Source organism: Sphingobium xanthum, from assembly GCF_019737615.1.
GTDB lineage: Bacteria > Pseudomonadota > Alphaproteobacteria > Sphingomonadales > Sphingomonadaceae > Sphingobium > Sphingobium xanthum.
Genome location: NZ_JAHKKS010000017.1, coordinates 1 through 50,025, shown reverse-complemented (window position 1 = coordinate 50,025; position 50,025 = coordinate 1). Strand labels below are relative to the sequence as shown.

46 protein-coding genes are annotated in these 50,025 nt (G+C 64.3%); 30 read left to right on the top strand and 16 right to left on the bottom strand.

Annotated elements, in window-relative coordinates; genetic code table 11:
- Positions 1-182 precede the first annotated feature (182 nt).
- Positions 183-2,714, bottom strand: coding sequence for a TonB-dependent receptor (locus tag KM135_RS19285; protein WP_221715709.1), 2,532 nt, complete (start codon positions 2,712-2,714; stop codon positions 183-185).
- A gap of 356 nt (positions 2,715-3,070) precedes the next feature.
- Complete coding sequence (locus KM135_RS19280; RefSeq protein WP_221715708.1) at positions 3,071-4,888, bottom strand: DUF885 domain-containing protein; 1,818 nt, start codon at positions 4,886-4,888, stop codon at positions 3,071-3,073.
- Between the two features lie 107 nt (positions 4,889-4,995).
- On the opposite strand from KM135_RS19280, the gene KM135_RS19275 reads away from it, so the two are divergent.
- The 17 genes from KM135_RS19275 to queE all read left to right on the top strand — a co-directional run bounded on the left by KM135_RS19275 (position 4,996) and on the right by queE (position 19,465).
- Positions 4,996-5,655 carry an HAD-IA family hydrolase gene (locus KM135_RS19275; protein ID WP_221715707.1) on the top strand — a complete coding sequence of 220 codons (660 nt, stop codon included), beginning with the start codon at positions 4,996-4,998 and terminating at the stop codon, positions 5,653-5,655.
- Positions 5,652-5,921, top strand: coding sequence for a hypothetical protein (locus tag KM135_RS19270; protein WP_221715706.1), 270 nt, complete (start codon positions 5,652-5,654; stop codon positions 5,919-5,921). Before KM135_RS19275 ends, KM135_RS19270 begins: the two co-directional genes overlap by 4 nt.
- Complete coding sequence (locus KM135_RS19265; RefSeq protein WP_221715705.1) at positions 5,918-6,613, top strand: ATP12 family chaperone protein; 696 nt, start codon at positions 5,918-5,920, stop codon at positions 6,611-6,613. Before KM135_RS19270 ends, KM135_RS19265 begins: the two co-directional genes overlap by 4 nt.
- A 49-nt stretch (positions 6,614-6,662) precedes the next feature.
- Positions 6,663-7,583, top strand: a complete 921-nt coding sequence (locus KM135_RS19260) for an ABC transporter ATP-binding protein (RefSeq protein WP_221715704.1) — start codon at positions 6,663-6,665, stop codon at positions 7,581-7,583.
- 89 nt (positions 7,584-7,672) lie between these two features.
- Positions 7,673-7,906, top strand: coding sequence for an antitoxin (locus KM135_RS19925; RefSeq protein ID WP_246606364.1), 234 nt, complete (start codon positions 7,673-7,675; stop codon positions 7,904-7,906).
- Complete coding sequence (locus KM135_RS19920) at positions 7,903-8,304, top strand: type II toxin-antitoxin system VapC family toxin (RefSeq protein ID WP_343228233.1); 402 nt, start codon at positions 7,903-7,905, stop codon at positions 8,302-8,304. Before KM135_RS19925 ends, KM135_RS19920 begins: the two co-directional genes overlap by 4 nt.
- A gap of 22 nt (positions 8,305-8,326) precedes the next feature.
- Positions 8,327-9,931: an L-aspartate oxidase gene (nadB, locus tag KM135_RS19250; RefSeq protein WP_221715702.1), complete on the top strand. Its 1,605-nt coding sequence runs from the start codon at positions 8,327-8,329 to the stop codon at positions 9,929-9,931.
- A 386-nt stretch (positions 9,932-10,317) separates the two neighbouring features.
- A complete protein-coding gene (locus KM135_RS19245; protein ID WP_221715701.1) occupies positions 10,318-11,388 on the top strand; it encodes a serine hydrolase in 1,071 nt (356 codons plus the stop codon).
- A 59-nt stretch (positions 11,389-11,447) separates the two neighbouring features.
- The gene (locus tag KM135_RS19240; RefSeq protein WP_246606363.1) at positions 11,448-12,482 is read left to right on the top strand and encodes a glycosyltransferase family 2 protein; all 1,035 of its coding nucleotides are present in this window, start codon (positions 11,448-11,450) and stop codon (positions 12,480-12,482) included.
- Positions 12,479-13,507, top strand: coding sequence for a glycosyltransferase family 2 protein (locus tag KM135_RS19235; RefSeq protein WP_221715700.1), 1,029 nt, complete (start codon positions 12,479-12,481; stop codon positions 13,505-13,507). Before KM135_RS19240 ends, KM135_RS19235 begins: the two co-directional genes overlap by 4 nt.
- On the top strand, positions 13,504-14,022 hold the full coding sequence (locus KM135_RS19230) for a serine O-acetyltransferase (RefSeq protein WP_221715699.1): 519 nt from the start codon (positions 13,504-13,506) through the stop codon (positions 14,020-14,022). The genes KM135_RS19235 and KM135_RS19230 overlap by 4 nt, the downstream gene beginning before the upstream one ends.
- A 118-nt stretch (positions 14,023-14,140) precedes the next feature.
- Positions 14,141-15,340, top strand: coding sequence for an aspartate aminotransferase family protein (locus tag KM135_RS19225; RefSeq protein WP_221715698.1), 1,200 nt, complete (start codon positions 14,141-14,143; stop codon positions 15,338-15,340).
- Positions 15,341-15,439: 99 nt separating this feature from the next.
- On the top strand, positions 15,440-16,366 hold the full coding sequence (argF, locus tag KM135_RS19220; protein ID WP_221715711.1) for an ornithine carbamoyltransferase: 927 nt from the start codon (positions 15,440-15,442) through the stop codon (positions 16,364-16,366).
- Between the two features lie 209 nt (positions 16,367-16,575).
- The gene (gene hslO, locus KM135_RS19215; RefSeq protein WP_221715697.1) at positions 16,576-17,490 is read left to right on the top strand and encodes an Hsp33 family molecular chaperone HslO; all 915 of its coding nucleotides are present in this window, start codon (positions 16,576-16,578) and stop codon (positions 17,488-17,490) included.
- 162 nt (positions 17,491-17,652) lie between these two features.
- Positions 17,653-18,066 (top strand): DUF3617 domain-containing protein, encoded by a 414-nt coding sequence (locus KM135_RS19210; RefSeq protein WP_221715696.1) that lies wholly within the window; start codon positions 17,653-17,655, stop codon positions 18,064-18,066.
- 57 nt (positions 18,067-18,123) lie between these two features.
- Complete coding sequence (queC, locus tag KM135_RS19205; RefSeq protein ID WP_221715695.1) at positions 18,124-18,813, top strand: 7-cyano-7-deazaguanine synthase QueC; 690 nt, start codon at positions 18,124-18,126, stop codon at positions 18,811-18,813.
- A gap of 10 nt (positions 18,814-18,823) precedes the next feature.
- Positions 18,824-19,465 (top strand): 7-carboxy-7-deazaguanine synthase, encoded by a 642-nt coding sequence (gene queE, locus KM135_RS19200; protein ID WP_221715694.1) that lies wholly within the window; start codon positions 18,824-18,826, stop codon positions 19,463-19,465.
- A 3-nt stretch (positions 19,466-19,468) separates the two neighbouring features.
- Here queE and KM135_RS19195 read toward each other — a convergent pair whose 3' ends face one another.
- Together KM135_RS19195 and lipB are read right to left on the bottom strand one after the other, a co-directional pair.
- Positions 19,469-19,756, bottom strand: coding sequence for a hypothetical protein (locus KM135_RS19195; protein WP_221715693.1), 288 nt, complete (start codon positions 19,754-19,756; stop codon positions 19,469-19,471).
- Positions 19,757-19,850: 94 nt separating this feature from the next.
- The gene (lipB, locus tag KM135_RS19190; RefSeq protein WP_221715692.1) at positions 19,851-20,537 is read right to left on the bottom strand and encodes a lipoyl(octanoyl) transferase LipB; all 687 of its coding nucleotides are present in this window, start codon (positions 20,535-20,537) and stop codon (positions 19,851-19,853) included.
- Between the two features lie 105 nt (positions 20,538-20,642).
- Between lipB and KM135_RS19185 the strand changes: the two genes are divergently transcribed.
- Positions 20,643-21,410, top strand: a complete 768-nt coding sequence (locus tag KM135_RS19185; protein ID WP_221715691.1) for a hypothetical protein — start codon at positions 20,643-20,645, stop codon at positions 21,408-21,410.
- An 8-nt stretch (positions 21,411-21,418) separates the two neighbouring features.
- Here the strand turns inward: KM135_RS19185 and hemF are convergent, their stop codons facing one another.
- Positions 21,419-22,300, bottom strand: coding sequence for an oxygen-dependent coproporphyrinogen oxidase (gene hemF / locus KM135_RS19180; RefSeq protein WP_221715690.1), 882 nt, complete (start codon positions 22,298-22,300; stop codon positions 21,419-21,421).
- Complete coding sequence (locus KM135_RS19175; RefSeq protein WP_221715689.1) at positions 22,297-22,755, bottom strand: tRNA (cytidine(34)-2'-O)-methyltransferase; 459 nt, start codon at positions 22,753-22,755, stop codon at positions 22,297-22,299. The genes hemF and KM135_RS19175 overlap by 4 nt, the downstream gene beginning before the upstream one ends.
- 300 nt (positions 22,756-23,055) lie before the next feature.
- Between KM135_RS19175 and petA the strand changes: the two genes are divergently transcribed.
- From petA to KM135_RS19160, 3 genes are read left to right on the top strand one after another with little or no spacing between them, the layout of a single operon-like run.
- Entirely contained in the window at positions 23,056-23,622 is a 567-nt protein-coding gene (gene petA / locus KM135_RS19170) for a ubiquinol-cytochrome c reductase iron-sulfur subunit (RefSeq protein ID WP_221715688.1), read from the top strand.
- An 11-nt stretch (positions 23,623-23,633) separates the two neighbouring features.
- Positions 23,634-24,947, top strand: coding sequence for a cytochrome b (locus KM135_RS19165; RefSeq protein WP_221715687.1), 1,314 nt, complete (start codon positions 23,634-23,636; stop codon positions 24,945-24,947).
- Positions 24,948-24,960: 13 nt separating this feature from the next.
- Positions 24,961-25,800 carry a cytochrome c1 gene (locus KM135_RS19160; protein WP_221715686.1) on the top strand — a complete coding sequence of 280 codons (840 nt, stop codon included), beginning with the start codon at positions 24,961-24,963 and terminating at the stop codon, positions 25,798-25,800.
- 209 nt (positions 25,801-26,009) lie between these two features.
- Here KM135_RS19160 and KM135_RS19155 read toward each other — a convergent pair whose 3' ends face one another.
- From KM135_RS19155 to KM135_RS19140, 4 genes are all read right to left on the bottom strand, one after another.
- Positions 26,010-26,873: a UTP--glucose-1-phosphate uridylyltransferase gene (locus tag KM135_RS19155; protein WP_221715685.1), complete on the bottom strand. Its 864-nt coding sequence runs from the start codon at positions 26,871-26,873 to the stop codon at positions 26,010-26,012.
- A 43-nt stretch (positions 26,874-26,916) separates the two neighbouring features.
- On the bottom strand, positions 26,917-27,906 hold the full coding sequence (locus KM135_RS19150; protein WP_221715684.1) for an SDR family NAD(P)-dependent oxidoreductase: 990 nt from the start codon (positions 27,904-27,906) through the stop codon (positions 26,917-26,919).
- Positions 27,903-29,204 (bottom strand): UDP-glucose dehydrogenase family protein, encoded by a 1,302-nt coding sequence (locus tag KM135_RS19145; protein ID WP_221715683.1) that lies wholly within the window; start codon positions 29,202-29,204, stop codon positions 27,903-27,905. Before KM135_RS19145 ends, KM135_RS19150 begins: the two co-directional genes overlap by 4 nt.
- Before the next feature lie 82 nt (positions 29,205-29,286).
- Complete coding sequence (locus KM135_RS19140) at positions 29,287-29,544, bottom strand: XrtV sorting system accessory protein (protein ID WP_221715682.1); 258 nt, start codon at positions 29,542-29,544, stop codon at positions 29,287-29,289.
- A gap of 236 nt (positions 29,545-29,780) precedes the next feature.
- On the opposite strand from KM135_RS19140, the gene rfbA reads away from it, so the two are divergent.
- From rfbA to KM135_RS19115, 5 genes are all read left to right on the top strand, one after another.
- Positions 29,781-30,659 (top strand): glucose-1-phosphate thymidylyltransferase RfbA, encoded by an 879-nt coding sequence (gene rfbA, locus KM135_RS19135; protein WP_221715681.1) that lies wholly within the window; start codon positions 29,781-29,783, stop codon positions 30,657-30,659.
- On the top strand, positions 30,656-31,201 hold the full coding sequence (rfbC, locus tag KM135_RS19130; protein ID WP_221715680.1) for a dTDP-4-dehydrorhamnose 3,5-epimerase: 546 nt from the start codon (positions 30,656-30,658) through the stop codon (positions 31,199-31,201). Before rfbA ends, rfbC begins: the two co-directional genes overlap by 4 nt.
- Entirely contained in the window at positions 31,198-32,064 is an 867-nt protein-coding gene (gene rfbD, locus KM135_RS19125; RefSeq protein ID WP_221715679.1) for a dTDP-4-dehydrorhamnose reductase, read from the top strand. The genes rfbC and rfbD overlap by 4 nt, the downstream gene beginning before the upstream one ends.
- Positions 32,057-33,127, top strand: coding sequence for a dTDP-glucose 4,6-dehydratase (gene rfbB / locus KM135_RS19120; RefSeq protein WP_221715678.1), 1,071 nt, complete (start codon positions 32,057-32,059; stop codon positions 33,125-33,127). The genes rfbD and rfbB overlap by 8 nt, the downstream gene beginning before the upstream one ends.
- A 166-nt stretch (positions 33,128-33,293) precedes the next feature.
- Complete coding sequence (locus KM135_RS19115) at positions 33,294-36,185, top strand: TonB-dependent receptor domain-containing protein (RefSeq protein ID WP_221715677.1); 2,892 nt, start codon at positions 33,294-33,296, stop codon at positions 36,183-36,185.
- 77 nt (positions 36,186-36,262) lie between these two features.
- Here KM135_RS19115 and KM135_RS19110 read toward each other — a convergent pair whose 3' ends face one another.
- The 4 genes from KM135_RS19110 to KM135_RS19095 are packed head-to-tail and all read right to left on the bottom strand — an operon-like array spanning position 36,263 to position 40,495.
- Positions 36,263-37,069, bottom strand: coding sequence for a CpsD/CapB family tyrosine-protein kinase (locus KM135_RS19110; protein ID WP_221715676.1), 807 nt, complete (start codon positions 37,067-37,069; stop codon positions 36,263-36,265).
- Positions 37,070-37,095: 26 nt separating this feature from the next.
- Entirely contained in the window at positions 37,096-38,607 is a 1,512-nt protein-coding gene (locus KM135_RS19105) for a GumC family protein (protein ID WP_221715675.1), read from the bottom strand.
- Positions 38,604-39,809: a porin family protein gene (locus KM135_RS19100; protein WP_221715674.1), complete on the bottom strand. Its 1,206-nt coding sequence runs from the start codon at positions 39,807-39,809 to the stop codon at positions 38,604-38,606. The genes KM135_RS19105 and KM135_RS19100 overlap by 4 nt, the downstream gene beginning before the upstream one ends.
- A complete protein-coding gene (locus KM135_RS19095) occupies positions 39,806-40,495 on the bottom strand; it encodes a polysaccharide biosynthesis/export family protein (protein ID WP_246606361.1) in 690 nt (229 codons plus the stop codon). The genes KM135_RS19100 and KM135_RS19095 overlap by 4 nt, the downstream gene beginning before the upstream one ends.
- A gap of 215 nt (positions 40,496-40,710) precedes the next feature.
- Between KM135_RS19095 and KM135_RS19090 the strand changes: the two genes are divergently transcribed.
- The 3 genes from KM135_RS19090 (at position 40,711) to KM135_RS19080 (ending at position 45,290) form a co-directional block, all read left to right on the top strand.
- Positions 40,711-42,267 carry a tetratricopeptide repeat protein gene (locus tag KM135_RS19090; protein WP_221715673.1) on the top strand — a complete coding sequence of 519 codons (1,557 nt, stop codon included), beginning with the start codon at positions 40,711-40,713 and terminating at the stop codon, positions 42,265-42,267.
- Between the two features lie 27 nt (positions 42,268-42,294).
- Positions 42,295-43,743, top strand: coding sequence for an undecaprenyl-phosphate glucose phosphotransferase (locus tag KM135_RS19085; RefSeq protein ID WP_221715672.1), 1,449 nt, complete (start codon positions 42,295-42,297; stop codon positions 43,741-43,743).
- 194 nt (positions 43,744-43,937) lie between these two features.
- Positions 43,938-45,290 (top strand): hypothetical protein, encoded by a 1,353-nt coding sequence (locus tag KM135_RS19080; protein ID WP_221715671.1) that lies wholly within the window; start codon positions 43,938-43,940, stop codon positions 45,288-45,290.
- A 299-nt stretch (positions 45,291-45,589) separates the two neighbouring features.
- On the opposite strand, the gene KM135_RS19075 is transcribed toward KM135_RS19080, so the two are convergent.
- On the bottom strand, positions 45,590-45,907 hold the full coding sequence (locus KM135_RS19075) for a hypothetical protein (RefSeq protein ID WP_221715670.1): 318 nt from the start codon (positions 45,905-45,907) through the stop codon (positions 45,590-45,592).
- On the opposite strand from KM135_RS19075, the gene KM135_RS19070 reads away from it, so the two are divergent.
- Positions 45,897-47,402, top strand: a complete 1,506-nt coding sequence (locus KM135_RS19070; protein WP_221715669.1) for a hypothetical protein — start codon at positions 45,897-45,899, stop codon at positions 47,400-47,402. The genes KM135_RS19075 and KM135_RS19070 overlap by 11 nt on opposite strands.
- Before the next feature lie 74 nt (positions 47,403-47,476).
- Here KM135_RS19070 and KM135_RS19065 read toward each other — a convergent pair whose 3' ends face one another.
- The gene (locus KM135_RS19065) at positions 47,477-49,675 is read right to left on the bottom strand and encodes a TonB-dependent receptor (RefSeq protein ID WP_221715668.1); all 2,199 of its coding nucleotides are present in this window, start codon (positions 49,673-49,675) and stop codon (positions 47,477-47,479) included.
- Between the last annotated feature and the right edge of the window lie 350 nt (positions 49,676-50,025).

Below are 50,025 nucleotides of genomic sequence, written 5' to 3'. Positions count from 1 at the left end.
GCGGCTCAATCCGAGACCACTGCGCATCGGAAAACCAAAAGAAATCAGACATCTCAGCGCCTCCTCGCCAAGACACTGAATCACAATCCGAGCAACGTGGGAATCCAGTTATTGGGTCCGAACCCTAGGCATGGGACGCTTCCGCGCCGGCTCACAGGAACCGGCGCGGGCGCTGAAGGCGATCAGAACTTCTTCGAAAGCTCCACGAACCACTGCCGCGGCGTGCCGGGCTGGCCGTTGACATTGGGGAAGCCGATGTCCTGGTAGATGAAGAAGTTATAGTAATAGCGCTTGTCGAACAGGTTGGTCACGCCGAGCGCGACCGAGACGTCATGCTCCTCGTGATGATAGGTCAGGCGGCTGTTGAACAGCGAATAAGCCGGCTGGTTGTAGGTGTTGCGCGCGGCGCTCGGCTTGATGTCGCCGGTGTAGAACCAGTCGAGACGCGGCGTGACCGTGCCGCCGAGCTGCGGCGCGTCCAGCATGTACTGGATACCGATGGTGCCGTTCCATTCCGGCAGGCCGGCGAGACGGTCGTTGGCACGGGTCGGCAGCTTCAGGTCCGGGGAATCGAACTTGGCGAAGCCGACCGCGGCGTTGATGGCGAGGCCGTCGATCGGGCGGGCTTCCATCTCGATCTCGAAGCCCTTCACCTTGCCCGGCGTGTTGATGAAATAGGTGCGCGGGATGGAGAGGACGCCGATGCCGGCGGCCGGGTTCTGCGCTCCATCGGTCGCGGCATTATATGGCGTCGTTCGGCAGGTCGTCGCGCCCGGGCCACCGGCCGGGAGCGGCACAATCACGCAGGTACCGGGCCGCGCTGCGCCCGCGATCATGTTGATCTCCGCGCCGGTCGTGTTGGTGTAGCGCGACTTGTAGTCGGTGTAGAAGCCGGCGAGGTTCAGCCGCAGCTTGCGGTCGAACAGATCGGCCTTGATGCCGAGTTCGTAAGCCAGCGTCTCGTCGCTGCCGAACGAGACGACCTGCGAGGGCTGTTGCGGACGAGTATTATAGCCCGGCAGGCGCGCGCCGGTCGATGCCGAGGCATAGACCATCAAGTCGTTGCTGAAGGCATAATTGACGCCAAGCTTCCAGTCGAACCGCGTGGCGGCCGGCTTGATCTTGAACGCCGTGTCGCCCTTGGTCAGGTCGAGGATCGGATTGGTGTCGAGCACGTTCGAGAAATCGACATCCTTCTCGTCGTCCGAGTAACGACCGCCGGCGACGATGCCGAGACCGTCGAGCGGCTTGATCGTGACGTTCGCGAACACGGCCTTGCTGAGCGGCGTGTACTTGATGTTCTGGATCTTGAAGAAGGCGCTTTGCGGCGAATAGGTGATGGCGTGCGTGAAGCCGTCGCCCTCGAAATAGAAGCCGCCCGCGACCCAGTCGATCAGGTCGGATTTGCCGGAGAGGCGGATTTCGATGTTCTTGTAGCTCTCGCCGATGTTGAGCAGGGTATGCTCCAGCGTCAGCGGCGATCCATCGATGTCGAAGGCATGATCCTCGGTCATCTTGCGATAGCCGGCGATGGCGGTGAGGTCGATGTCGTCGGTGAGGCCCACGACCAGCTTGGCCGAGACGCCCCAATTGTCGAGCCGGGTGACCGGGCTGAACGATGCGCCGCCGCGATTGGCGCGGCCGTTCCAGAAGGATTCGCCGCCAGTAGTGGTGAGCGGGATAACGACGCCCGCACCGACCGGATCGGTATAGCTGGCATAGGTGGTGAACGGATCGCCGGTCACGAAGCGGCTGTCATAGGTCACGCCGAAATAATTGGCCTGGGTCTGCAGATTGGCGCCGCCGGGGCCGGTCACGACCAGCAGCTTGTCGGCCGGGTTCTCGGAGCGGTCGCGCGTATAGTCGCCGATCAGGGTCAGCGAGACATTATCGACCGGCTCCCAGCGCAGGCTGCCGCGAATGGCGCGGACATCCTCGCCGCCCAGACGGCCAACGGTGCAGTCGTCCGCCTTGAAATTGTTCGCGCTCGTGTTGATCGCGCTCGAATAGGGCAGGCGGCCGGAAAGCGCGCTCGTGCCCTTGCGCTCCATGTCGCAGCGGAAATCGAGCATGCGCTGATAGCCGTCGCGCTTCTTGGAGACGCCCGAGACGGAGAGGCCGAGGTTCGGCGTCAGCGGCACGTTGAAGCCCGCGCGGATGTCGATGCGATTGTAGCTGCCCATCGTCGCCTGCACATAGGCCGATGCTTCGGTGAGACTCGGCGCCTTGGAGACGATATTGACTGCGCCGGCGAGCGAATTGCGGCCGAACAGCGTGCCCTGCGGGCCGCGCAGCACCTCGATATGGTCGAGATCGAGCAGGTCAAAGTTCGAGCCGAGCAGCAGCGGATAATAAACGTCGTCGACATAATAGGCGACCGACGGCTCGGAGCCGAGACTGGTGTCGGCCTGGCCGATGCCACGGATGAACGCGCTGACGCCGGGGCCGAAGGCGCCCTGCACGCGGCGGAACGTCGCATTCGGCACGGCCTGCGAGAGGTCGGCCGTGCTCTTGAGCCCGCGTTCCTCCAGCGTGTCGGAGGTGACGGCGGTGATCGCGATCGGCGTGTCCTGCAGGTTGGTCGCCTGGCGCGTGGCGGTCACGACGATGTCCTGCACGCCGCCGGTTTCATCTTCGGCACTCTCCTGTGCCCAGGCCGGCATGGCCGCCACGATGGACGCGCACGAGGCCGTCAAAAGAATCAGCTTCTTCATCCCAATCTCCCAATTTTTTTCCGCGGGCTCGGCTTAGGCACGAGCATATCCGGCAGAGCGAACGGACGTTCGGATGGGGCGATTAGGGAAAGCGGACAGAAAAAATTGCCCGAGGAGGAATAGGCCGTTGCACTGGCTGGCTGCTCATCGATACTCGCCGCGTTGCCGGAACGGGCGTGGCATTTCTGCCACGGGCGAACGGCTCGGTGCGTGCGACGGGCGGAAAATCGGGGTTGGGAGGGGGCAGAAACGTTGATGACCGTTCGCGACTTTAGCCCTCTCCCGCTTTCGCGGGAGAGGGTAATTGGGCGTGACCGCAATCGCACGCGACCCGTTGGCCCGAGCGTGTGCGGTCCTCAGCTCACAGTCCAGCGCGCCCGCACCTGGCGCTCCAGCACGGCGAGCGGCATCGCGCCGAGGCGCAGCACTTCGTGGAATTGCCTGATGTCGAACTTCGGGTTCTTCTTCGCTTCCTCGCGCAGGCGCACCCAGACCGTGTGGCCGATCTTGTAGCTGCATGCCTGGCCCGGCCAGACGGTGTAGCGATCGATCTCGCCCTGACCGCGCCCGCGCGCAATGCCGGTGGTGGCGAGGAAATAGTCGGTCGCCTGCTCGCGACTCCAGCGCTTGGCATGCATGCCGCTGTCCACCACGAGCCGCGTCGCGCGGAACAGCAGCGACTGGAGATAGCCGACCTGCCCGAGCGGATCGCCCTCATACATGCCCATCTCGTCGGCGAGCTGTTCGGTGTAGAGCGCCCAACCTTCCGAATAGCCCGAGAAGCCGCCGCGCCTGCGGATAAGGGGGATGTCGTCGCTCTCCAGCGCCAGCATCACCTGCATGTGATGGCCGGGCACCGCCTCATGATAGCTCAGCGTGGCGAGGCCGAATTTGGGCCGGTCGAACGTGTCGCGCAGGTTGATATAGTAGATGCCGGGCCGCGCGCCATCGAGCGTGGCGCTTTCATAATAGCCGCCCGGAGCGCCGGCCTGGATCGTCTCGGGCACGCGGCGCACCTCGACGGGCGCCTTGGGCAGAGTCAGGAAGGCTTCCGGCAGGCGCTTGTACATCGCCTTCACCTGATCGTTGAGCACGGCGAGCAGCGCGGCGCGGCCCTCGTTCGTGTTGGGGAAGATCTGGTCGGGCCGCTTGTTGAGTTCGATCAGCCGCTCGCCGACCGTGCCCCGGCTCATGCCCTGGCCCTTGAGGATGGCGTCGATGCGCGCATTGAGCTCGGCGACCTGATCGAGGCCGGTGCGGTGGATCTCGTCGCCGCTCATCCTGACCGTGGTCGCGGCTTCGGCGGCGCCGGCATAATAGGCCTCGCCGTCCGGCAGGCGCCAGCAGCCGGCGTCATGCACGGCCTTGGCGCGCAACTCCGTTACCAGCGCGCGTTGGCGGTCGAGCGCGGGGAAGACCTTCTGCACCACGATCGCCTCGGCCTGCGCGGCGCGCTCGGGTGGCAGGTTGGCGTCCTTGAGCTTGCGGGCGAGGGCGGTGACCATCACCGTGTCCTTCGCCGGCAGATCGCGCGCGGCGGCGAGCAGCTTGAGCGTCGTGTCGAGGATATAGTCCGGCGCGAACACGCCCTTGGCCGCGTCGGCGCGCTGCTGCGCCGTGCTGTCATCCAGCGCGGTTGCGAAGGCATCGAGCCGCGCGAGATAGGCATCGGCTTCGGCCGCATCGCGCACGCGCACTTGCGAGTCCAGAAAGTCGGGAATGTCGCGATACGGGCCGGTGAGCTGGCTGATCGTGTAGGGCGCGAAACGGCCCATGGCGCTGCCATATTGGAAGCGCTCGGCGCCCGCGATCGACCGATTGAGCTGATAGCGCACGACTTCGAGATCGATCTTCGCATGCTCGGAAAGCTTGCTGGCATCGACCTTGTCGAGCTCGGCCAGCTCGCTCTTGGCGCGCTTGAGGGAACGGGCGCGGCCGGCCGGGGAATCATCGTCCAGCTTCGATTTGAGATGCGCGCGCGCCCCGCTGTCGAGGCCGAGGCTGGTCGCCGCCTCGGGAGACTCCTCTATGCGAGTGTAGAAGAAGCGATCGAGTGTGGCGCGGAGGGCCGTGTCGGCGGGATTGGTGCCCGTAGCCTGTGCGGCGAGGCGAACAGGCAAGGTCCCGACGACGGTGGCTGCGGCGGCGCCGAGGACGAAAGTGCGACGATGCATGGGAGACTCCGGAGAATTCAAATGGATGGCAGCGGTGTAGAGCGCCCGCGCGCCGCGTTGCAACCGGAGCTGCTGGAAATCGTACGGCAGGGCGCTATGAGGCGGCCATGACCTTGCGGCTCGCCATTTTCGATTGTGACGGCACTTTGGTGGACAGCCAGCACAGCATCGTCGCGTCCATGGCGGCGGCCTTCGATGCGGTGTCGCTCGCCTGCCCGTCGCGCGAGCAGTGCCTTGCCGTGGTGGGGCTCTCTCTGCCGCAGGCCATGGCGGTGCTGTTGCCCGAGGCGGACGGCGCCTTTCACCACGAAGTGAGCGAGCATTACAAGCGAGCTTTCCAGACGTTGCGGGCCAGTGGCGGGGTACAGGAGCCGCTTTACGACGGTATCGCCGATCTGCTCGATGTGCTGGAAGCCGATGGCTGGCTGCTCGCGGTCGCGACCGGTAAGTCGGATCGCGGCCTGCGCCTCGTGCTGGAGCATCATGGGCTGTTCGGGCGCTTCGTGTCGCTGCAGACGGCCGACCGACACCCGTCCAAGCCGCATCCCTCGATGATCGAGGCGGCGCTGGCGCAGGCCGGCGCCGAGCGCGAGCATGCGGTCATGATCGGCGACACCAGTTTCGACATGCTGATGGCCGGTGCGGCGAGCGTGCGCGGTCTTGGCGTCGGCTGGGGCTATCATGCGCCGGACGAGCTGCACGCGGCGGGCGCGGCGAGCGTGGCGATGGACAGCGCCGAACTGGCTCGCCATATCGGCCTGCCATGAGCGATATCCCTCCCCAGGCCGACCCAGCCGAGGCCGCGCGCCGCGCCGCCGCCGCCAGGCAGCGCTTCTTCATGATCGGCCTCTTCCGCCTGTCCGGCGCGCTGATCCTGATCTTCGGCATCGCCATCGGCATGGAGAAATTTGGCTGGGTTCAGGGCGACAAGGCCAAGTGGATGGGCGTCATCGTCGCCAGTGTCGGCTTCTTCCAGTTCATGATCGTGCCGCGCATGCTGGCCCGCGCCTTCGCGACGCCGAAACAGCCGTGAAGCGCTTCTGGAAAGAAGCGCAGGCGATAGCCGAGCGCGATGGCTGGGCGATCCAGCTCGACGGGCGCCCCGTGCGCACCCCGGCGCGGGCATTGCTGGTCGTGCCCGGTGAGGCGCTGGCCCGCGCGATCGCCGCCGAGTGGGATTCGCAGGGCGAGGAGATCGATCCCCGCGCCATGCCGATGACCGGCTTCGCCAATGCGACGATCGACCGCGTTCTGCCTGCGCTAGGTGATTTCCGGGGGCAGGTCGCCGCTTATGCCGAGAGCGATCTGCTCTGCTACCGCGCCGACGAACCGGCGGATTTCGTTGCGCGGCAAAGCGCGGCGTGGGACCCGCTGCTCGATTGGGCGCGCGGCGCCTATGGCGTCGAATTCGCCATCACTGCCGGCATCCTGCCGGTCGACCAGCCCGCGCGGACGCTGGCCGCTCTGCGCGGCGCGGTCGAGGCGCTCGATCCCTGGCTGCTTGCGGGCGCCGCGACGCTGACCCAGATCGGCGGGAGTCTTGTCGGCGCGCTGGCTCTGCTCAGTGGCGCGACCAGTGCCGAGGCTCTGTTCGATGCCGCCAGCCTCGACGAGCGCTGGCAGGCGGAACAGTGGGGCGAGGACGAGGAAGCGGCCGGGCGGCTCGCTATCCGCCGCGCCGACTTTCTCCACGCGGCAGAATATTGCGCACTCGTCGGTAGCTGACCGCGCGAGGCCCGTTTTCATTGCGAACTGATTGCCCTAGAGCAGCCGCATGACGGACCTAGCCATCGACATCCAGAATCTCAGCAAGACCTATGCGGGCGGCAAGCGCGCGCTCGACGATGTCAGCCTCTCCATCCCGCGCGGCGCCATTTACGGGCTGCTGGGGCCAAATGGCGCAGGCAAATCGACGATGATCAACATCCTCGCGGGGCTGGTGAACAAGACCGGCGGCACGGCGCGCATCTGGGGCTTCGATATCGACGCCAATCCGCGCAATGCCAAGAATTCGATCGGCATCGTCAATCAGGAGATCCTGTTCGATCCGTTCTTCACACCGTTGGAGACGCTGGAGAATCAGGCCGGCTATTATGGCGTGCCCAAGGCCGAGCGGCGATCGATGGAGCTGCTGCGCGCCGTCCATCTGGAGGACAAGGCCGACGCCTATTCGCGCACGCTCTCGGGCGGCATGAAGCGGCGGCTGATGGTTGCCAAGGCGATGGTCCACTCGCCGCCGATCCTCGTGCTGGACGAGCCGACCGCGGGTGTCGACATCGAGCTTCGCCAGCAGCTCTGGTTCTATGTGCGCTCGCTCAACGATCGCGGCGTGACCATCGTGCTCACGACGCACTATCTGGAGGAAGCCGAGGAGCTGTGCGATCGCATCGCGATCATCAATCATGGCAAGCTCATCGCCGACAAGCCGACCCGCGAGCTGGTCAACATGGCGCAGGAGAAAGTGGTCGAGGTGACGGTCGACCGCGACGTCACCGAGCTGCCGACGCACGACCGGTTCGAGAAGGTCGAGAAATCCGGCGAGCGCAGCCTCAAGGTCACTTATCTCAAGAACCGCGCCACGGCGGGTGAAGTGCTGAGCCTGATCCAGAGCCAGGGCCTCGCGATCGTCGATGTCTCCACACACGATCCGGACCTTGAGGACGTGTTCCTGACGCTGACTCGGGCGGCAGCTTGAGGCACGCTGAAGACGGAAAGGCGGCGGGATCGGCGCCGCCGATCATGCGTGTGTTGACATATGCCGTGTCATATGCCAGTGTGCGATGCATGGGCCAGGAACGCCACGTCAAGCTGTTCAAGAACGGCCGCAGCCAGGCGGTCCGCATCCCGCGCGAGTTCGAATTGCCCGGCGAAGACGCAATCATGCGCAAGGAAGACGGACGCCTCATCATCGAGTCCGCGCCGCCCAAGTCCCTGCTCGCGGTGCTTGCGACTCTGCCGGTCATCGAGGAGGACTTTGCACCCGCCGACGACCCGGTTCCCGGCCCAGTCGATCTGTGAGCGATTATCTGCTCGACACGAACATCGTGTCCGCCCTGGTGCGCCATCCGCAGGGCACGGTGGCGGCGCGCATCGGACAAGTGGGCGAGGCCGCCGTTGCCACCAGCATCATCGTGGCCGCCGAACTCCATTTCGGCGCGGCCAAGCGCCAATCGGAGCGGTTGTCCCGGCAATTGGCCGCCGTGCTCGCGGTGCTTCCCGTCCTTCCCCTTTCAGGTGATGCCGACCGGACTTATGGTGAGCTGCGCGCCCGGCTGGAGGCGGCGGGGCGCCCCATCGGCGGCAACGACATGCTGATCGCGGCTCATGCGCTGACGATCGGTGCAACCCTTGTGACGGACAATGTAGGCGAATTCGAGCGGGTCGCCGGCCTGCGAATAGAGAATTGGCTGCGCTAGGCCCGGCAGGATCACAGCTCCCATGACCATCTCCCATCACGACGTCGTCATCATCGGCTCGGGCGCCGCCGGCCTTACCGCCGCGATCAACCTGGCGCAGGATCGCAAGGTGATCGTGCTCGCCAAGGGCGCTCTGGACTCCGGCTCGACCAACTGGGCGCAGGGTGGCATCGCCGCCGTGCTCGATGCGGGCGACAGCTTCGCCGCGCATGTCGAGGACACGATGATCGCGGGCGCGGGCCTCAATGATCGCAGCACGGTCGAGTTCGTCGTCTCCGGCGCCCCGGCGGCGATCGAGCGGCTGGCGGCGCTCGGCGTGCCGTTCAATGACGGCGCGGAGTTCGGCGAGCGCTGGCATCTGACGCGCGAGGGCGGGCACAGTCACCGCCGCATCGTGCATGTCGATGACGCCACCGGCGCGGCAGTGCAGAAGGCGCTGCTCAAGGCCGCGCGCGCCAATCCCAACATCACGCTGTTGGAGAACATGGTCGCCATCGACTTCATCACGTCCCGCCATGGCGAGCGCTACTCGGGTGATGGGCATGTCTGGGGCGTCTATGCGCTCAACCAGAAGGCCGGCCGGGTCGATGCCTTCGTCGCCCGCGCGACAGTCCTCGCCACCGGTGGCGCGGGGCGCACCTATCTGTTCTCGACAGCGCCGCGCGGCGCGACCGGCGACGGGATCGCCATGGCCTGGCGCGCGGGCTGCCGCGTCTCCAACATGGAGATGAACCAGTTCCATCCGACTTGCCTGTACAATCTGGAGGTCAAGAACTTCCTGATCACCGAGGCGATGCGGGGCGAGGGCGGCAAGCTCAAGCTGCCCCCCGGCGTGCCTGGCGGCGGCAAGCGGTTCATGGACCGGCACGACAAGCGCGGCGAACTGGCGCCGCGCGACGTGGTGGCGCGCGCCATCGACCATGAGATCAAGCGGCTCGGCCTCGATTATGTCCACCTCGACATCAGCCACAAAGAGCCGGAATTCATCAAGGAGCATTTCCCGACCATCTATGCGCGGCTGCTCGATCTCGACATCGACATCACGAAGGAGCCGATCCCGGTCGTCCCGGCGCAGCATTATACGTGCGGCGGGGTGGTCATCGATCTCGACGGCAAGACTGACCTGCCGGGACTTTATGCGGCGGGCGAGGTAACCGAGAGCGGGCTGCACGGCGCCAATCGCCTTGCCTCCAACTCGCTGCTCGAATGCTTCGTGTTCGGCGAGGCGGCCGCCAACCATATCCGCGCCAGCTGGGATGCGATGGGCACGCCGCCCGCTATCCGTGCCTGGGACGAAAGCCGCGTCACGGACAGCGACGAGGAAGTCATCGTCACGCACAACTGGAAGGAAATCCGCCGGTTCATGTGGGACTATGTCGGCATCGTGCGCACCACCAAGCGGCTGGAACGCGCCCAGCACCGGGCCGACCTGCTCGCGCAGGAAGTGGACGATTATTACGGCAATTTCCGGGTGACGGCCGACCTCATCGAGCTGCGCAACCTGCTCGAAGTCGCCCGGCTCATCATCCGCTCCGCGCTCAAGCGCAAGGAGAGCCGGGGCCTGCACTATACGATGGACTATCCCGAGATGCTGCCCGAGGCGCTCGATACGGTGCTGGTGCCGTAGAAAACTGTCTTGGGGCCGGCGCGCCCCAGCCGCAAAAAAATGGGGCGCGTGGACCAGACCGCCGCGCCCCGAAGGTCGACCAGGGAGGGAAATGGCGCTGACCATTTCCGGCGGGATGTTGGTGGCATCGCGCTGAGACTGTTGTGTATCCCCGAAGCGGATGGCGCCTTGATCGGGATCAAACGGCGACCCGAAAATGCCGTTCGGTGCAGCGCGTTCCCGGCCAAGTCCCGGCTCGCCGCAAATCGGACTCGTGTCGCCGCACTGGTCTTGCTTGCGTTCGGCGTCTGTTAAGGCTGTTGTGCAAGAACATGCATATGGTTGCTCAGGGTCGTGCAGTGAAGTCCAGGTGGCGTTTGGGGCCGGTTACGATTGCGGCGGGGCTGATGGCCCTCGCTGGTGCCTGTACGGCGATTCCATCGACGCGCTCCATTCCCGTTGCCGCGGCGGCCCCCCTTCCGGTCTCGCCCAAGCCGGAAGCGCCCGCACCGCGAGCCCATCTCGCCGTTACGCAGGCCCGGCAGCAGCCGTCCCCGGCGCTTGTCGCGACGATCCAGACGCTCGGGCGCCAGTTCAACGGCCGCGTGGGCATTGCCGTCCAGCGGGTCGATGCGGGCTGGACGGTGACGCACAACGGTGACCAGCTCTTCCCGCAGCAGAGCGTCTCCAAGCTCTGGGTCGCGATGACGATGTTCGATGCGATCGACCGCGGCAAGGTGTCGCTCGATACGCCGGTGACGATTCGCCCGGGCGACCTCACCCTGTTCCATCAGCCGATCGCCGCGATGGTGAAGGGCGAGGGCTACAAGACCACGCTGCGGGATTTGCTCTTCCGCGCGATGCAGCAGAGCGACAACACGGCGAACGATTCGATCCTGCGCACCGTTGGCGGACCCGAAGCGGTGCGCGGCTATCTGGCGCGGCGCTTCTTCGGCCCCGAGACGATCCGCTTCGGTCCCGGCGAGCGCATGCTGCAGAGCCAGACGGCGGGCCTCACCTGGTCGCAGGACATGGCGATGGGCCGGCGCTTCTACACTGCGCGCGCCAATCTGCCCCGCAGCGCGCGCGAGAAGGCGCTCGACGCTTATCTCGCCAATCCGATCGACGGTGCGGCACCGACTGCCATCGTGCGTGCGCTCGCCAAGCTCAAGAAGGGCGACATGCTCTCGCCGAGTTCCACGCAGGCGCTGCTGGCCATCATGGGCGACGCCAAGACCGGACCGCAGCGCGTCAAGGCCGGCGTGCCGGAAGGCTGGACCTATGTCCACAAGACCGGGACGGGTCAGGACCTGTCGCCCCGCTCCACCGGCTATAACGATGTCGGCATCATGACCGCGCCGGACGGCACCAGCTATGCCATCGCCGTGATGATCGGCGAGACGACGGTGAGCATCCCCGAGCGCTGGGCGCTGATGCAGTCGGTCGCCCGCGCGGTGGCCGCGCTTCACCGGAAATAACGGGCCGCGCGCCGCCGGGCGTTGACGCCCGTTCGGCCGATGACCTATCCGCTACATCGATGCCAGAAATCCCCGCGCCTTCGCTCGCGATCGTGATCGTGAACTATCGGACGGCGGACTATGCGATTCGCTGTGTAGAAGCGCTGGCGGCCGAGCGGGCGACGGCCGGGCCGTTCGATGTCGTGATCGTCGATGGCGCGTCCGGCGATGGCTCCGCCGAGAAGCTGAGCGCGCGCTTCTCCGGCGAGGACTGGCGGGATTGGGTCAGCGTCCTGCCCCTCGAAATGAACGGCGGCTTCGGCTGGGCGAACAATCAGGCCATGCTTCGGCTGTTGCAGCGGCCGGGTCCGCCCGAGTTCATTCATATCCTCAATCCGGACACGGTGGTGGAGCCGGGCGCGATCGTGGCGCTGGTCTCGGCCATACGCGCCGATCCGCAGCTTGGCGCCGTGGGTAGCCAGTTGCTGGAGCCGGACGGGTCGCTGGCCGGATCGGCTTTCAGATTCCCCTCGATCGGCAGCGAGTTCGTGCGCGGTTGCGGCCTTGCCAAGCTCGGCAAGCTGCTGCGCGTGCCGCCGGTGGTGGTCGAGCGGGCCGGGCCGGCCGACTGGCTCACCGGCGCGAGCGTGATGTTCCGCAGCGCGGCGCTGCGCGAGACCGGGCTCTTCGATGACGGCTTCTTCCTCTATTTCGAGGAAGTCGAGCTGATGCACCGCATGGGACGCGCGGGCTGGCGCTTTCGCTTCGTGCCCGAGAGCCGGATCACGCACATCGCGGGAGCCGCGACCGGCGTCGAGAGCGGCGGTCAGGTCACCGCGAGGCCGCATCCGATCTATCGCTATGAGGCACGGCGGCGCTTCTTCGTGCTCACCAAGGGGAAGGCCGGTGCGCTTGGCGCGACCCTCGCCTGGACGGCGGGCAAGGCGCTGTCGCTGGCGCTCCGGCCGGTGCGAGGCAAGCGCCCCGGCGATATTCCGCACGAGCTGCCGATGACCTTGCGACACAGCTTCCTGCCATCCGTCCGCGATGGCCGCCGCTCGATCCCCCGCTGGGACGAGCCGCCGGGTCGCGCGCCGGCCTGGATGGAGACATGAGCGCGGCACCGGCCCGGCCGCGCATCGGCCTCGTGGCCATTGGCCGCAATGAAGGCGAGCGGCTGCAACGCTGCCTGCGCAGCGTGCCGCCGGGCTGCCCGGTCGTCTATGTCGATTCCGGCTCGACCGACGGCAGCGTGGAGTTCGCGATCGGCCTCGGCATGACCGTCGAGCGCCTGTCGACCGATCGCGGCTTCACAGCGGCGCGGGCGCGCAATGCCGGCTGGCGGCGTTTGCTGGTGGATCATCCAGGTCTCGAGTTCATCCAGTTCGTCGATGGCGATTGCGAGCTGGCGAGCGGCTGGCTCGACGAGGCGCGACGCGCGCTGGAGGCCGAGCCGGATCTCTGTGCGGTGTTCGGCCGCCGCCGCGAGCGCTTTCCGCAGGCGAGCTTCTACAACGCGCTCTGCGATGACGAATGGAATGTGCCCGTGGGCCTTGTCGGCGCCTGCGGAGGCGATGTGCTGTTCCGCGTCCAGGCCCTGAAGCAGGTCGATGGCTATAGCGACGACCTCATCGCCGGCGAGGAGCCGGACCTTTGCCGCCGCCTCGGCCTCAAGGGCTGGAAAGTGCGGCGGATCGATGCCGAGATGACCTTGCACGATGCGGACATGCATCATCCGCGCCAGCAATGGTTGCGCGCGCGCCGTGCCGGCCACGCCTTTGCCGAGCATGTCGCGCGGCACGGGCATCAAGCGTTTCCCGACTGGCGCCGGCAGCGCAACAGCATCGTCCTGTGGGGCGGGCTGATCCCGGTGGTGATCCTCGTGCTTGCGTTCATCGGCTTCAGTTCCGGCGCGGCAGCGTTGGTCGCGCTCGGCTTCCTGCTGCTCTATCCGCTGCAGGTCGTGCGTATCGGGTTCGGCAAATGGCGGCGCGGCGCCACGCCGCGCTTCGCGCTCGGCTATGGCCTCTGGATCATGCTCGGCAAGCTGGCGCAATTCGGTGGCCTTGCGCGCTATTTTCTCAAGCGCTGGCGCGGCGGCGGCCACCAGATCATCGAATATAAGGGCGGGGGCTCATGACGTTCAGCGAGATGTGCGCGCTGATTGCGGAGGATTATCGCAGCCACGGGCGCGACTGGACGCGGCCCGGCTTCCGCACGCTTTTCTGGCATCGCTTCGGCAACTGGCGCATGGGCGTGCGCCCCAAGCTGCTGCGCGCGCCGCTCAGCCTCCTCTATCGCTGGGGTTTCCGGCATTGCCGCAATGTCTACGGCATCGAGATTCCCTATGCGGCGACGATCGGCCGCGGCGTCATCGTCGAGCATCAGGGCGGCATCGTCGTGCATGGTGCGAGCGTGATCGGTGACGGGAGCATCATCCGGCAGAACTGCACGCTCGGCCTGCGCTCGCTCGACCGGCTCGACGAGGCGCCGATCATCGGCAAGCGCGTGAACATCGGCGCGGGGGCGGTCATCATGGGCCGCGTGACGATCGGCGACGATGCGGCGATCGGCGCCAACGCGGTCGTCATGCAGGATGTCCCGGCGGGCGGCCTCGCGGTCGGCGTGCCGGCCGTGGTGAAGGCCAAGCGCTAGCTCCTCCAATCCATTGCGAAAGCGCGCACTCGCGTCTATAGGGGCGCCCTGACGATGGCGGCCTCGCACGGGCCGCCTTTTTCCGTTTCTGAAAAGCGTGCGAGGAAGGAGCTCTCTTATGTCGATCACCCCGCTCATGCCCGTTTACCCCCGGTGCGATGTGCGTCCGGTGCGCGGAGAGGGCTGCTATCTGATCGGCGAGCGCGGCGAGCGCTATCTGGACTTCGCCGCGGGCATCGCGGTGAATGCGCTGGGTCATGGCCATCCGCACTTGACCAAGGCGATCCAGGAGCAGGCGGCGACGCTCATGCACGTCTCCAATCTCTACGGCTCGCCGCAGGGCGAGGCGCTGGCCAAGCGCATCGTGGACAATTGCTTCGCCGACACGGTGTTCTTCACGAACAGCGGCGTCGAGGCGATCGAGTGCGCGATCAAGACCGCACGCCGCTATCATTACGTCAACGGCAACCCGCAGCGGCACAAGCTGATCACCTTCAAGAACGCTTTCCACGGCCGTTCGATCGGCGCGATCAGCGCGACCGATCAGCCCAAGATGCGCGACGGTTTCGAGCCGCTGTTGCCCGGCTTCGAGTATGTCGCGTTCAACGATCTCGAAGGCGCGCTGGCGAAGATCGATGACGAGACCGCGGGTTTCCTGGTCGAGACGGTGCAGGGCGAAGGTGGCATGACGGCCGGCACGCCCGAGTTCATCCAGGGCCTGCGCAAGGCCTGCGACGAGCATGGTCTGCTGCTCATTCTGGACGAGATCCAGTGCGGCTATGGGCGCACCGGCAAGTTCTTCGCTTATGAGCATTATGGCATCACGCCCGACATCATGACCGTGGCCAAGGGCATTGGCGGCGGTTTCCCGCTCGGCGCCTGCCTCGCCACCGAGGAAGCGGCCAAGGGCATGGTGATCGGCACGCACGGCTCGACCTATGGCGGCAATCCGCTCGCCATGGCAGCGGGTCAGGCGATCCTCGACGTCATGCTGGAGCCCGGCTTCTTCGATGAGGTCGCCAAGAAGGGCGAGCGCCTGCGCCAGGCCTTCGAGCAGCTCATCCCGAACCACGATCATCTCTTCGACGAGATTCGCGGCAAGGGGCTGATGCTCGGCATCAAGCTCAAGGAGCCGGCGGTGAGCCGCGATTTCGTGGCGCATCTGCGCGACAATCACGGGCTGCTGACGGTCGCGGCGGGCGAGAATGTCTTCCGTGTGCTGCCGCCGCTGGTGATCGACGAGAGCCATATCGCCGAGTGCATCGAGCGTCTCTCGGCGGGCGCGGCGAGTTACAAGGTGCCGGAGGTGGCTGCCTAAGCACTTTCCTAGCGCTCCTGCGGAAGCAGGAGCCCAGGGCCCAGCGGCGGCGCCCTACCGCCCTGGGCTCCTGCTTCCGCAGGAGCACTTCCGTTGACGATACGGCATTTCCTCAATCTTTCCGACGCCGGCGGCGATGCTATCGCCGCGATGATCGCCGACGCGATCGATCGCAAGGCGGCCCGCGCCGGCATGCCCAAGGGCGCTGCCGACAAGGACGCCCCGCTGGCCGGTCGCACGCTCGGCATGATCTTCGAGAAGAACTCGACGCGCACGCGCGTCTCGTTCGACATGGCGATCCGCCAGCTCGGCGGGACCTCGCTCATTCTCGACGCCGGCACGAGCCAGCTAGGCCGTGGTGAGACCGTGGCGGATACTGCGCGCGTGCTGAGCCGGATGGTCGATGCGATCATGATCCGCACCGACGATCATGCGAAGATCGACGAAATGGCGCGCTATGCCAGCGTGCCGGTGATCAATGGCCTTACCGATGATTCCCATCCCTGCCAGATCGTGGCGGACCTGCTGACCGTCGCCGAGCATGGCGTCGCGCTGCCCGGCAGCCAGTGGGCATGGCTGGGCGACGGCAATAATGTGCTGCACTCGATCATCGAGGCGGCGGGCCTGTTCAAGTTCGACGTGCGGGTCGGCGTGCCGCAGGGCTACGATCCCGATCCGCGCTTCGCGGCGGCGGCGCAGCAGCGCGGCGCGACCATCACCCTGACCCGCGACGCGATCGAGGCGGCCACGGGTGCCGACGTCGTCGTTACCGACACCTGGATCTCGATGGGCCAGGCCGGTGGCGAGGAGAAGTTGAAGGCGATGATGCCTTATCAGGTGACGGCGCAGCTGATGGCGCGCGCCAGGCCGGGCGCCAAGTTCCTGCACTGCCTGCCCGCGCATCGCGGCGAGGAAGTGACCGCCGAGGTGATCGACGGCCCGCAGTCGCTGATCTGGGACGAGGCGGAGAACCGCCTCCACGCGCAGAAGTCGGTGCTGCTCTGGGCGTTCGGATTGCTGGGGTAAGCTTTTCTTGCCCTCTCCCCTCGCGGGAGAGGGAGGGGCCTGCCGCGAAGCGGTGGGAGGGAGAGGGGGCACAGCCGCGCTGACCTTCCCCCTCTCCAAGCTGCGCTAGCCGCCTTTGGCGACAAGCTTCGCTATCCTCTCCCGCGAGGGGAGAGGAATGATCGCGCCCACCCTTAGACATTTCGCCTTCGCATCCCTATCTGCATCCCATGCCATCCCCCCGCAGCTTTTCCGACGAAGCCCTCGGCTTTGCCATTCCCGCCCGCAATGTGCGCGGGCGGCTGGCCCGCGTGGGCGCCACGCTGGACGATGTACTCTCGGCGCATCGTTATCCGCCGGTGATCGAGAAACTCGTGGCCGAGGCGCTGGTACTCGCCAGCCTGCTCGGCGCGCTGCTCAAGGACGATGCCGGCCAGCTCACCCTGCAGGCGCAGACCGAGCATGGCGTCGTCTCGCTGCTCGTCGCCGACTACAAGGCCGGCGCGGTACGCGGCTATGCGCAGTTCGATGCCGATCGGCTGGCGGAGCTGGGCGAGAGCCCGAGCCTGTTCGGCCTGTTCGGCAAGGGCTTCCTTGCCATCACGTTCGATCAGGCGACGAGCGGCGAGCGCTATCAGGGCATCGTGCCGCTCGAAGGCGCGAGCCTCGGCACGGCGGCCGAGCATTATTTCGCGCAATCCGAACAGATTCCCAGCCTCCTCCATATCGCGGTGCGGCATGATCCGGGTGAAGGCTGCATCGGCGCGGGCATGCTGCTCCAGCATCTCCCCGAGGGCGAAGTCGGACGCGAGCGGCTGCATGTGCGGCACGATCATCCCGACTGGGAGCATGTCATGATGCTCGGCAGGACCTTGTCGGACGGCGAACTGACCGATCCGGCCCTGCCGCTCACCGACATTGCCTGGCGTCTGTTCCATGAGGAACCGGAAGTGCGCGCGTTCGATGCGGTGGAGATCCGCAAAGGCTGTCGCTGCGATCCGGTGCATATCCGCTCGGTGCTGGCCCGATTCGGAGCGGCGGAACAGGCCGAGATGGCCGACGAGCGCGGCGTGATCGCGGTCGATTGCGCCTTCTGCTCGAAGATTTTCGACGTGACGCTGGCGGATTTGTCCAATCCTGACTGATCAAAATGTGACAATTGCTGTCACATGACCTGATTCGGCACCGCGCGACGAACCGTGCCCTTTTCTCGTCGAAATTCTATACTATGTTCCGAGGCGTTGGGGGCGTGGCTCCGTCAAGGCAGGGAATGCTGCGGCGGCAACAGTGGGAAGACAAGCGGTATCATGCGCAAGGCGCTTATCCTGTCTGTACTCGGCATGGCCGTGGCTTGCCCGGCCGTGGCCGTCGTTGCCCAATCGGGTTTCGATGCGCTTTCCGGCCTCGAGCGCGGCGAATGGGAGCTGAAGGAACGCGGCAGTGCCGCACTGCCGCGCCGCCTGTGCATCGGCGATGCCAGCCAGCTGCTTCAGCCGCAGCACCCCGGCCGCCAGTGCAAGCGCTTCGTGCTGGAGAACAGCGCGCAGAATGTCGCCGTCACTTATGACTGCGCCCATGCCGGGCAAGGCCGCACGGCGGTGCGCGTCGAGACGGCGCGGCTGGTGCAGATCGACTCGCAGGGCGTCTCGGATGGCACGCCGTTCGCGATGATGCTGGAGGCGCGCCGCGTGGGCACTTGCAAGATCGCATTGAGACGCTGAGAGGCACCCGCGTCCGCCAAGTGGCGCGGAAGCGGGATTTGCGCTAGGCGCCGTCGCATGATTCCCCAGACACCTATTGCCGTCGCGCTCATTTCGGGCGGCCTTGATTCGATGGTGGCGGCCGGACGCGCGCGCGAAGCCGGCTTCCGCATCGCGGCGCTTACGATCGACTATAACCAGCGGCACCGCATCGAGCTGGACGCCGCGCGCCGCGTCGCGCAGGCGCTCGGTGTCGAGCGGCATATCGTGATGCCGCTCGATCTCTCGCTGTTCGGCGGCTCCGCGCTGACGGCGGACATCGCTGTGCCCAAGGGCGGCGTCGGCGCCGGCATCCCGGTCACTTATGTGCCGGCGCGCAACAGCATCTTCCTCGCGCTCACTCTGGGTCTCGCCGAAGTCGTGGGCGCCGAGCAGATCTATATCGGCGTCAACGCGCTCGATTATTCGGGCTATCCCGATTGCCGGCCCGAATTCATCGAGGCGTTCGAGCGCATGGCCGCGCTGGCGACCAAGCAGGGCGTCGAGGGGCATGGCGTGCGCATCGAGGCGCCGCTACAGCATATGACCAAGGCGCAGATCGCGACGGAGGCCGCGCGCCTCGGTCTCGATGCGGGCATGAGCTGGTCCTGCTATGATCCGACACCGGACGAGTTGCACTGTGGCCTGTGCGACAGTTGTCGCCTGCGGTCCAAGGGCTTCATCGAAGCCGGCCTGTCCGATCCCACGCGCTACGCGACGCAGCCCTGAGCCTCCGGCGATGAGCTATGCCGTCAAGGAAATGTTCCTCACCTTGCAGGGCGAGGGAATGCAGGCCGGGCGCCGCGCGGTGTTCCTGCGCTTTGCCGGCTGCAATCTGTGGACCGGGCGCGAGGTCGACCGGGCGAAAGCGATCTGCCAGTTCTGCGATACCGACTTCGTCGGCATGGATGGCGATAATGGCGGCAAGTTTGCCGACGCTTCAGCGCTGGCCGGGGCGGCTGCAGCGCTCTGGGGCGAGGAGAGCGGCGCGCGCTTCCTGGTCGTGACCGGCGGCGAGCCGATGCTGCAGCTCGATCCACCGTTGATCGCGGCGCTGCATGACGCGGGCTTCGAGATCGCAGTCGAGAGCAACGGCACGCTTCCCGCGCCCAAGGGCATCGACTGGCTCTGCATCAGCCCCAAGGCCGGCAGCGAGGTCGTTCAGCGAGCCGGGCATGAGCTCAAGCTGGTCTGGCCGCAGCAGGGGATCGACCCGCGAACGCTGCTCGACTGGGATTTCGACAACTATCTGGTGCAGCCGATGGACTGCGGCTCGGAGGCCGCGAATGCCGAAAGCCGTGCAGCCGCGATCGCGCTCGTCATGAGCGACAGCCGCTGGCGGCTCTCGCTCCAGACGCACAAGCTGCTGGGGCTGAAATAGGGTCTATTCGGAGGCGACGGTCTCGGTGTCGCCGCTATTGCCGCCTTCCGCGGGCTGAGCGCCATTGGCGCGGCTGACGCTGCCGGCATTGTTGACCGCGCCGAGGCCATCGGCCTTCACCGCGTCGAGATCGGTCATGCTGTCATTGACCGTGCCGTCGACCACTTCCATGTCGCGCATCTCGACCGCATTGCCGGTGGTCTCCGTGCCGCCGCCGCATCCGGCGAGCAGCAGGCAGGCGCCGGCGAGGGGCAGGGCAATGGACATGCGCTGGAGGGTGGTACGAAGCATCTCTCTCATTCTCCTTCGTGGCCGGCCTTGCCTTTTGGCGTGCGACCCGTGCGCCGGCTGAAGGGGCGAACCTTAGTTAGCTCGGCGCTAAGCCTCAAGTGGGCGATTGGGCGGCCTTATCCGCTGTCTCGATTGCGGACAGCATGGCCGGAGCATGCCTGGCGAGAGCGGTGTCCAGCGTCGCCATGTCGGCGGGACGGCCAAGGTCGGCCAGGCTGGTGACGCCGAACGCGGAGATGCCGCAGGGCACGATGCCGTCATAATGGCGCAGGTCTGGCGCGACGTTGATCGAGAGGCCGTGCAGCGTCACCCATTTGCGCACGCGCACGCCGATGGCGCCGATCTTGGCTTCCGCGCCGTCGGGCCCATTGGTCCAGACGCCGATGCGGCCTTCCGCCGTCCAGGCGGGCACGCCGAGGTCGGCCAGCGCGGCGATCATCCAGCCTTCCAGCGCCTGCACGAACCGGCGGATGTCCTTGCCGCGCCGGCCGAGATCGAGATTGAGATAGACCACGCGCTGTCCCGGCCCATGATAGGTATATTGCCCGCCGCGGCCGGTCTCGTGGACCGGGAACTGCGCGGTCAGCAGGTCGGCCGCCTGCGCGCTGGTGCCGGCGGTGTAGAGCGGCGGATGCTCGACCAGCCAGATGCGTTCTTCCGCTTGGCCCACAGCGATTGCGCTCGCACGGGCCTCCATCTCCACGAGACCCGCCGCATAGTCCAGTAGGCCGGGTTCGCTGCGCCATTCGATGTTGCCGGGGAGGGAAATTGCGATGCTCATCCTGCCGGGGAGATGGGCGCCGCGCGGAATTTTGGCAAGCGCCGTGCCGCCTCTGGTCCTTTGGCGCGATATTGCCTATCGAGCCGAACGAACCGGAGCGCCTGTGTGAAGAAGATCGACCTCAATATCGTCTGGGACGACGCCAAGGCGATGGCCGCGATCAATCGCGACCTGCTGACCGCGATCGCCGGCATGTTCCTGCTGCTGCCCGGCATTCTCGCCGATCAGTTCATGACGCCCCTGGCGGAAGCAGCTTCCGAGACGCCGACCGGTGCCGAGGTGATGGCGCGCTTTTCCGATTTCGCCGCTGCCAACTGGCATGTGCTGCTGATCCACGGGCTGGTTACCTCCTTCGGCATCCTCGCCTTGCAGTCGCTGTTGCTGCGCGCCGAGCGACTGACGGTCGGCGAATCGCTGCGGGCGGCGCTCCTCATCCTGCCAAGCTATATCATCGCCAATATTCTCCAGGGCTTCGGCGTCATGACGGGGCTGTTCCTGTTCCTGCTGCCGGGCTTCTACCTGATCGGCCGCTTCGCGCTCGTCGCGCCAGTCGCGGCGGCCGAGCGCCCCGGCAACCCGCTGACGATGCTCCAGCGCAGCGCCGAGCTCACGCGCGACAATGGCTGGAAGATCTTCGGCCTACTGCTGGTCATCTTCGTTGTCATGCTGATCGTTGCGACGATCGTGACGTCGCTGACCGGCATCGTGGCGGAGCTGCTGTTGTCGCAGGAGATTGCCGACTTCGCGATGAGCATCGTCGGCAGCTTCCTGGAAACCGCCTTCGCGCTGGTGACCGTGCTGGTGTCTGCCGCGCTCTATCGCGCTGCGACGGCCCCCGCCGTGGCGGTATGGGAGCAGCGCGGCGGCCTCTGAGCCGACTGTCAGCTCCAGGTGACGCGCGGTGGCAGGCTCATCAGGATGGCATCGATGTTGCCCCCTGTCTTGAGTCCGAACAGCGTACCGCGATCATGGACCAGGTTGAACTCGACATAGCGTCCGCGCCATTCGAGCAGCGCCGCCTCCTCTTCCGGCGTCCAGGCAATGCCCATCCGCCGCCGGACAATCTTCGGGAAGACATCCAGAAACGCCTCGCCGACCGCGCGGGTGAACGCGAAGCTATCGTCGAAATCGCCTTCGAGATGATCGTAGAAGATGCCGCCGACGCCGCGATGCACCTGGCGATGCGGGATGTAGAAATAGTCATCCGCCCATTTGCTGAAGTGCGGATAGTCGCCGGATTCGTGCGCGTCGCAGGCGGCTTTGAAAGCCGCGTGGAAGTCGTCGCGATCCTCGTCGTAGACGATCGGCGGGTTGAGATCGGCGCCGCCGCCGAACCAGCGCTTGGTCGTCACAAGCATGCGCGTGTTCATGTGGACGGCGGGAACATGCGGGTTGGTCATGTGCGCGACGAGGCTGATGCCGGTCGCGAAGAAGCCGGGATTGTCCTCGCCCGCGCCATGGATCGTCCGCGCGAATTCCGGCGAGAAGGCGCCGCCCACGGTCGAGACGTTGACGCCGACCTTCTCGAACACCTTGCCTTTCATGACACCGCGCACGCCACCACCACCGCCGCCCTGATCGATCGGCCCCACGGGCGCGCCCTCCTGCTCGCGCCACCAACTGATATAGTCGAAGGCGGCGTCGCTCCCCGCTTCGCGCTCGATCGCCTCGAAGGCCGCGCAGATGCGGTCACGCAGGCTCTCGAACCAGTCACGCGCGGCCTGTTGTTCGGTGTCCAGGGCAATGGGGGAGGGAGCGCTCATTCTGGAAATTGTCCGGTCTGTCTCAGGGCTTCGCTGAGCGCGATGCCCGTTGCCACGGCGAGATTCAAGGAGCGAAAGCCCGTCGCCATCGGAATGCGCACCCGCACGGCGGCTGAGTCGCGGATCTCCGGCGGAAGACCCGCACTTTCGCGCCCCATGAGGAGAATGTCGTCCGGCGCGAATCCGGCGTCCGGCAACCGCGTGTCGCCGCTGCTAGTGAGGGCGACGAGGCGGCCGCCGCCGGTCAGGCGGGCAGCGGCAAAGGCCTCGAAATCGGCATGGCGGGTAACCTCGACATGTCCGCCATAGTCCATGGCGGCGCGCTTCAACTGTGCGTCCGAGGCCGGGAAACCACACGGCAGGACGACATCGACGCCGACTTGCCAGCAGGCGGCGAGGCGCAGGATTGTGCCGACATTGCCGGCGATGTCCGGCTGATAGAGAGCGATGCGCATCGTGCGTTCTTAGCGGCTGCCCCGCGCTGGTCGCAATGCCGTCACGAGCGTGTCAAGAAAGCTGCGCGCCCGCGAAAAATCAAGGTTGGCAAATCGCGATCAAGGACGCTATCAGGCCCCCGAACGTGGCCGGGCAACCGGGCGCGCGGTGCGTCATACCAGCCCTTGGACGCGGACTTCCCTGTCAGACGGGAAGCAGCACGGAGGCGAATGGCTGGTCTGGGGACGTGCCGATCCTGTGTTTACGTCCGGCGCGGCAAGGGTTGCGGGTCGCCGGGCAAAGGGAGGCAATGACGACGCATGGCCACTGAAGTGCAAGGGACGGAAGCTGTCGCGCATGAGGACGAGGGCGTTCGCCGCCGCGACTTCATCAATATCGCGGCGGTGAGCTTCGCGGGCGTCGGCGGCCTCGCCGTGCTCTATCCCCTCATCACCCAGATGAACCCCAGCGCCGACGTGCTGGCCCAGGCAACGACGGAAGTCGACCTGTCCGCCATCACCGAAGGCCAGTCGATCAAGGCGGTGTTCCGTTCCCAGCCGCTCTTCGTCCGTCACCTGACGGCCAAGGAGATCGCTGAGGCCGATGCGGTCGATCCGGCGACGTTGCGCGATCCGCAGACGCTGGAGCAGCGTGTTGTCGATGGCAAGAAGCAGTGGCTCATCACCATGGGCGTCTGCACCCATCTGGGCTGCGTTCCGCTCGGTGCCGGCGAAGGCGAGAACAAGGGCGAGTTTGGCGGTTATTTCTGCCCGTGCCACGGTTCGCACTACGACACGGCGGCGCGTATCCGGAAGGGCCCCGCGCCCAAGAACCTCGTGGTTCCCGAATATACGTTCACGTCCGACACCGCCATTCTCGTAGGCTAAGGATAAAGATAATGAGCTTTCCCTGGGCTGAGCATTACACGCCGAAGCATCCGCTGATGAAGTGGATGGACGAGAAGCTGCCGCTGCCGCGCTTCGTCTACAACGCCGTCGGCGGCGGGTACGAAGTACCGCGCAATCTCAACTATTTCTGGAATTTCGGCGTGCTGGCCGGTCTCGCACTGACCGTCCAGCTGGTCACCGGCATCATCCTCGCCATGCATTATGCGGCGAACGGTGCGGTTGCGTTCGACTCCGTCGAGCACATCATGCGGGACGTGAACTCGGGCTGGCTGCTGCGCTATGCGCACGCCAACGGCGCGAGCTTCTTCTTCATCGTGGTCTACATCCACATCTTCCGCGGCCTTTTCTTCGGCTCCTACAAGGCGCCGCGCGAGATGGTGTGGCTGCTCGGCATCGTCATCTTCCTGCTGATGATGGCGACCGCGTTCATGGGCTATGTGCTTCCCTGGGGTCAGATGAGCTTCTGGGGCGCGCAGGTGATCACGGGCCTCTTCGCGGCCATTCCGGTCGTCGGCGAGCCGATCCAGACCTGGCTGCTCGGTGGTTTCGCCCCCGGCAATGCCGCGCTGAACCGCTTTTTCTCGCTCCACTATCTGCTGCCGTTCGTGATTGCGGGCGTCATCATCCTGCACATCTGGGCGCTGCACATCCCCGGCTCGTCGAACCCGACGGGCGTGGAAGTGAAGGGTCCGCAGGACACCGTTCCGTTCCACCCGTATTACACGGCGAAGGACGGCTTCGGCGTGGGCGTGTTCTTCCTGATCTTCGCGCTGGCCGTGTTCTTCGCGCCCAACGCCATGGGCCATCCGGACAATTATATCCCGGCCAACCCCATGTCGACGCCGGCGCACATCGTGCCTGAATGGTATTTCTGGCCGTTCTACGCGATCCTGCGCGCCTTCACGATGGACCTGACGATCCCGTTCACCGGCATCGTGCTGGTTCCCGCGAAGCTGCTCGGCGTGCTCGCCATGTTCGCGTCGATCCTGCTGCTGTTCTTCCTGCCTTGGATCGACACATCGCCGGTCCGCTCGGGAACCTATCGGCCGCTGTTCAAGAAGTTCTTCATTCTGCTCATCGTCGATGTACTGATCCTGGGCTATTGCGGCGGGGCGCCGGCCGAGGAGCCCTGGGTGATGATCTCGCAGCTGGCAGCGGCCTATTATTTCGCGCACTTCCTGATCATCCTGCCGATCATCGCGTCGTTCGAACGGCCCGATCCGCTGCCGGGATCGATCACCGAAGCCGTGCTCGCGAAATCCAAGCACAAGACGGGCGAAACTGTCGCCATCGCGGCAGAATAAGGGGGCTTAGAATATGGTTCGTTTTCTAGGCGCGCTCGTCGGCCTTTTCTTCGCGGGCATGTTGCTGCTCAGCTTCCTGTGGGGCGCGGTGGCCTATGTCAGCGCGCCGCCGGCCGAGACGGTGGAGCATGCCTTCCACGAGCATCCCAAGAAGGTGGCGTGGAGCTTCAACGGCCCGCTCGGTCATTATGACCGGGCGCAGTTGCAGCGCGGCTTCCAGGTCTACACGGAAGTCTGCTCGGCCTGTCACTCGCTGCATCAGGTCGCGTTCCGCAGCCTGGGCGATCTCGGCTATAGCGAGGCCGAAGTGAAGGCGATCGCCAAGGCGCGTCAGGTGCCGGACGTCGATCCCAAGACCGGCGAGGCGGCTACCCGTCCCGGTATCCCGGCCGACAAGTTCCCGCTCGTCTATCCCAATGATGTCGCGGCGCGGGCGGCGAACAATAACGCAATTCCGCCAGACCTCTCGCTGATGGCCAAGGCTCGTCACGATGGTGCCAACTATATCTATTCGCTGCTGACCGGCTATCAGAGCCAGCCAGCCGAGCTGCTCAAGAAGTTCCCGGATGCCAAGACCGGCGAGGGGCTGCACTACAATCCCTATTTCGCGAACCTGAACCTTGCCATGGCGCCGCCGCTGTCGGCCGAGGGCCAGGTGACCTATGGCGAGGGTCAGCCCAAGCCGACGGTCGATCAGATGGCGCAGGACGTCTCCGCCTTCCTGATGTGGACGGCCGAGCCGAAGATGGAAGCGCGCAAGAGCACCGGCGTCGCCGTGATCGTCTTCCTGCTCATCGCGACGGTTCTGGCCTATATGTCCTATCAGAATATCTGGGCGAACAAGGAACATTGATCGGGTGCGGCGGGCGCAGGCCGCCGCGATCGACAGAGAAAGGGCGGACCCGGCGGGTCCGCCCTTTTCTCGTTCTGGCGATCGTGATGTTGACAATATCGGGCGTTGCGGCAGCGGCAGCGCGCGGATGTGATTACGAAGCTGGATGAACAGGCGGTGCTGTGGAACGCCGTAGCCCCTCCTCAGAAGAGGAGAAGCTGGCAAGAGGTTCAGCCCAGCAGCGCTTTCGCCCAGCCCCGCAATTCGGCACCCATGGCCGCATCCCGGCAGGCCAGCGCGAAGTTCGCTTGCGCAAAGCCGAGCTTGGATCCGCAGTCGAACCGCTCGCCGTCGAAAGTCACACCGTGGAAGGGCTGCTTGCCGATCAGCTTCGCCATGGAATCGGTGAGTTGCACTTCGCCGCCCGCGCCGGCTTCCTGCGTCGCGAGCAGGTCCATGACCTCGGGCTGGAGAATGTAGCGACCGGGCAGCATCAGATTGGAGGGCGCGGTGCCGAGTTTGGGTTTTTCGACGAGGCCTTTTACTTCGGTGAGCACGTCATCGCGCAGGCCCGGATCGATGATGCCGTAGTTCGGCGTCTCGTCCATCGGCACTTCGAGCGCGCAGACGAGGTTGCCGCCGACCTTCTCGTACTGATCGACCATCTGCGCCAAGCAGCCCTTCTCGCGGCCGATCAGCAGCTCGTCGGGCAGGATGATCGCGAAGGGCTCGTTGCCGATGATGTCGCGCGCGCACCAGATGGCGTGGCCGAGGCCGCGCGGCTCCTGCTGGCGCACGAAGATGGCGTTGCCGGGCGTGAGGCGGGTGCCTTCCAGCGCGTCGAGCGGCTTGCCGCGATCAGCCTGGATGCGCTCCAGCTCATAAGCGACGTCGAAATGATCCTCGATCGCGCCCTTGTTGCGGCCGGTGACGAAGATCATCGTCTCGATCCCGGCTTCAAGCGCCTCATCTACGGCATATTGGACCAGCGGACGGTCGACGACCGGCAGCAGCTCCTTGGGCACGGCCTTGGTGGCAGGCAGGAAGCGCGTGCCGAGACCGGCCACGGGAAATACGGCTTTACGGACAGTCAATTCGAACCCCCCACAAGTGAATCGGACGACAGGTCAGTTCCCGCTATCCGCTGGTGCGGTAAAAATCCCGATACCAATCGGCAAAGCGTTGCAATCCTTCGGCCAGCATGACCTTGGGACGATAGCCGGTCAGAGCGTGAAGCTTCCCCACATCCGCATAAGTCGCGGTGACGTCTCCGGGTTGCATCGGCCGCATGATTTTTTCGGCTTTCCGGCCGATCGCATTTTCCAGCGTCTCGATCATGTCCATGAGACCGACCGGGTGGCTGTCGCCGATGTTGAGAATGCGATTCTCCCCCGGGGGCGGCGGATTGTCGAGCGCGCCGATGATGCCATCGACGATGTCATCGACGTAGGTGAAGTCGCGCGCCATCCTGCCTTCGCCGTAGACCTCGATCGGCTCGCCTGCGAGGATCTTCCGGGTGAAACTGAAATAGGCCATGTCGGGGCGGCCCCAGGGGCCATAGACGGTGAAGAAGCGCAGGCCGGTCTGTGGGAAGCCATAGAGCTTCGCATAGCTCTGGCTGATGAGCTCGCAGCTCCGCTTGGTCGCGGCGTAGAGCGAGACGGGCATGTCAACCGGATCGTCCTCGCGAAAGCCCTGACCGGTCAGCGGCCGATCACCATAGACCGAGCTGGAGGAGGCGTAGACGAGATGCTCGAACTCGGGCGCGTGGCGGCTCGCTTCCAGCAGCGAGAGATGCCCGGCCAGATTGGAGCGCTCGTACGCAAAGGGATTTTCAAGGCTGTAGCGCACACCCGCCTGCGCCGCGAGATGGACGATGCGGCGGACCTTTTGATCCCGCACGAGGGCGCCGATGGCTTCCACATCGGCAATGTCTATCCGGTGAAAGCTGAACTCGCGGCGCCCGTTGAAGGTCGCGAGCCGCGCCTCTTTCAGCGCTGGATCATAATAGTCATTGACGATATCGACGCCGATGACGCGCTCGCCGCGCTCCAGCAGACGATGCGCGGTCGCATGGCCGATGAAACCGGCGGCGCCGGTCACGAGGATCGGCGCGGGCTCGCTCACCGGCCGACAGCGGTGTAAGCGAAACCGGCCGCCTCGACGGCGTCACGCGGATAGATGTTGCGCAGGTCCACCAGGATTGGCGCCTTCAGTAGCGACTTGATCCGCGTCAGGTCGAGCGCGCGGAAGGCATCCCATTCGGTGATGATGACGAGCGCATCGGCGCCGTCCATCGGCTCATAGGCATTGCTGCAATAGTCGATGTCGGTGAGGACGAGCTTCGCCTGCTCGGCGCCTTCCGGATCATAAGCGCGGATGGTGGCGCCGGCGTCCTGCAAGGTCTGGATGACGGCGATGGCCGGGCTGTCGCGCATGTCGTCGGTATTCGGCTTGAAGGTGAGGCCGAGCACGGCGATCGTCTTGCCGCGCACATCGCCGCCGCAGGCGGCGATGACCTTGCGGCCCATGGCGCGCTTGCGGTTGTCGTTCACCGCCACGACCGCCTCGACGATGCGCTGGGGCGCGTCATGGTCCTGCGCGGTCTTGAGCAGAGCGAGCGTGTCCTTGGGGAAGCAGCTGCCGCCATAGCCGGGGCCCGCATGCAGGAACTTGCTGCCGATGCGGTTGTCGAGGCCGATGCCGCGCGCCACTTCCTGCACGTCCGCACCGACCTTTTCGCACAGATCAGCAATCTCGTTGATGAAGGTGATCTTGGTCGCGAGGAAAGCGTTGCCCGCATATTTGGTAAGCTCGGCGCCGCGTCGGCTCATCTCGATGATCGGCGAGCGGCCGAGCGCGAGCGGGCGGTAGATCTGGCGCATCACTTCCAGCGCGCGCGGATCGTCGCCGCCGATGACGACACGGTCGGGCCGCTTGAAGTCGTCGATCGCCGCGCCTTCGCGCAGGAACTCGGGATTGGAGACGACGGCGAAGTCGGCGTCCGGATTGGTCTCGCGCACGATGCGTTCGACCTCGTCGCCGGTGCCGACCGGCACGGTCGATTTGTCGACGATGACGGTGAAGCCCTTGAGCAACGCCGCGACTTCGGCGGCGGCGGCATAGACATAGCTCAGGTCCGCATGACCGTCGCCGCGCCGCGACGGCGTGCCGACGGCAATGAACACGGCGTCGGCATCCGGCACGGCCGAAGCCAGATCGGTGGTGAAGGACAGGCGCCCGGCCGCGACGTTGCTGGCGACCAGATGATCGAGACCCGGCTCGAAGATCGGGATGCGGCCGGCCAGCAGGGCGTCGATCTTGCTCTTGTCCTTATCGACGCAGATCACGTCATGCCCGAAATCGGCAAAGCAGGCACCGGACACCAGGCCAACATAGCCCGAACCGATCATCGTGATTTTCACCTGAGCAGTTCCTCTTGTCTTTGGGAAATTGGAGCTTGGCCGGGCAGTCCGTGCCGCCGCGGCTCAGGCCGATGCCGCGGCCCTATTTCAAATTGGGTTTGAGGACCAGCCAGACATAGACGAGAACGCCGACGAGCAGTGCGACACCCACGATGTGCATCAGGATGCTGTCATTTTCGAGGCCGTAATTGCCTGCCTGGTTGGCGATCGCACAGCCCAGGGCGGGCGGCAGATAGTCGATCATGCGATCGGGCGGGTTTTCCATCGACGAGCGCTGGAGAAACAGCACGATGATACCAGCAAAAATCGCAAGCGAGAGCCAGTCATAGACCGTTTCCATCAATCGTCTCCACGGGCGGAAAGCCGTAAACCGCCAGTTTACCGGGTTCGGGGCCAAGCGCTAAATTTTATCACAGAAAAAGGAAAGGCGATTCACGATGTTTTTGGAAGCTATGGCTCACAATTACGTTAACAGGCGCGCTGAAACATCAAGTCGTCGGTCAAATGCTTGCAAAGCGGAGGCGAGGAGCTAGGGCTTGGTGACAGACCCCTGGTGTCCTGAGTGGGAGCGACACGTTGCGTAAAGGCATCATATTGGCCGGCGGTTCCGGGACGCGGTTGTATCCGCTGACCAAGGCGGTCTCCAAGCAGCTCATGCCGGTCTACGACAAGCCGATGATCTATTATCCCCTCTCGGTGCTCATCCTGGCGGGCATTCGCGAGATCATGATCATCACGACGCCGCAGGATCAGGCCGCTTTCCAGGCGTTGCTGGGCGATGGGTCGGACCTTGGCCTCACGCTGCATTATGCGGCCCAGCCCAAGCCCGAGGGTCTGGCGCAAGCCTATCATATCGGCGCCGATTTTGTCGGCACTGATCCCTCGGCACTGATCCTGGGCGACAATATCTTCTACGGTCATGGTCTGACCGAGCTGGTCGGGGCAGCTTCCGCGCGGGACAGCGGCGCAACCGTGTTCGGTTATTATGTCAAAGACCCGACCGCATATGGTGTGGTTTCCTTCGACAAGGACGGGCGGGCCGAGACGATCGAGGAAAAGCCCGCCCAGCCCAAGTCCCATTATGCTGTGACCGGTCTCTATTTCTATGATGGCAAGGCCGTCGAGCGCGCCGCGAATCTGGCGCCTTCGCCGCGCGGCGAGCTGGAGATAACCGATCTCAACCGTGTCTATCTCGAAGCGGGCGAGCTCAATGTCGAGCTGATGGGCCGGGGCTATGCCTGGCTGGATACCGGGACGCATGGCTCGCTGATCGACGCGGCCAATTATGTGCGTATCACCGAGGAGCGGCAGGGCCTCAAGATCTGCTGCCCGGAGGAGCTGTGCTGGCGCATGGGCTTCATCGATGACGCGCAGTTGCTGCGTGTTGCCGAGCCGCTGCGCAAGTCGGGCTATGGCGAGTATCTGCTGCAATTGCTGGAGCGCGGCGTCGCATGAATGTCGTCGAGACGGCGATTCCCGGAGTCTTGATATTGGAGCCGCGCGTCTTCGGGGACGATCGCGGCTTCTTCATGGAAAGTTGGAACCAGCGCACGTTCGAGGCGGTCGGGCTGAACATCGACTTCGTGCAGGACAACCACAGCCGTTCATCGCGCGGGGTGCTGCGCGGCCTGCATTATCAGTCGCCCGGCGCACAGGGAAAGCTGGTCCGCGTCACAGCCGGGGCGGTGTTCGACGTCGCGGTCGATATGCGGCGCTCTTCGCCGGCCTTCGGCAAGTGGGTCGGTGTCGAGCTGAGCGCAGCCAACAAGCGGATGCTCTGGGTGCCCGAGGGCATGGCGCATGGCTTCCTGTGTCTCGAGGACGGCACGGACTTTCTGTACAAGTGCCGGGGTTTCTACGATCCGGCCAACGAACACAGCCTGCTGTGGAATGATCCGGCGGTCGGCATAGACTGGCCGCTTGGCGACATCGTGCCCCAGCTCAACGGCAAGGATCAGCAGGGCAAGCTGCTCGCGGACGCGGTGACCTTTCCGTGAAGGTCGTGATCACCGGCGCCGGCGGCCAGCTTGGCCGGGCCTTGCAGGCGACTGCGCCGGCGGGCGTGAAGATCGTGCCGTTCGATCGTACGGGTCTCGACATCGGCGATGCGAGTGCGGTAGCGGCGACGATCGGCGACGCGGCCCCCGCTCTGGTCATCAACGCTGCTGCCTATACCGCAGTCGACAAGGCCGAGAGCGATGCCGAGACCGCGCAGCGGATCAACGGCGCGGCGCCCGGATATCTCGCGACGGCAGCCGCCGCGGCCGGTGCCCGCTTAGTCCACGTCTCGACCGATTTCGTGTTCGATGGGTCGTCCGGCCATCCCTATGCGCCTGATCATCCGACCGCGCCGCTCGGTGTCTATGGCGCGACGAAGCTTGCCGGCGAGCAGGCCGTGCAGGCCGCCTTGCCCGATGCGCTCATCCTGCGCACCGCCTGGGTCTATGGTGTCACCGGCCATGATTTCGTGCGCACGATGCTGCGCCTCATGGCCGAGCGCGATGAGGTGCGCGTCGTTGCCGATCAGATCGGCACGCCGACCTTCGCGGACGGGCTCGCCCGCGCCATCTGGGCGCTTGATGCCGCCGGTGCGCGCGGCATCCACCACTGGACGGACAGCGGAGCGGCGAGCTGGTACGACTTCGCCGTCGCGATCCAGGAGGATGCGGTGGCTCTCGGTCTGTTGTCCCGCAAGGTGCCCGTCATTCCGATTGCGACCAGCGACTATCCCACCCCCGCGCGGCGGCCGTCCTATTCGGTTCTGGACAAGGGCTCGGCGGTCGCGCTGATCGGGGCGCCCGCGCCGCACTGGCGCGTCCATCTTCGCGAGATGCTCGGAGTGATCAAGACGAATGGCTAATCTACTCGTCACCGGCGGTGCCGGCTTCATCGGCGCCAATTTCGTGCATTACTGGGCCGCGCATCATCCCGGCGATACCGTCACCGTGCTGGATGTGCTGACCTATGCCGGGAATCCCGCCAATCTCGACGGGCTGAACAGCGTCGATCTCGTCGTCGGCGACATCTGCGACACGGCTCTGGTCGAAAAGCTGCTGGCCGAGCGCAACATCGACAGAATTGTCCATTTCGCCGCCGAGAGCCATGTCGATCGCTCGATTACCGGCCCGGACGCCTTCGTCACGACCAATGTCATCGGCACGCACAGCCTGCTCAAGGCCGCCCGGAAACTCTGGCTCGACACTGGCACCGGCAAGCCGCACCGCTTCCATCATGTCTCGACCGACGAGGTCTATGGTTCGCTCGGCCCGGAAGATCCTGCGTTCAGTGAGACGACGCCCTATGCGCCCAACTCGCCTTATTCCGCGAGCAAGGCCGGCTCGGATCATCTCGTGCGCGCCTATCACCATACCTATGGGCTGGAGGTCACCACGAGCAATTGCTCGAACAATTACGGTCCCTATCAATTCCCCGAGAAGCTGATTCCGCTGTTTCTGCTGAACTGCCTGCATGGCCGCACCCTGCCCATCTATGGCGACGGCATGAACGTGCGCGACTGGCTGCATGTCGAGGATCATTGCCACGGCATCGAGAAGGTGCTGCAGGTCGGCCGGCCCGGCGAGACCTACAATATCGGCGGCGGACAGGAGTTGCCCAATCTCACGGTGATCGCGGAAATCTGCGCGACGGTCGATCGCGCCTTCATCGAGGATCCCGGCCTCGCCGCGCGCTTCCCCGATGCCCCTGCCGCCAAGGGCCAGCCCTCGGCCAGCCTGAAAACCTATGTAACCGATCGCGCCGGGCATGACCGGCGCTATGCAATCGACGAGACCAAGGCGCGGGAAGAGCTCGGCTATGCGCCGCGCCGCACCTTCGCCGAAGGCTTCGCGCAGACCCTCGCCTGGTATCTGGCCAATGAAGGCTGGTGGCGCGCCCTGATCGAGCGGGCCGGCATCGCGCGCTGACCGCGCGCGGCGCTCAAAACTAACGTCCCGATAGCGATCGCAAATCGCGACGTTCCGGCCACCGGAACTTCAGGATTTCCGGCGTGCCTTCCCCGAATGATCCGTCATAGCAGAACTCGTTACGATGTAACGACTGGCGAAACGATCAAAATTCAGGGGAGGTATCATGACGATTGCGGCATTGGCGCGTGGTGTTTCGGCGATTGCGATGGCGGGGCTGGCACTGGCCCATCCCTCCGTGGCGTTGTCGCAAGGAAACGAGGCGGATGCCGCGTCGGATGCGCCGTCGGGCGATGATGAGGGACCAGGCGAGATCATCGTCACCGGCTCGCGCCTCGGCCGCACGAGCTTCAATTCGCCAACGCCAGTCAATGTCGTCGGCCAGGAGCGCGTGCAGGATCTCAACATCACCAATGTCGGCGATGCGCTGAACCAGATCCCTTCGTTCCGTCCGCTCACCTCACCTTCGACCAATGCCTTCCGCGCGGGCACGAACATCGGCGGCCGAAGCCTCGATCTGCGCGGACTCGGCACGGCGCGGACGCTGACCCTGCTCGACGGGCGCCGCAATGTGCCAAGCGGTGACGAAAACACCTTCGACCTCAATTCCATCCCTTCCATCCTGATCCAGCGCACCGAAGTGGTGACGGGCGGCGCCTCGGCCGCCTATGGCGCGGACGCCGTTGCGGGCGTGGTCAACCTCATCCTCGATACGAAGCTTGAAGGCGCGAAAGGGGAACTCAGCTACGGGATCAGCGAACAGGGCGATGCGCGGCAGGTCTATGCCTCGTTCGCCGCGGGCACCGGCTTTGCGGGTGGGCGCGGCCATATCGTCGTAGGTGGCGAATATTCCGACGAGGACGGCACGGGCGATTATAGCGCGCGCGACTGGAGCAAGCGCTATCACAGCTTTATCCCCAATCCCTTCTTCAACACCAATCCGGCGCTCAGCAACGGACAGCCGGCCAATGTCGCGATCGACAATGTTCTCTATGTCCTCAATCCGGCGGGCCTGATCTCGGTGGTCCATCCGCTGCAGGGGATGCAGTTTGACGGCAACGGCAATCTGATCCCGTTCCAGTTCGGGGAGCTCTTCAATCGCGCACGGCCCAGCACGCTGATGGTCGGGGGCGACCCTAGCGTTCAGGACATCTATGGCTTCAACAACACGCCGCTCGTGGTGCCGACCAGCAACATGTCTGTGCTCGGCCATGCCGAATATGAGCTGACCGACACGATCACGGCCTCGGCTGAGGTGTCCTATGCCTATGTGATCGGCGGCCCGACTGGCGGTTCGACGCATACGGATCAGGCCGGTGCCCTGCGCATTCAGCGCGATAATGCCTATCTGAGCCCGGCCACGGCGGCGATGATGGACGCGGCGCAAGTGACCTTCCTGCCGATCAGTCGCGCGCACAGCGAACTCGGCAACGGGACGTACATGACCCGCAACCACACCTGGCGTGCCTTCTTCGCGCTCAAGGGTCAGGCATTCGGCGACTGGCGCTGGGACGCTTATTATCAGTTCGGCCAGACCAAGGGCACCCAGGAAGGCAGCAATCTGCGCATCAACCAGCGCTGGCGCGATGCAGTCGATGCCGTCTTTGCGCCGGCGGGCGTTGCCGGCATCGCACCGGGCACGATCATCTGCCGCACGACCATTGCCAATCCGACCAATGGCTGCGTGCCCACCAATATTATGGGTGCGGGCAAGATAAATGCGGGCACGGCCAACTGGGTGACCGGCGAGAGCTGGCAGACCCGCAAGTTCACGCAGCACAACATCGCCGCCAACCTGCGCGGCACCTTGCTGGAAGGCTGGGCGGGGCCGATCTCGGCGGCAGTGGGCATCGAATATCGCACAAATTCGTCGCGCGGCGATGCCGATGCGATGAGCCAGGCAAACGGGTTCAGCGCCATCTCGGCGAATGTCCTGCCCGCGATGACACAGCGCGTCACGGAAGGCTATGCCGAGGTCAATGTGCCGATCTTCAAGAACATGTCGTTCGGCCAATCTCTTGAGCTCGACGGCGCGATCCGGCGCACCCATTACAGCCTGTCCGGCGATGCCACGACGTGGAAGGTCGGGGCGGTCTATGAGCTCAATGACGACTATATGCTGCGCGTCACCCGGTCGCGCGACATTCGCGCGCCGTCGCCGCTGGAACTCAATCCCAATACCCGCCTGACCAACTCGACCTTGGCGGACCCCAAATACGGCATCCAGTATGTGATGCCTGCCACAGCGGGCGGCAATCCCAATCTGGAGCTGGAAAAGGGCAACACCTTCACGATCGGCGCGGTGTTCAAGCCGCACTGGCTACCCCGCTTCCGCCTGTCGCTCGACTATTACGACATCAAGGTTACCGGCGCGATCGACATCCTGACATCCACACTGGCCGTGACTCTGTGCCGCGCCACGAGCAATCCGGCGATCTGCACGATCGGCACGGATGCGAACGGCAATCCGGATCGCATCCTCCAGCTGTTCGCGACCTATCAGAACGTCAACGAGCTGAATGCCCGGGGGTGGGAACTGGTCTCGACCTATTCGCTGCCGGTCGCGGGCGGCGATCTCAACCTGACGCTCAACGGCAATTATGTCTCCACGCTCAAGACTTCGCTGCCGGACGGGTCGCGTCAGGAGTTTGCGGGCGTGACCGGCAATTCCGGCTCCGTCACGACCATCTTCGGCGTGCCCAGATGGCGCGTGGATGGCGTGGTGACCTTCGCTCGGCCGACCTGGTCTGTGACGACGCAATATCGCTACATTCCGCGCGGCATCCTCAACCGCAACTGGATCGGGCCGCAGGATGAGGGCTACAGCCCGTTCCTGCCCAACAGTGTCAGCAACAACCGCATCGGCTCACGTTTCTACATGAACCTGAATGCGCGTGTGAAGCTGCTTGGCGAGAGCGATCAGAAGGTCGAGCTGTTCGGCGGCATCAACAATCTCTTCGATCGTGATCCGCCGCCGAACCTGCGCTACACCGGCAACGGACTCTACTTCGATCCGATTGGCCGCACCTACAAGATCGGCGTTCGCGCCGCCTGGTAGGCAGGAGAAACTCCCACGGAAAAGGGCGGCCGATCCATCGATCGACCGCCCTTTTCTGATTTCGCGTTGCGCCGGACTCAGTCGCCTTTGCTGAAATAGTCCGTATATTTCCCGTAGGCACCGTAATTGTAGCCATAGGGATCGCCGACGCCGCCGTCGTAGCGATTGAGCACCGAGCCGATGCATTCGGACGGATCGAGCAGACGGATCGCGTCCATCACCTGCTTCTGGCTGTTGCGGCCCTGCTCGATGACCATGAGATAGGCATCGATCTGCGAGGCGACCACCATGGCATCGTCATTGGCGAAGACCGGCGGCATGTCGAACAGGATGAGGTGATCGCTCGGCAATGTGCGCAGCGAGGCGATGAACGCCGCAAAGCGATCGCTCGCGAGCAGCGGCATCGTCTCATAGTCACTGCTATAGCAAGGATAGAGCGCAAGATTGGTGCCCTCGACATGGCGACCGATGCGCTTGAGATCGTCCGTCTCGCCCGAGAGGAAGCGCTCCAGGCCGACCTCGCCCATCAGCCCGAAATTGGCCGCGAGCGACGCACGCCGCACGTCAAGGTCGAACACATGAATGAAATGGTTGGGAAGCCGGCTCAGCGTCGCGGCGAGGTTGGCCGTCAGGAACGACTTGCCCGCGCCGGGGGCTGGCGAGGTCACGCCGACCAGCTGGTGGCCGCGCGCCTTCATCCGCTTCACGAGCTGCGAGCGCAGCAGGCTGAACGGACGTGAGGAAAGATGGCGGCTGTTGAAGCCGACAACATGATTGCTCTCGAGAAGCTGCAAATCCGGCGCGAACAGAGTGAGTTCGCTCTGGTTCGGGATCTGGAAAGGCGCTGCCGTGACGGCCTTAGTCGGCGCAAGCTGTTCAGACACTGGTCAAACTCCTTCGGCGCGCTGCGCTATTTCTTCTTCCTGCCGACTGCCGCATCCTCGTCGTCGTCGTCGTCATCGTCGTCATCATCGCCGCCACCGAACGGCCAAAGTGACTTGATGCCTTTCCTCTGGCGCTCGCCCTTGCTCATGATCGTCGGGATCACGATGAGCGGAGCTTCACCCGTTGCGAGTGCGACGGCATTGGCGTCGCGGATCGGTTTCATGATGAGCTCGATCAGCAGGATAAGGGCAAGGCCGAGTCCAAGACCGGCGCCCGTGATCAGTGCGATGATAGCCGGGCGATTCGGCGACACCGGCTCATCCGGCACCGATGCGGCCTCGATCAGCGAGAGGCGCTCGCCCTGCTGCTCGTCCTCGGCCTTCTTGCCTGCGCGGGCGGCGAGCAGCTGGTTGGAGACGCGACGATACTGGTCGTTCAGATTGTCCAGCTTTTCCTGATACTGCGCAATTTCCTGCTGGATCACCGGCGCGGCGATCTGGGCGTTCGCGACGGCGCCTGCACGGCTCTCCGATGCGGCACGGGCCGCTTCGAGCTGCGCGAGACGGCGATTGTTGGTGGCGAGCTGCGTATCGATCGCCAGAGTCGGAATGCGCGCCTGATTGCTCTTGGCGAGCTCATGCGCCTGGGCGAGGCGCTGCTTGGCGAGAATGACATCGGGGTGCTTTTCCGAATAGGTCGCGAGCGCGGTAGCGAGATTGGCTTCCGCCTGCACGATGACCGGATCGCGCTCCGCGGCGGAGCGAGTCAGGTCCTTCTGGACCGACAGCTGGGCATTGGCGGCCTGAATAGACAAAATCTGCGCGTCGATGCTGGCCGTGCCGCCGCCTGCGGTGGCGAGGTTCGGCGACAGAGCGAGGCCGTTGCGCACCTTGATTTCGGAAATGACCTGCGCGAGCTGCGTGATCTGCGTCTGCAGTTCGGTTTGCTGGTCGGTCAGGAACTCGACAGTGCTGACCGCCTGCTGCGCGGTCTTGGTCGCATCGAGCTGAAGCACCTGCTCGGTGAGCGCCTGCGCCACGGCCTGCGCCTTCACCGGGTCGGAATACTGGAAACTCATGCCGAAGGCGATGGTGCTACGGCGGCCGGAACTCGTCGTCTGAATACCGGCAGACACAGGCGCGATCGAGATCGCCTCGCGCATCGTCGCGATCACTTCGGAAAGCGAACTCGAGCGTAGTTCCGCCGGATAGAGGCCGTTGCGCTCGATGAGCTGGATGAGCTGCGGCCGGCTCAGCATCTGCTGCCGGATACGCGCCATACGCTGGTCGAGTACTTCCTGGCCGCTCACGTCGGAGGCCACGTCTTCGGGCAACAGCGGTGCTTCCACCAGCAGCACCGCGCGCGACTCATATTTGGTCGGCAGCAGGAATGCGGTGGCGAGCGCAGCGATCAGTCCAAGCAAAGCGGGGATGATCAGCAGCCATTTGCGCTGCCAGATGATCGACGGCAGATAAGGGAGGAAATTGGCGGAGCCTGCTTCCTCGGCGACGTCGTAACGGACCTGAAGGTTGTTCATCCGATTTCACCCAGACTGTATCGAAGACCGATGGAAGCAAAGAAATTTCCGTCGCGCTGAACGGTCGAATTGTAGGACTGACTATATGCCAGAGAGGCCACGGCCGATAGTCTCTGTGTGATTCTGCGGCTGTAGTTGGTGCTGATCTGCGAATAGTCGTTCTTGAGATTGCCGACGCCGCTCAACGACTTGGCCTTCGAATAGGATGCCGAGACACCTATGTTGCTGGCTTCGCTGAGCCGGTAGCTATAGGTTCCGCTGATCGACGACACCGTCGATGTTCCGGAAAAGGACGACGGTGCGACACGCTGCGAGGCGGTGCCGCAGAAGCGCGTGCGATCGCCGGTATAGCAGATGCCGACCGAACCGGAGAATGATGTCGTCTTGTTGGTGCCGCCCGGAAATTCTGTTTCGCTGAAAGTCACGCCGGCAGCGGCATTGAGTGAGAAGCGCCCGGCAAGCGACGTGTTCAACGTCAGAGACGGCGAAATCTGCGTGCCGCCACTGAAGCCGCCACGCTCATATTCCGACTTGTTGACGTCGAACGCAGCGCCGATCGATGTTCCCGCACCGATCTGTCGCCGATAGGAAAGACCCGCGCCATAGCTGGCGAAGTCGCGCGAGGTGATGGCGCCGGCCCGCATTGGGTAGAGAACCTTCGATCCGCGGGCGGACACGCTGAAGCCGTCGCGCGGCGAAAGGGACACGCTCATTCCCACATTGCCGGAGAACGACTGGACGCGCTCGGCGAAGCTGGTGGCTGCGTCCGGGTCCACAATGATCGGTGCGTTCGGATCGTCGGTCGGCGGGCTCGTCGGATCGATGACGGGATAGAGGCCGTTCCGAACCTGGCTGGAATAGCTCGCTCCTGCGCTCATGGAGACGAGCGGACTGAGTTGCTGCTGCGCTGTGGTGGCGACCGTGAAGTCGGTCGTGCCGTTGTACAGCTTGAAATATTCCGTGTGGGTGACCGATCCGCGCAGGTTGATCGCACCCGTCGGCATCGTGATGAGGGCAATCGTGTTCAACGTGCCGCTGACCGTGCCGGAACCGGTGTTGCTTGCGGTCGAGCCGTACGGATTCGTCGCGATTCCGCTGTTGACGCCGACATTGGCGGTCACGCGCGTGTCGGCCATCGCGGCGCTGCTGGCGAGCAGCAACGCAACGCTTGCCGCGCGCCCGAGCAGCTTCACGTCAATCATGGAATGATCACCGTATCGCCGGTCTGCAGTTGCGGAATTGCGCGTGCCGCGGTGTCCGACAAATTGCCTTTCATGGCACCCCCGAGACGGAACTTGATTGCCGTCAGTTCGGAGCCATTCTTGCGGATGATCGTGATATTGTCGAGATTGGCGAATTCGTCCGGACCGCCGGCCATCGCGATTGCCTCGACAAGGTTCACATAACGCCCGGGCGTGAAGGTGCTCGGGCTGCGAACGCGGCCAATGACCGAGAAGAGAAAGCCGCTCGGAGATTGAACGGAAACCGTAACCTGCGGGGGCTCGCCGCGGTACTGGCCGGCCAGGCCGTTCGCAATCGCGGTCTCGATCTGCTCGGGCAGCATGCCGGCAGCCACGACGCGGCCGACCAGCGGGAACGCGAAAGTGCCGTCTGGCAACACGCGAATGCTGCGCTGCAAACGCTCCTCGCCCCAGACATAGACCTCGATCTGATCGCCCGGATTGACGGTATAGGCGCGAGGCGGCAGCTGGGCCGGATTGACCGGTGCCGCGGGAGCGGAGGCCGCTGGCGCTGCTTCCGCCGGAGCGGCGGTCTGGGCATCGGCGGTGGCGGAAAACGATACGAGCAAAGCTCCCATGAGCCATGTTTTCACGGTTGAATGCACGCGTGGAAATCCTCTTTGTTTGGCTTGGAGCACGGACTTCATATACCAAAACCCTATGTCGTCACTACGTAAAAGCGGGGTTAATGATGCACGAACCGTGGTTACTTTGATTGCTACCCCATCTGAAGCCTTGTAAGCGCGTCAGCTGTTCAGCGATTTCGAGGCAATGCGACATGAACGACTTCGATGGAGGGACTATTCGTCGCGATAAGCATTCGCGGGCGGACGGTGCGGCTTCTTTCGTCGATCCGGTGCCCATGCGCGCCAGGCGGTTGCTGCCGCTCGGCCTTCTCGCCTCTGCGCTGTTCGCGCTGGGCGCCTGTAGCGATCCCGACAAGCGCGCGGCGGAGCTGGCGCAGCAGGCCGACGCCTTCGCGCAAGCGGGAAATCTTTATGCTGCGCGGACTGCGATCTCCGAGGCTATTTCGCTGCGCGAGGACGAGCCCAATTTCCATCTGCTGCAAGGCGTCATCGCCATGCGCTCGTCCGATCTCGTCGGCGCCTATCGCGCCTTCAACCGGGCGCTCGAATTCGACGCCTCGAACCGTACCGCGCTGGCTTATGTAGCCAATATCGGTATCCAGATCGGCCAGTTGACCGAAGCCGAGGACGCCGCCGACAAGCTGCTCACCGTGGAGCCCAATGCCGTGGCCGCGATGCAGGTGAAAGGCATGATAGCTCTTTCGCGCGACAAGTTCGACCAGGCCACGGAGATCGGCGACAAGATCCTCGCGATCGATCCCAGGAACGAAGCGGGCTCGATCATCAAGGCACGGGCGCTCGCGAAGGCCGGCAAGCCCGAGGAAGCGCTCACGCTGATCGATACGGCGATGGGCGGCGCTAACCAATCGGCGGCGCTGCTCGCCAACAAGGTCAATATCTACCGCTATCTCGGCCAGGGCGAGCCGATGGTCGAGCCGCTTGGTGCGCTCGTGAGGCTCAGCAACGGCCTGCCGCGCATGAGGCTGGACCTCATCAATACGCTGTATCGCGTGGGACGGATCGAAGAGGCGCGGAAGGCCTCGCTTGAGCTGCTCGCCGCCGGATCGCGCGATCCGGAAGACTATCGCGTCCTGCAGCGCATCTGGTGGCAGTATGACAAGACCCCGGTCTCCAGCGAGACCGCGCCGGGCATCGCAAAGTGGAAGGAGCCGATCGCTGTCGTTGCGACGGCGCGCTATCTCATCTTGCGCGGTGATCTGGAGGCAGCGGCGGCCGTCATCCGCAACGCGCCGGCAAAGACCCAGCCGCTCCTCGCATCGCTGCGGACGCGGATCCTGGCCGATTCCAAGATGGAGGCAGAGGCGCGGAGACAGGTTGACGCACTGCTGACGGCCGATAATCACGATGTTGACGCCCTGATGTTGAGGGCACGGTTCGCCACGCAAGACAAGCAGTTCGAGCGCGCGCTGGAAGCGGCGCAACTCGCCCAGACCAACGACCCGCAAAATCCCGAGACATATGTGGTTCTCGCCGCTGTCTATCGAGCCCAGCGTGCCGACTTCCGTGCGCGGCAGGTTTACGAGGAGGGCCTGAAGACCATACCGCAGAATTTCTATCTGCTCGAAAGTTATACGCAATATCTTCATCAACTGGGCGATAAGAGCCGGGCGATATCGGCGGCACGGAATTTTGCGCGCAATGTTGCGTCGTCGCCCCGCGCTTGGGAGATTATGGGGGCACAATGCGAGTGGGCGCGCGATGCGGGCTGCATGCAGACTGCCTATGCAGGGTTTCAGGATGCGAAGAAGACCATATTCGTCGACGATCCGCCGGGCACGGCGCCCGATCGCAGCCTGTTCGGCCGCATCTGATTTCACCTCGATCGATTTCGGGACCCCATGAGCAACGGCAAGCCGCAGCACCGGAACAAATATGTCCGCTTTACCTCGAACGTGCTGCGTTCGGGCGGCATCATCAATGACGCCATCTGTTTTCTCGCCGCCTATCTGCTGACCGTCCTCGTCTACAAGGCCTGGTACGGCTATTATTACGACGTCCGGCTGCACTCGACCGCCGTGATCGTCATGGCGATCAACTTCTTCCTGATCCGAATCTCGCGCGATGCTTATTCGGCCTTCCGCGGGCAGGGCGACGATCTGGGCAGCGGGACCTTCATCGATTTCCTCGTCGCGGTGACGCTCACCGGCTTTACAGTGCTGCAATTCGGCGAGATCGGCGATCTCTCGCGGCGCTTCACGCTGATCTTCCTCACCATCTGCTTCGTCCTGCTGATCTTCACGCGGCTCGCTTTCCGGCGGATCGTCTGGATCAGCATGCGGCAGGGCATCATCGGACAGCGCGTCGCGATCTATGGCGCGGATCGCGATGTCACGAGCCGACTGCTCGAATTGCTCGAGATCGAGCGATTGCCCCATATCAACATCATCGGCTTCGCCGACGATCGCAAGACGCGCGTGGAGACCGGCATGATCGGTCGCTTCCCTTATCTGGGCGGCTTCGAAGAGCTGCTGGAACTGGCGCGGCGCGGCATGCTCGATCAGCTCATCGTCGCCTTGCCGCTGGTTAAGCAGGAACGGCTCGACCGCATCATCGAGGAACTGTCACGCGGCGCGATCGATATCTGCATCATGCCACGCGAGTTCCTTGTGCTGCGTGATCGCTACAGGGTGAATTATATCGGCTCGTTGCCGGTGCTGAGCGTCTGGCAGCAGCCGGTGCGCGATTTCGACGGTATCCTGAAGGAAATCCAGGATCGCTCCCTCGCGCTCCTGGGGTTGATCGCGCTGTCGCCTCTGCTGCTGGCCACGTGCCTCGCGATCAAGCTGGAAAGCAGGGGGCCGATTCTGTTCCGACAGAAGCGCCTCGGCTTCAACAATCTCGAGATCGAAGTACTGAAATTCCGCTCGATGTACACGGATCGGCAGGATGAGAGTGGCGAGGAGCGCACGCGCAAGGGCGACACCCGCGTGACGCGGGTCGGTCGCCTCATTCGCCGTACCAGCATCGACGAACTACAGCAGCTATGGAACGTTCTGCGCGGCGAGATGTCGCTCGTAGGGCCGCGGCCGCACGCGCTCGCGATGAAAGTCGGCGACGCTTATTATCACGACGCCGTGCGCGGCTATGGCGCGCGTCACCGCGTGAAGCCGGGCATCACCGGTCTCGCGCAAGTGCGTGGTCTGCGTGGCGAGATCGATACGATCGAGCGCGCCAAGCAGCGCGTCGAATATGACATCTATTATATCGAGAACTGGTCGCCGCTGCTCGACATGCGGATCATTCTCGAGACCCTGTTCAAGCTGGTCTGGGACCGCAATGCCTATTAAGGCCAGCGTCGTGCCTGTACCATCGACCCTTGACCTGCGCTGTCGCTTCTTGGCAGAAAAACGGGTCTCGATCGACGGGGCGATCAACTGTCGCGTTCCCTGACCTGTCAAGGTAGCGCGAGGAGGAGCAAGCCGTGCAGACGATAGCCTATGGTGCGCTGCTCTTGTGGCCCGTGGTCGCGCTCGGCCTTTTCATGCTGCTGCCGGCCGGCCGCGCGACGATCTGGACGTTGCTCGCGGGCTATCTCCTGCTGCCGATTTCAACTGCTTTCGACTATTCCGGCGTTCCGGCGCTGGACAAATCGTCGATTCCCAGTCTGGTGGCGCTCTTCCTGGCGTTGCTCGTGGCGCGCAAGGGCGAGTTTCGTTGGCCACGCAGCAAGACAGTCAATCTGTTCATGCTGCTCTACTGTCTCGTACCTTTCTTCACCGGCATCAACAATTCCGATCCCATCGTGATCGGTTCCGTTACCCTCCCGGCGCTGGGCTTTTGGGAAGGGCTTTCCAATGCGGTCGGCAATGCCATTGAGATCATTCCCTTCGTGCTCGGCGCGGCGCTGCTGAGCAACGACCGCGCACACCGGGAATTGTTGTGGGCGTTCGTGGTCGCAGGGCTGGCCTATTCCTTACCGATTTTGTTCGAGCTGCGGATGAGTCCCATCCTGCAAGGCAAGATCTACGGCGTCAGCCAGATCGGCTATTTTCTTCAGCAGATGCGCGGCGGCGGTTTTCGGTCGATGGTCTTCCTTGGCCACGGGCTGCTCGTATCGACATTCCTGGCAATGGCGCTGATCGCCGCGATCGGCCTCTGGCGGATGCGGGTCACGCTATTCAGCCTGCCGATGATCCTCTTCGTTCTCTATCTGGCCGGGGTGCTGGTCCTCAACAAGTCGGTGGCAGCCGTGGCGCTTGTCGTCCTGCTTGCACCGGCGCTCATCTTCCTGCGCTCGCGGCAGTTCATCTCGATCGCTTTCGCACTATCGCTGGTCATCATCAGCTATCCGTTGGTGCGAAGCGCGAATATCCTGCCGCTCCAGAGCGTCGCGGAGTCGATCCGGCCGTTCGCACCTGACCGCGCCGAATCGATGCGCTTCCGTCTCGACAATGAAGATCTCTTGCTCAACCGCGCATCGCAAAAACCGTTCTTCGGATGGGGGAGTTACGGGCGCAACCGTGTGATCGTTGTCACGACCTGGGGTGCGACGACCGACGTGAGCGTCACCGACGGAACGTGGGTCATCATGATCGGCATCTATGGCTGGTTGGGCTACCTCACCTGCTTCGGTCTGTTAACATATCCCTTCTGGCACGCATTCCGCATGCGGAAGATGGGTTTGCCCGTGGCGACAGTGTCTCTTGCCGCGATGCTTATATTGAATCTCCTCGACCTGGTTCCGAACTCGTCCCTGCGTCCGATCACCTGGCTGATCGCCGGCGCGCTTGCGGGCATGTCGGCCGCCAGTTTGCGCCTCGCGCCGAGGCCGCGACGGGGCGTGCCGGGTGCGCGGCAGGTTCCATCCTTTCACGAGCCAGCCGCTCAGACCTAACATTCCGGCGTCTAAAGCCCTTTTTTCGCGATCGACCGTTAGGCCTGCTCGCCGCCCGTCCCGTCGCGCGGCGATTTCTGATGCCGTCCCGGGACGTCAAGCATCGCCGCGGGAGCGCTCTAAAAGAATGGAAGAGCCCGCAAAGGGGTCAGTCTAATCGGCAACAGCCGAGGGCCGAATTTTCAGGCACGCGCAGGCGTGCCGCCGTTCGTCTGAGCCTCCCAGGGTCGGGAGCAAAAACCGTGAACATGGTTAACATGACGTTTTCTAACCTCAGAAATCCTTACTTTCTGAGTGACCTATATCTCCTGCCCCAGGATCAACACAGGCCTGTCCGGGGCCTCGGCGGGAGCCAAGAAAAATATGAAGCGGGTTGTACAGAGCGGAAAACGCTCATCCAAGAAGCGCACCCTGGGTGCATTGGCAGCAAGTTCGACGGGTTTCCTCACCACCATGGCGCTTGCCGCCACCGCGTCGGTCGGCGTAGTGATCGCCACCGACACAGGGACGGTGGATGACTCGACGGTGAAGTGGCTCGAACCCATCGTATCGGCAATCAGCGTCACGACGCTCTCGTCCTCCACGACGACCAGCAACACGACGTCGATGTCGACCATCCTGGCGCAGTCCGTCTTGGTCGCGAACAAGCCGGCGGACGCCGAGATAGGCGCGATGGCCGGCGTGCCCGCGATGAAGCTCGGTACCAATCTTGCCGGCCCGGAATATTGGGCGTCCACGCGCATCTTCTCGAACCTGATGGCGGGCAGCATCTGGACGCTGATCAATACCAGCGGCACCTATGTGTCGATGCCCGGCTCGAAGCTGGATGCAAACAAGAATGTCGTGGGTTTGCTCACCGGCGAGGGCGTTGCCCGGCAGTTGAACATGCCGACCGCAGCCTATCGCGGCGCATCGGTCGATGTCGTCTGCAAGTGGCAGGGCAGCGCGACGGTCACGATGATCGGCAATGTCGTCAAGAACATGCGCATGGGCACCAAGACGCTCAGCTTCACGTTCGTGCCGAGCGGCTCCACGTCTGCCACGATGATTCTCAAGAACATCCCGGCGGCCGACCCCATCCGCGGTATCGATTGCCGCGAGAAGAGCGCGGATCCGAACGCTCTGTTCGATCCCACCTATCTTGAGGAAGTGAAACGCTACAACACGATCCGCCTCGTGAAGTGGAATCGTGCCGTGGAAGCCAACACGACCCTCACCTGGGACAAGCGCATCAAGCCCGGCGACGGCGTCTTCAACGGATCCCAGGGCATCGCGATCGAGTATATGGTCGCGCTGGCCAATCAGACGAAGACCAATCTCTGGATCAATATGCCGTGGAATGCGGATGAGGATTATCTCCGTCGCACGGCAGAGTATGTGCGCGACAATCTCGATCCCGCCCTCAAGGTCTATGTCGAGAACTCGAACGAGGTCTGGAACTACACCTATGCCGTGACCACCCAGGCGCGTGACGAATCAAAGGCGTCCGGCTGGGGTGGAAACGAGTTGCAGGGTATCCTGCGTCGTTACGCCGAAAAAACCGGGGAGGTCATGGATGTCTGGGCGTCGGTCTACCAGGGCCAGATGTCCCGCCTTGTCCGCGTTGCCGCAACCACCCACAATCCCTGGGCCGTCGGCATCATCCTGAACTACGGCCAGACGGCAACGAAGATCGATGCGGTCGCGACCGCTCCCTATTTCGATGCCAACCTGAAGAAGGGCCTGCTGTCTTCGCCCGAGATCGTGGACCGGTTCTTCACGAACATGGGTCCGAAGATCGACACCTATCTGGCGACGGCCAAGCAGATCAAGGACCTCGCGGTGGCCAAGAACCTGCGCTATGTCACCTATGAGGGTGGCCAGCACGTCATGAGCCCCGACGATCTGGCGCAGCAGAAGCTGGTCCAGCGCGATCCGCGGATGGGCAAGCTCTACACGCGCTATCTGACGACCTGGAAGAACACGATCGGCGATCTCAACATCATCTTCGTCGATTATAGCCCCATCAACCAATATGGCGCCTGGGGTATCCGGGAATATCCTACTCAGCCGCTGAGCGAGGCACCCAAGGCTCAGGCAATTGAGTTGTTCCGCCAGTCCTATCTGCGCTGAACATAGGTCTGGAAACGTCGAAGGCCCGCGCTCGCGCGGGCCTTCTCTTTTTTGTGCCGTTTCCCGGTCAGCGCCTAGAATTTCAGGCTCGCGCTGATCCGGATGTCCCTTCCGGGCAGGGGAGCGTAATCCTTGAGGAGGCTTGCGTGTCGCCGCGCCACGACGTCGAAGATGTTGTTTGCGCTGAGCGTCAGCGATAGCCGGTTCGAGAGCATCGTCGGCGTCCACCCGAGCGAGGCATTGACGAGCGTAAAGGCCGGCGTCGCCGTCTCGGTGCCGCTCACCCGATCCTGCTTGAAGGCATGCTCCGCCTCCAGGCGGGCGTTCCACCGGGCGGCATCGAGCGCGACGCCACCCAGCACGCGCAGCGGCGGAATGCGCGGCACCGGCGTGCCATCCCCCAGCGTCGCGCGCGTCATGTCGACAAGGCCGTCGAACTTGAGCTCGGCCGGGCCGATACGCGCTGCGGTCCAGTCGGCCTGCACTTCGGCGCCATAATATTCCGCGCCCTGCTGCCGATAGGCGAAGCAGGGAAATTCGAGCTCCGTCGCCCCATTCGCGGCCAGGCAAACAGCGTCGTCGACGATGCTGTCGTAAATGAAGCGGTCGAACTTGTTGTAGAAGGCCGAGACCGTCAGGTGGAAATCGCGCCCGCGCCCATGCAACGCGCCCTCGACACCCCAGCCGCGCTCGGTGCGGAACGTGGGATCGCCCAGCTCGAAGGCCTGCGTGCCGGCATGATTGCCGCGCGCGAACAGCTCGTCCGCGGTGGGCGCCCGCTCGATCCGCGCCAGATTGAGGCCGATGCGCCAGTCAGGCACGATCGCATAGCTCGCGCCCAACGAAGCGGAGAAAGTGTTGAACGTCCGGTCGATGAACGGCGAGCCCAGATCGTCGTCCGCTGCCGCCTCGATCCGGTTATGCTCGTAGCGCGCTCCGGCTTCGAGCCGCAGGTCGCCGAGATCGACGGACTGCAGCGTGAACAGGCCGACAGTTGCATTCTGGATCGCGGGCAGGAACTTCTCCTCGCCCTCGATATGGCTGGAGCGCAGCAGCAATTGCGCGCCGATCGCGCCGTCCCAGCCGCCGCGCCGGGTCTGGACCAGCTCGAGACGGGATTCGAGACCCTCGGCGAAGAAGCGCGTGTGGACCTCGCCATCCTGCGCACCCACTTCGGCATGCTGATAGTCCGCCCAGCCCGCACGTACCCGGATCTGGTCGAGAAACGCGCCTTCGACCGGCACCACCGCGCGCAGGTCCGCGCGCGTCTGGTCCATGACGATGCGGACTTCCTCGGCACCTTCGCCATGGTCGTGCTCGCCGGCCTCCTCGGCCTCATGATCATGCTCGTCTTCGCTCGTCACGTAACGGATGGGAATGCCGTAGTCATTGTGCGACTTGCCGAGCGAGAAGCCGATCGATCCGCCGTCGCTGCCGACATAAGTGAGGCCTCCGGCATAGCTCCAGGCTTCCATCGAACTGTTGGGCAGGCGTCCGGACAGATCGGCCAGCGCGCGGATGTCCGCCTCGTCGCTGGCAAGGGCCTCGGCACGCGGCTTGGCACCCAGGATCGGCCCGCCGGTGCGCAGGTCGCCGGCCTTGAGCCAGCTTCCGTCGAGATGCAGGATCAGCCCGCCGGCTAGCGCGACATCGGTCTTGCCCGCGAGCGAGCGCTCTTCTGCCGCGCTGCCATAAGTGCCGGTGAGGTTGAGGTCGAAGCCATTGGGCGGCAGGCGCGAGGGGATGCGACTGTCGATCACGTTGACCACGCCGCCGATCGCCGACGAGCCATAGAGCAGAGCTGCCGGGCCATGCAGCACCTCGATCCGCTCGGCGAGCAGGGGATTGATCGCCACGGCGTGATCGACCGAGGTGGCGGAGGCATCGAAGCTGCCGATGCCGTCGGTGAGCAGGCGGATGCGGTCGCCGGAGAAGCCGCGCAGGATCGGCCGCGAGGCGCCGGGACCGAACGATGTGGCGCTGACGCCGGGCTGGCGGGAGAGCGTCTCACCCAGGCTCGGCCGCAGATCGCGGACGAGATCGGCGCTGGTGAGGACAGAGGTGCCGCCGAGAATGTCGATATGCGAGCGCGGGATGATCGCGGTGATGACGATGTCTTCGGGATGATCGGCATCATGGCCGTGCGCCGCGCCGCGATCCGGCGGGGGCTCGCTTTGCGACTGGGCAGCGGCTGGTGCGGCCGAAGCGGCAAGGAAAATGGCGGGCAGGGCGGCGGAGCGCAGGAAGTGCGCAGTCGAGAGTGTGGATATCATGATGATATAACGTAACGATACAATGTAACTGTGCAAGTGCAAAAAATTGCAACTCGTCGATGTCGGGAAACGGGCGGGCGACGAAGAACCCTGCGCCGCCGCTTGGGCGTGCAAAAAAGAGGGACGCTCAAGGCGCGTGAGCAAAATCGGAACGACTGGTTGCGGCGCCGTTGCGGACATTACGCTAGGGGCCATTACCTCGGATTTCGAGACAGAGGCTCGCTAGGGTTCGGACCCAATAACTGGATTCCCACGTTGCTCGGATTGTGATTCAGTGTCTTGGCGAGGAGGCGCTGAGATGTCTGATTTCTTTTGGTTTTCCGATGCGCAGTGGTCTCGGATTGAGCCGC

Bases quoted from the DNA above. Each gene is read 5' to 3' on its own strand.
- KM135_RS19085 (WP_221715672.1), top strand. From the start codon at position 42,295: ATGAGCAACGGCAAGCCGCAGCACCGGAACAAATATGTCCGCTTTACC.
- KM135_RS19925 (WP_246606364.1), top strand. From the start codon at position 7,673: ATGGGCCAGGAACGCCACGTCAAGCTGTTCAAGAACGGCCGCAGCCAG.
- KM135_RS19115 (WP_221715677.1), top strand. From the start codon at position 33,294: ATGACGATTGCGGCATTGGCGCGTGGTGTTTCGGCGATTGCGATGGCG.
- KM135_RS19240 (WP_246606363.1), top strand. From the start codon at position 11,448: ATGCCAGAAATCCCCGCGCCTTCGCTCGCGATCGTGATCGTGAACTAT.
- KM135_RS19285 (WP_221715709.1), bottom strand. From the start codon at position 2,714: ATGAAGAAGCTGATTCTTTTGACGGCCTCGTGCGCGTCCATCGTGGCG.
- rfbB (WP_221715678.1), top strand. From the start codon at position 32,057: ATGGCTAATCTACTCGTCACCGGCGGTGCCGGCTTCATCGGCGCCAAT.
- queC (WP_221715695.1), top strand. From the start codon at position 18,124: ATGATTCCCCAGACACCTATTGCCGTCGCGCTCATTTCGGGCGGCCTT.
- hemF (WP_221715690.1), bottom strand. From the start codon at position 22,300: ATGAGCGCTCCCTCCCCCATTGCCCTGGACACCGAACAACAGGCCGCG.
- KM135_RS19175 (WP_221715689.1), bottom strand. From the start codon at position 22,755: ATGCGCATCGCTCTCTATCAGCCGGACATCGCCGGCAATGTCGGCACA.
- KM135_RS19070 (WP_221715669.1), top strand. From the start codon at position 45,897: ATGTCGACCATCCTGGCGCAGTCCGTCTTGGTCGCGAACAAGCCGGCG.
- KM135_RS19225 (WP_221715698.1), top strand. From the start codon at position 14,141: ATGTCGATCACCCCGCTCATGCCCGTTTACCCCCGGTGCGATGTGCGT.
- KM135_RS19165 (WP_221715687.1), top strand. From the start codon at position 23,634: ATGAGCTTTCCCTGGGCTGAGCATTACACGCCGAAGCATCCGCTGATG.
- KM135_RS19230 (WP_221715699.1), top strand. From the start codon at position 13,504: ATGACGTTCAGCGAGATGTGCGCGCTGATTGCGGAGGATTATCGCAGC.
- lipB (WP_221715692.1), bottom strand. From the start codon at position 20,537: ATGAGCATCGCAATTTCCCTCCCCGGCAACATCGAATGGCGCAGCGAA.
- KM135_RS19075 (WP_221715670.1), bottom strand. From the start codon at position 45,907: ATGGTCGACATCGACGTCGTGTTGCTGGTCGTCGTGGAGGACGAGAGC.
- KM135_RS19235 (WP_221715700.1), top strand. From the start codon at position 12,479: ATGAGCGCGGCACCGGCCCGGCCGCGCATCGGCCTCGTGGCCATTGGC.
- KM135_RS19065 (WP_221715668.1), bottom strand. From the start codon at position 49,675: ATGATATCCACACTCTCGACTGCGCACTTCCTGCGCTCCGCCGCCCTG.
- KM135_RS19280 (WP_221715708.1), bottom strand. From the start codon at position 4,888: ATGCATCGTCGCACTTTCGTCCTCGGCGCCGCCGCAGCCACCGTCGTC.
- KM135_RS19105 (WP_221715675.1), bottom strand. From the start codon at position 38,607: ATGAACAACCTTCAGGTCCGTTACGACGTCGCCGAGGAAGCAGGCTCC.
- hslO (WP_221715697.1), top strand. From the start codon at position 16,576: ATGCCATCCCCCCGCAGCTTTTCCGACGAAGCCCTCGGCTTTGCCATT.
- KM135_RS19100 (WP_221715674.1), bottom strand. From the start codon at position 39,809: ATGATTGACGTGAAGCTGCTCGGGCGCGCGGCAAGCGTTGCGTTGCTG.
- KM135_RS19090 (WP_221715673.1), top strand. From the start codon at position 40,711: ATGCGCGCCAGGCGGTTGCTGCCGCTCGGCCTTCTCGCCTCTGCGCTG.
- petA (WP_221715688.1), top strand. From the start codon at position 23,056: ATGGCCACTGAAGTGCAAGGGACGGAAGCTGTCGCGCATGAGGACGAG.
- KM135_RS19275 (WP_221715707.1), top strand. From the start codon at position 4,996: ATGACCTTGCGGCTCGCCATTTTCGATTGTGACGGCACTTTGGTGGAC.
- KM135_RS19095 (WP_246606361.1), bottom strand. From the start codon at position 40,495: ATGAAGTCCGTGCTCCAAGCCAAACAAAGAGGATTTCCACGCGTGCAT.
- KM135_RS19245 (WP_221715701.1), top strand. From the start codon at position 10,318: ATGGCCCTCGCTGGTGCCTGTACGGCGATTCCATCGACGCGCTCCATT.
- KM135_RS19080 (WP_221715671.1), top strand. From the start codon at position 43,938: ATGCTGCTGCCGGCCGGCCGCGCGACGATCTGGACGTTGCTCGCGGGC.
- KM135_RS19140 (WP_221715682.1), bottom strand. From the start codon at position 29,544: ATGGAAACGGTCTATGACTGGCTCTCGCTTGCGATTTTTGCTGGTATC.
- queE (WP_221715694.1), top strand. From the start codon at position 18,824: ATGAGCTATGCCGTCAAGGAAATGTTCCTCACCTTGCAGGGCGAGGGA.
- rfbC (WP_221715680.1), top strand. From the start codon at position 30,656: ATGAATGTCGTCGAGACGGCGATTCCCGGAGTCTTGATATTGGAGCCG.
- KM135_RS19260 (WP_221715704.1), top strand. From the start codon at position 6,663: ATGACGGACCTAGCCATCGACATCCAGAATCTCAGCAAGACCTATGCG.
- KM135_RS19210 (WP_221715696.1), top strand. From the start codon at position 17,653: ATGCGCAAGGCGCTTATCCTGTCTGTACTCGGCATGGCCGTGGCTTGC.
- KM135_RS19160 (WP_221715686.1), top strand. From the start codon at position 24,961: ATGGTTCGTTTTCTAGGCGCGCTCGTCGGCCTTTTCTTCGCGGGCATG.
- KM135_RS19270 (WP_221715706.1), top strand. From the start codon at position 5,652: ATGAGCGATATCCCTCCCCAGGCCGACCCAGCCGAGGCCGCGCGCCGC.
- KM135_RS19195 (WP_221715693.1), bottom strand. From the start codon at position 19,756: ATGCTTCGTACCACCCTCCAGCGCATGTCCATTGCCCTGCCCCTCGCC.
- nadB (WP_221715702.1), top strand. From the start codon at position 8,327: ATGACCATCTCCCATCACGACGTCGTCATCATCGGCTCGGGCGCCGCC.